Here is a 56,746-nt window from a genome sequence, read left to right on the forward strand (position 1 = left end):
CTCTTTCGCATGCGTCTGCTCCTTCGCGGTTGAGCAGACTCTACATCAGACTGAGGGATCTCGCGGGGGGCAGGTCACAGGCAGAGCACGAACCGGCCTCTCGCTCTCTTGGGACCGCATCGACGGCGCGTTCCGTCGGTCGCTGGCGCCGAGCGCGGACAGGATCGATGTGACTGGAGGATAAACGGAGGACAACGTCCGTGTCGTTTGTCCGTGGTATAACTACGCCCGTCAGGACTGGGATGATGCGCTGGCAGTCCGGGTGGCAGAGGCCGCGCTGGCAAGCTGAGTGAAGGTGGTGGCCCCGGAGGTATTCGAAACCTCACACCCATACGGGCCAGGCATTTTAAGTGCCATGCGTCTACCAATTCCGCCACGGGGCCATAGGCGCGTTCTATCTCGCCTGCGATTCTGCCTTCAACCCCCTCAATAGGGCCTATCTAGGGCCTGAACGTCGAGGCGGACGCACAAAGCCTTTATTTTATTGCGCTTCCCGGACGAGATGTCGGGATCTTAGGTCCCGCGCGTCTACCAGTTTCGCCACGCCCGCATCGCATCGAACCCAGATTCTCGCACAGCCTCCGCACGGTGTCCAGAAGAGCGGCGGGATACGCGCCCGGCTGGGCGTTCCATGCCTCGGCCGGGCTGCGCTGGCCGTCCGACGAGGCGCAGGCGGCTGGCACGGGCGGGGGAAACGGGCCAGCCGGTGCGGCCATCGTCCTGCATCGAAGGTGGCCGCGCATCCGGCCGGTCTTGCCGTTCGCCCGCAGGGCGCTCAGCGCTTGCGTTTCGGGGGAGCATTGCCGCCGCCGTGACCCGGCTTCGGCCCGCCGCGCTTGACCCCGGCTCCCTTGGGCTTGCCGCCTTTGCCGGTCGGGGCCCCCGGCCGTTCCAGACGCTTCGAGGGATCGGCGGCATCGGCCCGGCGCCGGTCTGCGGGGGCCGCGTCTGTCTCCGCACGGCGCTTTTTGTCCTTGGGCCGGTCCTTCGACCAGTCCTTCGACCAGTCCTTCGCGGCGCCTTTCGGCCCGGTCTTGCGCCCCTCCTTCGGCCGTGGCGCCGGGGACTCCGCCCGGGTGGTGGCGCGCTCGGCGCCATGGCGGGGTTTGCGTGGCCGGTCGCCCGGGCGGGCATCGGCCGCCCTGTCGCGCGCGTGTCCTGGCGCCTTGGGCCTTGGCGTCTCCGGTTCGGCCGACCGGGCATCGGGCCGATCCGGGCGGGGCGTCGGCCGGGGCTTGAACGTTGGTTCGGGACGGTTGACGCCGGCCTCGTCCGTGGCGGGCGGCATTTCTGGCGCCGTCGCCTCGGCGGGGGCCGGGCGCGGCGGTTCGGGCGCCCGCTCGGGCCTGGGATATTCGGCCTTGGGGCGTTCCGGTCCGGGTCTTTCGGGTCTCGAGCGTTCGGGTTTCGGGCGTTCGGATCGCGGACGCGGCCCGCGGGTATCCTCGATGGGGCCGTCGAACCGCTTGGCGCGGATGTCGTCTTCCAGAAGCCCCTCGGGACCGATCCGGTCGACAAAGCCCGGCACGGCGGCCTCGGCGATTTCAACGAGCGAAGTCCTGGCAAGAAGCTGGATCCGGCCGATCTGCGAGCGTTCGAGGTTTCCGGCCCGGCAGACCAGCGGCAACAGCCAGCGCGGCTCGGCCCGGCGGTCGCGACCGACCGACAGCTCGAACCAGATCGAGGGGCCGAAGGGCGGACGTTCGGGCCGGGCGCCGGGCGCGGCGGGTGCGTTCAGCTCCTCGGGGGCCGAGAGACCCGCGCGGTAAAGCCTGAGACAGGCGGCCGCGATCATCTCGGGGCTGCGGTCGGCCAGCAGGCGGGCGGCGAAGGCGGCCTCGGCCTCGGTCGGGTCGGCCTCCCACAGCGCATCGGCCAGGAGCCGGGTCTCGTCGAGCGCGAGGATTTCCTCGGGCGTCGGTGCCAGGATCCATTCGGCCTCGATCTTGGCCCATTTCAGCAGCCGCGCGGCCTTCTTGGCCAGCTTGTCCGGGACGATCAGCGCCGAGATCCCCTTGCGCCCGGCCCGGCCGGTGCGGCCCGAGCGGTGCAGGAGCGTCTCGGTATTGCTTGGCAGATCAGCATGGATCACCAGATCGAGATTGGGCAGGTCGATGCCGCGCGCCGCGACATCGGTCGCAACGCAAACCCGCGCCCGGCCATCGCGCATCGCCTGCAGCGCATGGCTGCGCTCGTCCTGGCTGAGCTCGCCCGAGAGGCTCACCGCCGACAGGCCCCGGTTGGCAAAGCGCGCCGCCAGACGGCTGACCGCGGCCCGGGTATTGGCAAAGACGATGGCGGTGGGCGCATCGTGGAAGCGCAACAGGTTGATGATGGCATGTTCGGCATCGGCCGCCGTCACCTGCACGGCCTTATAGGCGATATCGGCATGCTGGCTGCCGCGCGACAGGGTCGTCACCCGCGCGGCGTCGCGCTGGTAAAGCTTGGCAAGCTCGGCGATCGCGGGCGGCACCGTCGCCGAGAAGAGCAGCGTGCGCCGTTCGGCCGGGGCGGCGCCCAGCATGAATTCCAGATCCTCGCGGAAGCCGAGATCGAGCATCTCGTCGGCCTCGTCCAGCACCACGGCGCGGATATCGGACAGATCGAGTGCGCCCCGGGTGATATGGTCGCGCAGCCTTCCGGGCGTGCCGACGACGATATGGGCCCCCCGGTCGAGCGCCCGGCGTTCGTCACGGGCATCCATGCCGCCGACGCAGGACACGACCTTCGCGCCCGTCCGCGCATAAAGCCAGACCAGTTCGCGCTGGACCTGCAGGGCCAGTTCGCGGGTCGGCGCGATGACAAGGGCCAGCGGGGCGGCCGGCGGCCCCATCCGGTCGTCCTCGCCCATCAGGGTCGGCGCGATGGCCAGCCCGAAGCCCACGGTCTTGCCCGAGCCGGTCTGGGCCGAGACCAGCAGGTCGGCTCCGGCCAGTTCGGGCGCGGTGACGGCCTTCTGTACATCGGTCAGCGTATCGAACCCGCGTTCGGCGAGGGCTTCGGAAAGACTCGGGATCATCTGGGGACCATCCGTGGGGCGCCGCGCCAGCATGGCGGGCCAAAAAGGCACCGCTAGGGTATCACGGCGCGCATGTCTAGGCACAAGCGATCTCTGCGCGGGGCGGGCGCGAAGTTTCGCGCCCCGGGACCCGGTCGCGCCTGTCCGGGGTCGGGACTTTCTGCCGACAGGGGTCCGCATGAGCGCAGGGACGTTCGAGACCGGCTCTGTTGTCTGCTTTGGGCGCGGGGATCTGGTGGCAGAGGCGGGAGACGCCGTTGCAAAAGGCCCGAGAGGGATTCCGCCCCGGGAAGCCAGCGTGATGGCTGGAGGGCATGAGCAGACCGGCACTCCCGACCGACAAGATCAGGACCCGGCGGGCCCGCGCCGAAGCGTTGACGCGCCCGGGCTCGCGGATGATCGTGTGCGATCCCGAGAGGACGTGGGCGGGCAGACCGACCGGCATGCAGGGCCCGCAACCCACCTGCAGTGACGCAGCGATGCGGCCCGGCCTGACGGTGAAAGTACGGTTCGGCATGGCGCCGAGGCAGACGACAGGCCTTGTCGAAACCCGCCTGCCGGATTGCCGGGCTTCGGGTGCGTGTCGCTGGCATGGCACGCGAGGTCTTTCAGGGCGATTGTCGCTCTTTCCTGTCGTCGAAGGTCTGACATTCTCAGGAGATCGAGAGGCGTCAGGCGTCAGGATCCGGCGGAGACGACTGGCACCCCATTGCGTCTTCGTTCGTTTCTGTCGGGCGTCACGGACGGCAAGGAAAGCCCGATTGTTGTTGCCACCACGGCGCGTCCAGAGGATACGGTCTGGAGACCTTCGGACAGGGCATTCTTCGCGCAGGATCTCATGTTCACGATCCGATCCTTCACGCAGGCGAGGCCCGAGATTTTGGACGGAAAGGAGCCTGGCAATACCTAACATCCTGATCACCGGCGGGGCAAAACGGATCGGGGCGGATCTGGCGCGCCGCTTCGCGGGGGCCGGTTTCAAGGTCGCCATCCATTACGGCTCGTCCGAAGGCGAGGCCGAGGCCCTGCGGGACGAATTGACCGCGTCGCGGTCGATTTGCTCGATACACCGCGCCGACTTGCGGGACCGCAGCGAGACCGAGCGCATGTTCGACGAGGTGCGCGCCACGATGGGTGCGGTCGATCTGTGCATCAACAATGCCTCGATGTTCGTGAATGACGACCTGCTGGATTATGAAGACACGCAATTCGACGATCATCTTGGCGTGAACCTCAAGGCGCCCGTGCAATTGGGGGCTTTGATGCGGCGCCAGCCGGAGGAGGCCGAGGATCGGCTGATCCTCAACATGCTCGACAACAAGGTGTTTGCGATCAATCCCGACTTCTTCACCTATACCCTGAGCAAGACCGCCCTGCTGGCGGCGACCCGGATGATGGCGATGCGTTTTGCCGGGCTTCCAAGGGTCTGCGGGATTGCGCCCAGCATCACCCTGATCAGCGGCAAGCAAAGCCCCGAGAATTTCGAGAAAAGCAGCCGCATCAACTATCTGGGCAGGCGAGTCTTCCCGTCCGACATCGCGGATGCGGCGCTTTTCCTCTGGAAGACAAAAAGCTGCAACGATCAGATCATCACCATCGATGGCGGACAGTCGATGATGCGATTGTCAAGGGATGTGGCCTTTCTTGCCAAGGAAGGTCACTTCGATGAGTAGGTACAGGATCGTCCTCGAGGATCTGGAAATCCGGATGTATCTTGGCATCCACGATTTCGAGAAGAAGGCCCCGCAAAGGGTACTGATCTGCGCAGAGATCGACGTCACGTCCCGATCCTTCGGAAAGGACGACATTTTCGACTATGACCGGGTGGTGGCGTTCATCAGGGCGTTCTCGATGCAGTTCATCGAAACCCAGGAAGACCTTGTCGTCCGGATTCACGATCACATCCTGTCGCTGGGGGCACTCTCTGCGACGGTCTATTCCAGAAAGCCGGATGTGTTCGAGGATTGCAAATCCGTCGGCGTTTCATACCGCGGGGACTGACACCGGGTGCGCCACGCGCCGCTGGCGCGCCAATGACACGCCGGGCGGCATCGTATGACAGGCGCCCCGGATCGCGGGGCGCCCATCGCATCCGCCCCTTGCCGGGGTCCAGGCGACTGCGACCGGATCACGCCTTGCCGCGATAGACCGGGAAGCCGCTGGCATCGCCATAGTCCTTGGCGGTGATCGCCTTCAGCCTGGCCATGTCGTCCTCCGAGATCGCGAAGCCGAGGTCGGCGTTGGTCCTCATGTGCTCGGGGTTCGCCGTTTTGGGCAGCGCCAGAAGGTCAAGTTGCAGGACATAACGGATGCAGAGTTGCGGGATGCTCACACCGTATTTCCCGGCCATCGTGCCGATCTCGGCATTGTCGAGGATCTTGCCATGGGCGATGGGCGAATAGGCCTCGACCAGCAGACCCCGGGCCTTGCTATAGTCGATCAACTCGAAGGGCGTGTTGCCGATATGGGCCAGCAGCTGGTTGATCATCGGCTTGATCCTGGCATGGTCGAGCAGGTTGTCGAGATCGGCCGTCTGGAAGTTCGACACGCCGATGGCGCGGATCTTGCCGACCTCCAGCGCCTCTTCCAGCGCCGTCCAGGCCGCGAGGTTGCCCTCGAAAAAGCGGTCCGTGTCGCCGAACGCGCCCCAGGGCTGCGGGCTGTGGATGACCATGAGGTCGATATAATCGAGCCCGAGCGTCTCCAGCGAACCATCGATGGCGGCCCTGGCGCCGCCATGGTCCTTGATCCCGGCATCGAGCTTCGTCTGCACGAACAACGCGTCCCGGGGCAGGCCGCAGGCGCGCACACCCTCGCCCACGCCGCGCTCGTTGCCATAGGCCTGCGCGGTGTCGATACGGCGGTAACCGATCTCGACGGCGGCCTTCACCGCGTCGGTCACCTTGGCATCGTCGATCATCCAGGTCCCCAGCGCAAGCTTGGGAATGGCGACGCCGTTCGGCAGGGTCCGGGTTTCTTGCAGGAACATTTTCGGTCTCCTTCCCTGCTGGCTTCCAAGAGCCGTGTCCAAACCGGGCGGCCCGCGGCCACCCGTCCTGGAGTGATCTAGGGGGAAGATGGTCGCGGGATAATCGGGACGGGATCGCAACCACTCATGATGGAATCTCATCAATGCGGGTCGAGGCCCCTGCCGCGCCCGACCGCCCCCATGCGGCGCCGACGGCGCCCATGGCGAGAGCCGCTCTTCGGATCGCGGTCCGGCACAGGTGCAGCGCGTCCCGTCGGCCCCGGGCGATGGTGCACCGGCCGCTTCCCGCATGGACCGGCGAAAGAGACAAGGATCTGCGCTCCGACGGGGGAAGACATGCCGTTCGGAACCTCGACCCCGCGACGGCAGGCCTTTGCGGCGTCCGGCCCTGCCGGGACGGTCGCTGGAATGACGCAGGGCCCCGGCGAGGGGCTCGCGAATTTCGGCTTGACGCCCCCGAAGCCGTCCCTTACTCAGCGCCACACTCTTGGCGGAGTAGCTCAGTTGGTTAGAGCAGAGGAATCATAATCCTTGTGTCGGGGGTTCGAGTCCCTCCTCCGCTACCAATTATCAATAATTTTATTGATAAGTTTTCGCCCTCTGCAATCCTGTCCATGATCTACCCCAAGCCGAACGGGGTTCAGGCGTGACGTCTCCCGCGACCGGCACCAAGGTGTAGAGTCAGGGTTCACGACACAATAGATGACGGTCGCGGCCAGACCGCAGGCCGAGAGGAACAGGATCGGGCGACCCTTCGCATCGGCCAGGACGTGCAGTGTGGAGTTCAGCCCGCCCGTTCTCGTGAAAACGATCCCCCGGATCGTTTTCTGATCTTCGACCTCCGCCCGATCAGCCGTCCGCGCCGCCCTTTTGAACCGCGAGGCTCGACGCCGTCCGATGGGCCGTCGCATGGGGCGCATCGATCGTCACGATCCCGGTGTCCTGCGCCAGCCCGAGCCGAACTACAGCAATCACGTGGTGATGCTGGATCAGGCGTTCGGGGTCGCGCCGCCACCGCCCCCGGCGCCCATCCCTGCGATATCGATTTGCAGGTGCGGCCCGACGGGCCGGTGCTGCGAATCTTGCAGGCGCTGGGGTCGGGCTCGCGCGGCTGTCGGATGGAGCCGGGCGCGGTCGAGGCCGCAGCGGCCGAAGCCGCGCGCCATCTCGACGGCGCGGCCGTATTGATCGTGAACAAGTTCGGCAAGCTCGAGGCGGCGGGCCATGGCTTCGTGCCCCTGATCGCCGCGGCGCTCGACCGAGGGCCGCCGGTTCTGACCGGCGTCAACGGCCCGAACCTCGCGGCCTTCGAGGCGTTTGCCGGGGGGGCTCGCCCGGCCGCTTCGTCCCGATGCGGGCGCGGTGCTGGACCGGCTCGGGGCTCCGGTCCGGGACCCCGCCGCACTGTGCGCCCTGTCCTGACAGCGGCCGGGCTTGCGCCCGCGTCCCGCCCGGCCCAGGGTGCGGCATGCGCATTCTGGAAAACATCCTGACCGACCGCGGCTCGCGCTATGCGGTCTCGGGCGGGTCCTGCCACAGCGCGGCAGAGGCCCGGGCCTTTCTGGCCGAGCTGCGACGCAGCAAGAAATTCGCCCGCGCCACCCATCACAGCTGGGCCGTTCTCGGGGCCGGGGGGCCGGTGAAGTCCGACGATGGCGAGACCGGGGCGGGGGCGATCATCCTGCGCATGCTCGAACGGGCCGAGCTGTGCGACCATATCGTGGTGGTCACCCGCTGGTATGGCGGCAAGCCGCTGGGCGGCGACCGGTTCCGCCATGTGCAGGAAGCCGTGCGGATCTATCTCGATACTCACCCCGGCAGGGCCTGAGCGCCGGTCGTCCGGTCAGACGGGCGGCGGGTCCAGCAGCAGCACGCGCCAGTTCAGGGCGTCGAGATTCTGGTTCTCGGGCGGCCCGCTCATGATCCATTCGATCCGGTCGAGATAGACCTGCGCCCAGCGGTCGAGCCACATCTGCGTCGGCTCGCCATCCTCGGGCGTGGGAAGCGGCGCGATCTCGAAGGCGATGCGCCCGTCGCGCCAGTGCGCCTGCAGCGTCAGGCTGGGCACGCGCAGCCCGGCCGCCAGCTTGGGCAGCGTGTCGATCAGCTCGAACGGCCGTCCGAAAAGCCGCCCGCGCGCGACGTCGCCGGGGCCGCCTTGCCGCATCACCCGCGCCGGAGAGTCATGCGTGGCCATCAGGATGCCGTTGCCGCGCAGCACGCGAAACGCCTCGGCCGCCGCCTCGCGCGGGGCGGTCGCGGCGGCGATCATCGGTCCGAGCCCGCGCGCGGCCGGATTGGCCGCCGACCGGGCTGCGAGGTAGTGATAGCCGACATTCAGCCCGCGCAGGACCGAATAGACCAGCGGGCCGAAATGGGTCGTCGTCAGGATGCAGGGTCGGGGCAGGGCGCGCAGCTTGTCGGCCTCGCCCGGATGCAGCCAGGGCAGCAGCGCCTCGGGCTCTGCCGGGGCGGCGGTCAGCCAGCGCCAGATCGCGCTGGCGCGTTCCGCCCGCCGCGTCCATTCGGCTTGCCCGAGACTGCGGTCGCGGGCAAGCCGCCAGGCCAGCGATGCGGCCGGTGAGATGCTCATCGTCGGGATCGGCCGGGCCGTCTCGAAATCGAAGAGCCGCTCCAGGTCCGCCGCGCGGGTGATCGCCTCGTCGGCCCCGCCGGTGATGTTGCGCCGTCCGCGCACAAAGCGGGGCAGGATCGCGGTTGCCTCCTCGACCCGGCCCCGGGCCATCAGCGCCTGAGACAGGAAAAGGTTCGGCGCGTCGCCGTTCCGGTCCAGCAGGTGTTGCAGCCGAGCAGAGGCCTCGTCATGCCGCCCCAGCGCGTCGAGATCGCGCCCGAAGTCGATATCGGTCCGGGTGCGGGCACTGTCGGGGCGCTGGAACAGGGCGCGGCGGTGCGCGACATAGGCGTCCGGGCGTCCGGCGGCGAGATGCAGCTCGCCCCGCAGCCCGGCACTCGCGGAATGGTCGGGGTCGAGCGCGCCAAGCGTGTCCAGCGCGGTGACGGCGCCCTCGATCCGGCCAAGGCCGAACCGGGCGCGCGCCTGCAGATAAAGCAGCGCCCTGTCGGGGCCCTGCCGGTCCAGAAGCCGGGTCGAAAGCCGCTCGGCCTCGGGCCAGTCGCCAAGCCTGCCGGCGATCTCGGCCCGGATGCGGTCGCCGTTCCGGTGGCCCCGGGCCTCGTGCCAGGCAATCAGCGCGCTCAGCCCGGCGCGGGCCTCGTCGACCCGGTCCAGTTCCAGCGCGGCGCCGATCCGGCCGATGGCGGCCCCGGGCAGCAGCCCGCCGGTGTCCAGCGCCGCGGCGAAGGCGGCATCGGCCTCTTCGGGGCGGCCCGAGGCCAGCAGCGTCGTGCCGCGCAGGATCCAGATTGCCGGGGTGTCGGGGGCCATGGGCAGCAGCGCCAGCGCGCCCTGGGGGTCTTCCAGGGCCATCCGGGTGGCGACGCGGGCTTGCAGCACCGGCGCCTGACCGGGAAAGCGGGTTTCGGCCTCGCGGCCCCACGCCTCGGCGTCGTCGAACCGCCACAGGGTGCGCGCCGCAGCGATCCGCAGGGGCCAGGCCCAGACGAGGCCGGGCGCGCGGGCCACCACGTCCCCGGCCAGCGCCAGCGCGGTTTCGGGGTCTTCGGCCAGCAAGCTGTGGCCGCGGGCCAGATCTACGCCCGGATCGCCGGGCCGGTCGGCGGCCAGCGCGTCCAGAAGGTCGCGCGCCGCGCGCACATGGCCGCGCTGCAGGGTCAGGTTGCAGCGGCGCAGCGCCAGACCCGCATCGCCGGGCAGCACGTCCAGCGCGGCCTCGACCGCCTCGAGCGCCAGGTCGAGACGCAACTCCTGCGCCGCCGCGTCGATCCGGGCCCAATGCGCCTGACGCTGGCGGGGATCGGCCGCGAGCAGCCCGGCAAGGGTTCCGGCCGCCGCGTCATAGGCCCAGGCGCGCCGCTGGGTCGCGGCCAGTTCGATGGCGACCCATGGGGCCCCGGGCGCGTCGGCGGCAAGCCTGAGAAGATGGGCGAGGCTCTCCTCGATCCGGCCCGCCTCGCGCAGCAGAACGCCCTCTCGAAGCCGCAGCGCCCTGTCCTGCGGCGGGCGGGTCAGCGCCTGGCCGGACGCCTCGCGGGCGGCGGCGGTCGTCGCGATCTCTGGGTCTGCGTTCTGCATCCTGTTCGTCGGTTCCACGTCTGGGCCGCACCGGCCTTTCGGGCATAATGTCATGCGTTGCACCGACCCTGGCAAGCCCCGTATGGCGGCGGACAGTCTTGCGCCGACCCTGGCCCATATCCGATTTCAGAACCGGAAGGCGTCGGGTTTCAGCCTGTTTCATCAATGAGATGGCGGAAGATCGCAAAGGCCTGGGGCGTGAGCACCTAGAGGTTGAACTTGTGGACATCAAGGTGTACGAGGGTTGAGGAAGATGGTTAAACTGCAGACAGTTCACCCTGCTTTTCAGGAGTCTATTTGGTTTATCCGCGGCCGGTGTGCCGGGGGTGGCAGGGACGGGGGCACGGGAGTGCGACGTCTGCCGTCTGGGAAAGAAGGATGGCGTCATTTTTCGACCGCTTCGCAGCGGAGATCCGTGGTCTTCACATAAAGCGTGTCATCGCGCCCGCCTTCGATGCGGGGTGGTATCTGTCGCATTACACCGATGTCGCCCAGGCCGGTGTGGACCCGCTGACCCATTACATTCGCTATGGGGCGCAAGAGGGCCGAAACCCGCGATCCGACTTCGATGGCGTGAGCTATCTCGAGATCAATCCGGATGTCCGCGCCGCCGGAATGAACCCGTTCTATCACTGGATCCGTTTCGGCCGCGCCGAAGGCCGGATCTGCGGTTCGGTGCGCGATGCCGCCGCGGACGGGGCGGGCACTGGCGCCGTCACGCCGCCGGTGATGGATTTTTCGGGGATCTTCACGCCTCTGGATCGCCTTCCCGCGCCGGTCCTGGAGCGGCTCGACCTTGCGGCTTTGCCAGACACAGTTCTTGGGCGCGGTTTTCCCTATGGCATGCGGGCCGGGCCCGTCGACTTTCCGATCGTTCTGTTCCGGGATGACGGGGGAGCGGTTCCGGTCGAGCGTGTCGAGCAGGCGCTGGCCATGACCTCTGGCAAGGTGCATGTTCTGGGCCGGGACGGCTGCGGCCGTGCGCGGCGGTCTGCCCTGGCCAACGATCGGGTGCGGGTCTGGCCTGCGGAAGGCGAAACCGCTCTGGACGATCTCAGGGCCTTGCTCAAGGGGCTCGACGCCGAACTGGCGGGGTTCTGGGAGGTCTCGCTGTCTCCGGCGCTGTCGGCCTGGACGTTTCTCGAGGCGGCGATGGTCCGCGATCCCGGTCTGGCCCATGTCGGCGCTTCGCTCGCGCGGCCCGACGGACGGCTCTGGCGGTCGGGCTGGCGCCACCGCGCGGGCGAGACGACCCTGGCCGAGATCGGCCGCGACCTCCATTTTCTCGATCCCTTCCAGTTCCGCCTGAAGCCGTCGGTCGCCCTGGACCCGGTCTTCGGTCTGGCGCGCGTCGCGCCCCTGCGCGCGGCCGCGTCCCGGGCCCGGCCGACCGGTGCGCCGGATCTGGTCGCGGCGCTGGCCGGGCTCGTGCCGCTTCTGGCCGGCGACGGCCAGCCGGTCTTTGCCACGCAGGGGTGCGCGGTGGTCCTGTCGGAGAGCGAGCCCGCCCAGCCGCCGCAGGCTGCCGCCCCCGAGGATGCGGGCCTTCCCGCCCATCCGGGCCCGGTCGAGGCCGTGGTCTTCGTCGACAGCGTGCCGCCGATGCCCGACCAGGATGCAGGCTCGGTCACCGCGTCGAACTTCATCGATATCTTTCTTGAACGGGGCGCCGAGGTTCTGTTCTACAGCACCACCCGGCGCGCCTGGACCGACCCCTATGCCCTGGCGCTGGCCGCGCGGGGCGTGGTGTGCCTGACCGATCCCGTGGTGCAGGGCTACGACAGCGCCTGCGACCGGATCGCCGCGGCCGGATACGACCGGCTGACCTTCCTGCTGACACGGGTCTATGCCGGGGGCGCCTTTGTCGAGCGCACCCGCGCGCTGTTTCCCCGGGCCCGGCTGGTCTTCAACACCGTCGATCTGCACGGCCTGCGCGAACTGCGCGAGGCGCAGAGAGCGGGCAGCGCCGCACGCGAGGTTTCGGCGCATGCGACCTTCGCCCGCGAACGCGACATCATCCAGCGCTGCGACTCGACGATCCTGCTCTCCGAGGCCGAGATTGCGGTGCTGTCGCCGACGCTCGGCCATGCCGACCTGCGCCTGATTCCGATGGTCAACGAGTTCCGCCCGCCGCGCGCGGGTTTTGCGGAACGTACCGGACTGATGTTCGTGGGCGGCTTCGGCCACACCCCCAATATCGACGCGGTCGACTACATCATCGACGAGCTCTGGGCGCCGATCCGGGCGCGGGCGCCGGACATGGTGCTGAAGATCGTCGGACCGCACTTTCCCGACCGGTTGCGGGCGCGGCTGCCCGAAGGGGTCGAGGCGCTGGGCTTCGTGCCCGATCTGGGCGCCGCACTCGAAGAGGTGCGGCTGACCGTGGCGCCCTTGCGCTATGGCGCGGGGATCAAGGGCAAGATCGGCACCAGCCTCGCCCATGGCGTGCCCTGCGTCGCGACCCCGCTCGCCGCCGAGGGCATGGGGCTTGTGGACGGCCGCGACCTGCTGGTCGCCGACGGCCCCGAGGCCTTTGCCGACGCGGTTCTGAGACTGCATGACGACGAGGTGCTCTGGACCCGGATGAGCCGCGCAGGGTACGAGTTCTGCGAGGCCCGCTATTCCCGGCGGGCGGTTGCCGCCCGGCTGAACGCGCTCCTCGACGGGGTGCCGGCATGAAACACGAGACCGCTCCCGCCTCGCATCTGCGTGCCGTCGGGGGCAAGGCGACCGCACTGCGCTTCTTCACCATCTGCGCCCGGAACTTCCTGCCAAGCGCCCGGCTTCTTTGCGAAAGCCTGCGCCAGGCCCATCCCGACGCGGTCTTCACCGTCTATCTCTGCGACCGGGACATGGGGTACGATCCGGTGCCGCTCGGGATGCGCATCGAACCGCTCGAGGCGCTCGGCATCCCCGCGCTCGAGCGGATGATCCGCAGCTACAACATCACCGAGCTGTGCACCGCGATCAAACCCTACTGCTTCCTGCGGGAATTCGCGCAGGCGCAGGGCGACGATCCGACGCCGCATGTGATCTATCTCGATCCCGATATCGAGGTGTTCAGCCCGCTGACCGAGGTCGCCGAGGCACTGGATGCGGGCGCCCAGGCGGTGCTGACCCCGCATGTCCTGCATCCGGCAGAACGCGCGGAATTCGAGGACGACCATTTCCTGCGCTTCGGCGCCTACAATCTGGGCTTCATCGCGCTTCGCAACACGCCGGAAGTGGCCGAGGTCATGCGCTGGTGGGGGCGGCGTCTGGTCGATCAGTGCATCATCGACCTGCCGCGCGGGATCTTCGTCGACCAGAAATGGATGGACCTGCTGCCCGCGTTTCTGGACGATGTGCATGTGCTCCGGCATCCGGGCTACAATATCGCCTACTGGAACCTCCACGAACGGCGCATCCACGGTCCCGAAGGCGCGCTGCAATGCAACGGCCAGCCGCTGCGCTTCGTCCACTACAGCGGCATCATCCTCGAGGATACCGACCAGCTGTCGCGACATAGCAGGGTGTTCCACGTGTCGAACTCGTTCGGCTACGGACCGCTGGTGCAGCGTTATCGCGCGCGTCTGACCGCCCCCGGGAACCGGCGGCTTCGAAGCCTGCCCTATGCCTTTTTCTGGAACGGCGCGCGGGGCAAGAACGCGCACAGCCCGGGCGCCGAGGCCGACACCGCCTGGAGCCGGCCCGAAACCTTCCTGTTGGCCCGGCAGGCCTTCACCATGGAGCAGTATCTCGGCTTCCTGACAGCCGAGGCGAGCGAGATCGAGAACCGGCGCGCGACCGAGGCCGCGCTTGTGCCGAGGGGCGAGGAGGGACGCAACGGGTTCCATTTCAGCGCCTATTGCGCCGTCTGCGGCGGTCGCCATTCGATGGTGACCAGTTTCCTCTACAGCGGCGAGACCTATCCCGACGGCACCCCGGTTCCGAACTGGCGCGAGCATGTCGCCTGTGCGTCCTGCGGCCTGCCGAACCGGGTGCGCGCGTCGATGCACCTGTTCCTGCAGGAATTCGAGCCAAGGTCCGACAGCCGGATCTATATCACCGAGCAGAAGACACGGCTGTTCGGCTGGCTTTCGGGCCGCTTCCCGAACCTGACCGGATCGGAATATTTCGGCAACCGCGTGCCGAAGGGCGGCCTGTTCGAGGGTGTCCGCAACGAGAATTTCGAGGACCTGAGCTTCCAGTCGGAGAGCTTCGAATTCCTGCTCAGCTTCGACGTGCTTGAACACGTCCCCCATCCCGAGCGGGCCTTCGCCGAGGCCTTCCGGGTGCTCGAACCGGGCGGCCGTCTGATGTTCAGCGTGCCCGCCCATCTCGACCGCTACCCCAGCACGATCCGCGCCGAGCTCGCGCCCGATGGCCGGATCATCCATAACCTGCCCGCCGAATACCATGGCAACCCGGTCGATCCGGAAGGCGGGGCGTTGTGCTTCCGCTATTTCGGTTGGGACCTCATGGACATGCTGCGCGAGGCCGGGTTCCCGCGGCCCTTCCTGTTCCACTACTGGTCGCGCGAGTTCGGCTATTTCGGGCCCGGCCAGGCCCTCTTCGTGGCCGAAAAGCCCAGATGAGCGGGGCGGAGGGCAAGCGGGTCTGTGCCGTGACCGGCCCCGGCGGGTTCGTCGGCGGCTATCTCATGCCGGTTCTGGCGGCGCGGGGCTGGCAGACCCTGCCGATGGGCCGCGCCGCCGCCGATTTCTCGGACCCCGAGGCGCTGGCCGGCTGGCTTGCCCGTCACGGGGTCACCGACATCGTGCATCTGGCCGCGGAATCGAACCCCGCGGGCGGCGACACCCGCGCCTTCTACGAAACCAACGCTTTCCTGACCGAACGGCTGCTGCAAGCCGCCGCGACGGCCGGTCTGCCGGGGCGGTTCCTGCTGGTCAGCGCCACCAGCGTCTATGGCGACAGCGGCGCCGCGCCCCAGCGCGAGGACGACCCGAAACAGCCGCCCAACCATTACGGGGCCTCGAAGCTTCTGGCCGAGGTGATCGCGGGCTGGTATCGCGACCGGCTCGACATCACTATCGCGCGGCCCTCGAACTGCATGGGGGCGGGGCAGAACCCGCGCTATCTGGTGCCGAAACTGGTCCGGGCCTTTGCCGAACGCGCCCCCGAGATCGCCATGGGCGACACCGCCATTGCCCGCGATTTCGTCGATATCCGCGATGCCGCCGACATCCTCGCCCATGCGCTGGAGGCGCCTGCCCGGAGCCTTGAGGCCATCAATGTCTCCAGCGGCCGCGCCACGCCCATTGCCGAGATCCTCGACACCCTGACCCGCCTCAGCGGCCACGCCCCCGAGATCCGTCGCGACGAACGGTTCATCCGCAAGGGCGACATGCGGTTTCAGGCCTGCGACACCGTGCGCGCCAGACGTCTCGGCCATGTGCCGCGCCACGATCTTGCCAACACGCTGGGCTGGATGCTCGGCGCCGCCACCCGGTCCGTTCCCGAACCAGTCGAAAGAAGGTTGCCCTGAATGCCCAAACGCGCCCTGATCACCGGGATCACCGGAATGGTCGGCTCTCACCTGACCGATTTCCTGCTGGACCGGACCGACTGGGACATCGTCGGCATGGCCCGCTGGCGCAGCCCGATGGACAACATCGCCCACCTGACCGACCGCATCAACCAGCGCAACCGGCTGCGGCTGGTGCATGGCGACCTGCGCGATTCCCTGTCGATGCTGCACGCGGTCGAGGAGGCCCGGCCCGATTACGTCTTTCACCTCGCCGCGCAATCCTATCCCAAGACCTCGTTCGAGGCGCCGCTGGAAACCTACGACACCAATGTCGAGGGCACCTCGCGCCTGCTCGAGGCGATCAAGCGCACGGTGCCCGAGGCCGTCGTGCATGTCTGCGCCTCCTCCGAGGTCTTCGGCCGGGTCCCGCGCGAGAAGCTGCCCATCGACGAGGAATGCACCTTCCACCCGGCCTCGCCCTACGCGATTTCGAAGGTGGGCACCGATCTCATCGGCCGGTTCTACGGCGAGGCCTATGGCATGAAGGTCATGACCACGCGGATGTTCACTCATACCGGCCCGCGCCGGGGCGACGTCTTCGCGGAATCCTCCTTCGCCAAGCAGATCGCACTGATCGAGGCCAATGCCATTCCGCCGGTGATCCGGGTCGGCAATCTCGACAGCCTGCGCACCTTCGCCGATGTGCGCGACGCGGTGCGGGCCTATTACATGCTGGTGACGGTGAACCCCCAGCCCGCCGCCTATTACAATATCGGGGGCGAGCATACCTGCACCATCCGCGAGATGCTGGACCATCTGATCGGTCTCTCTCCGGCGCGCGACAGCATCCGGATCGAGACCGACCCCGACCGCCTGCGCCCCATCGATGCCGATCTGCAGGTGCCGGACACGTCGAAGTTCCGCGCCCATACCGGCTGGGCCCCCGAAATCCCGTTCGAGACGACGATGCGCGACCTCCTGGACTACTGGCGCGGCCGCGTCGCCGACGGCGCGGTCCGGCTGGTGCGATGACAATGGAGAGCGGGTGAATGGCGCGAAATGTCATCCTGCATATCGGCCGACACAAGACCGGGACCACCGGCATCCCGCGCTTCCTCGACAGCCGCAGGGCAGAGCTGGCCGAGGCCGGGTTCTGCTATCCGCTGGCAGGCCGCTGCCGGTCGCCGGAAAGACCGCGCGAAAGCGCGACGCATCCTCATCTGGCGCGCGGCCTGAGCGGGCCGCGCCCGGAGGTCCGCCAGAAACCGGCCGCCCTGCGCCCCGCCTTTCTTGCGGAGGTCGCGGGCACCCATACCTTCATCCTCAGCAGGGGAGCGTTCCAGAATGTCCCGCATCTGGACCTTCTTGCCGAGTTCCTGGACGGGTTCGAGGTCGTGACCCTCTGCTATCTGCGCGAATATCTGGCCTATGTGACCAGTTCCTATTCCCGGATTGTCATGGGAAGCGGGCTCGCCGAGGATGTCTTCCTTTTCGAAGGTCGTTTCGCTTTCGATATTCCAGACTTCATCAAGCGGTGGGAGGGCATCGCCCAGCGCTGCGTCTGGCGCCTTTACGATCGGGGGCGGCTGATCGACGGCGACGTGATCGCGGATTTCATCGAGGCCGCGGACTTGCCCCTGACGCCCGGTCGTTTGCCCGAGGACCCGAACCTGTCGATTCCAGGGAATCTCCTCGCCTTCAAATTGGTCTTCAACGCCGTGGGCCTTCACGGGCCGGTATATGGCGCGCCGATCCTTGCCCTCGCGCAAGCCCATCAGCGTTTCCGGGGTCTCTTCTATCTGGATCGGGACACGCAGCGACGGCTGCAGGACGGCAATTCCTGTAATCGGGATCTCGGCGATCTGTTTGGGGATGTCCCGGAAATCGACCTGGAAAAAGGGCACCGCATGTTCGATCCGACCTGCTTAGAGCAGGACATAACCGCGATTCAGACAGAGATTGTCAGGTTCGAGCGGGTCGTCAGCCATCCGATCATGGCGGCACTGCAACGCGGACATGTCGTTGCCGAGGGGATTGCAGCGTGAGCCTTGCCGACCGTCACGTGACTTCGTCCGCGCTTGCCGGCCGTCCGGCGCCGGTGCCCGTGGTTCTGGTCCATTACCACGTCTACAAGAATGCAGGGAGCAGCGTCGACCGGGCGATCCGCGAGGCGGTCGGCACCGACAGTTTCATGGAACTGGACAAGGATCGCGGGTTTCGCCGTGCGCCCGCCTTCAACGCGGCGCTGGTGCGGCAGATCCTGCATGGCCATCCCGGGATACGCGGCTTCACCAGCCATACCTTCATTCCGACGGTGCACAGATGCAACGACTTTGTCGCGCTCCCCATCGTCTTCCTGCGCCACCCGTTGCTGCGGCTGGCTTCGGTCTTCAGGTTCGAGGCGATCTCGGCGGCGCATAAGGACACACCCTCCGGCAAGCTGGCGCAAAGCGCGGCGTTTCCCGAATGGCTCGACGCCTATCTGGGCATGCATAACGGCAAGAACTATCAGACCTGCGTGCTGTCGATGATGGAGGACGGTTCCCACAGCCCCTTCACCAACGGCCATCCCCGCCATATCGGCGACATCCGCGTCGCGGCGGAACGGCTGGACGAGGTGAACAGCCTGACCGGGGTCGGCATCGTCGAGCAGTTCGACCGCTCCGCCCGCCGGATCGAGGCCGCCGTCGGCCGCCACTTCCCCGGCTTCCGCCTGTCCGGCGCGGCGGCCAACCAGACCAAGCAGGTAGACAGCTGGCAGGACGAGCTGGCCGCGCTGGAACGCTCGCTTCCGGCCGATCTGCTGGCGCGCGCCGTGATGGCGAACGCGTCGGATTACGCACTTTACGACCGTTACCGTTGATTTTCCCCGTGCCGCCCCCGGCGCATCTTGGAGCATTGGACGACATGACAGACCTGGACGACACCCTTGCCGACGAGATCGCCGAACGGTTGAAGACCGATGTTCTCTATATCGAGACGGACCGCTCGGTCGAAGAGACCGAGTCCTTCTGCACGCTGCATGCGCCCTGGCGGTCGGTCTATCGCTTCTCGAACGGGGTCACGACCGAAAGCTTCGAGCGCTCCGAGCATGTGCCCAATGCGCGCTGCCTGGCCAAGCTGCGCCGGTTTCACGCCAAGATCGACCTGTCCCGGCTGGCTGGCAAGCGGGTGCTCGATCTGGGGTTCAACGAGGGCTACAACTCCATCTTCCTGTCGAAATACCTGGGCTGCAAGGTCGACGGGATCGAGTTCTACGATGCGGCGGTCAAGCGGACGTCGGCCATCGCCGAATTCTGCGGCGCGCCCTGCACGTTCTGGACCGCCGATGCCAATACCTTCTCGGCGCCCGCCACCTATGACGTGATCCTGCATTGCGGCCTGCTTTATCACCTGCCCGATGTCTGGAGTTCGGTGCGCAACACCTGCCTGTCGCTGAAACCCGGCGGCGAGGTGCTGCTGGAGACGACGACCTACGAGGGCGCCGACAAGTTCGACTGCAAGTTCATGAACTGGCACGCCAAGGGGTACAACAACTTCTGGGCGCTGAGCCCCGAGACGATCCGCTACATGTTCGCCGAGTTCGGCTGCACCGAGGGTCAGGAGGTCGACAGTTTCGAGGTCGGCGCGCTTGCAGGCACCGGCATGAAGCGCACCATGATGTGGTTCCGGAAAGCGCGATGATCCGGCGTCTGATCCTTCATATCGGTCGGCACAAGACCGGGACCTCGGCGGTCCAGCGCTATCTGGCGGCGCATCGCGCCTCTTACGCCGCGGCCGGGATCGTGATGCCCGATTTCGGCGGATATGACGACCCCGAGGCCGAGCCCGCCGACCGCGCGGCGCATCACCGGATCGCGCTCGATTGCGGATCGGGGCCCGCCGCCCCGCCCGAAACGCGGGCGGACTGGCGCGCCCGGCTCGCCGAGGCGGCCGAGGGCGGGCATACGCTGGTCCTGTCCAGCGAGGCGTTCCAGAACTGTTCCGATTTCGGGGCGCTTCGCGCGCTTTGCCGCGACCATTATGTCGAGGTCGTCTGCTACCTGCGCGAATATCTCGACTATGCGCTCAGCGCCTATGCGCAGGAGGTCAAGAAGGTCGGGCTTTATTCGGGCTTCTTCGAGTTCGAGCGCGGGTTCAATCCGCAACTGGCGCGGTTCGTCACCCGCTGGGAGGAATTCGCCAATCGGTGCCACTGGCGGCTTTACGACCGGACCCGGCTGGCCGAGGGCGATGTGGTGCAGGATTTCCTGAAGGCGGCCGATCTGCCCGATTTTGGCGGCGACCGGTTTCAAGGCGAAAACCCCCGGCTCGGCGGCAGCCTGCTGGGGTTCAAGCTGATGGCGAACGGGGCGGGCCTGCATTCGCTGCCGCTGGCGCGCGCGCTGGACCCGCTGGCCGCAAGCCGCCCCGCCTTCCGGGCGCCCTGGCGCCTGGGTCCCGAGCGGCAGGCGGATCTGCGCGCCCGGCGCGACTATAACGCGACGCTTGAGGCGCTGGTGGGCGAGGTCGGGCTGGCCGACCTCTCGGCCGGGGCGCTGCCGTTCGAAAGCCCCGGCTTCGCAACCGATCTGGGCCAGATCCTCGGCGCGCTCGACAGCCTGCCGCGCGTGCGCGCGCATCCGATCTTCGCCGCCTTCCAGGAGCAGGCCTCATGCCCGACCGGCGCCTGACGACCCGGGCGCGCGCGCCGCTGCGCCTCGGCCTTGCCGGGGGCGGCACCGATCTGTCGCCCTATTGCGACCTTTACGGCGGCGCGGTGCTGAACGTGACGATCAACCGTTTCGCCTTTGCCTCGATCGAGGCCCGCGACGACGGCCGCATCGTCTTTGCGGCCAATGATCTGGACCGGACCGAAAGCTTCGGGATCGACGACGATCTGTCGGGCGCGGCGCTGGCGCTGCACCGGGGCGTCTATGACCGCATGGTGGCCGACTTCAACAGGGGCGTGCGCTTCGGCGCCACCATCCAGACCAATGTCGAGGCGCCGGCGGGGTCGGGGCTGGGGTCCTCCTCGGCGCTTGTGGTGGCGCTGGTCGATGCCTTCCGCGCGCATCTGGGCGCGCCGCTCGGTCCCTATGACGTGGCGCATCTGGCCTACGAGATCGAGCGCCTCGATCTGGGCCTCGCGGGCGGCAAGCAGGACCAGTACGCGGCGGCCTTCGGCGGCGTGAACTTCATCGAATTCCTCGCGGGCGACCGGGTGATCGTGAACCCTCTGCGCATCCCGCGCGACATCCTGAACGAGCTGGAATGCCGTCTGGTGACATGCTTTTCCGGCGTCTCGCGCCATTCCGCCGAGATCATCGAGCGGCAGACCGCCAGCGTGCGCGGGTCGGACCGGGCCGCGGTCGAGGCGATGCACAGCCTGAAATCCGACAGCATCGAGATGAAGCGCGCGCTGATGACCGGCGATTTCGACGGGCTGGCCGCGATCCTGCACCATTCCTGGGCGGCCAAGAAGGCCACGGCGGCCACCGTCAGCTCGCCCCATATCGAAGAGATGTTCGCCCATGCGCTGGCCCATGGCGCCGAGGCGGGCAAGGTGTCGGGCGCGGGCGGTGGCGGGTTCATGTTCTTCCTCGTCGATCCGCCCCGCCGGTGCGCGCTGATCGAGGCGCTGCGCGGGATCGGCGGCGATGCCGACCCGGTCGTCTTCGCCGAGTCCGGGTGCCAGAGCTGGCGGCTGCCATGTCCGCGCTGACGCTCTCCGGGCCGGAGGCGGCCACCGCCCGGGCAAAAGCCCTGTTGCCGCGTCAGGCGGTGATCCTCTGCGGCGGGCTGGGCACCCGGCTGGGGCCTCTGACCGCGACCTGTCCCAAGCCGCTGCTGCCGGTGGGGGGCGTGCCGTTTCTGGCGGTGCTGATCGGCGAACTGGCGCGGCAGGGGGTCGAGCGGGTGCTGCTGCTGGCGGCGTTCGAAGCCGGGCGGGTCGAGGATTTTACCCGCGACCTGCCCGCCACGCTGCCCCGCCCGGTCGAAATCGAGGTGGCGCGCGAGGCCCGGCCCGCCGGCACCTCGGGCGCGCTCTGGCAGGCGCGCGACCGGCTGGAGGACCGGTTCCTGCTGCTGAACGGGGATAGCTGGTTCGACATCCTGCTGGCGGATGTGGCCGCCGCGCAGAGCGCGCGGCCGGGTGTCCTGGGGGCGCTGGCGCTGCGCCGGGTGGCGGATGGCGGCCGCTTCGGCACGGTCCGGGTGGCGGACGGGATGCTGACGGCGTTCGCGGCGCGCGGCGCGGAAACCGGCCCGGCGCTGATCAATGGCGGCGTCTATTGCCTGTCGCGCGGGATCGTTTCCCACCTGGTCGAGGACGGTTCGCTGGAGGCAGAGGTGCTGCCGCGCCTGGCGGCCGAGGGGCGGCTCGCGGCGGTCGAGCGGACGGGCTTTTTCCTCGATATCGGCGTGCCCGGGGATCTTGCGGCAGCGCAGACCCTCGTTCCGGCGCAACGGCGGCGCCCGGCCATCGTCTTCGACCGCGACGGGGTGCTCAATATCGATCACGGCCATGTCGGCCATCCCGACCGGCTGGACTGGACCGAGGGCGCCATCGCCGCCGTGCGGCGGGTGAACGCGGCGGGCTGGTACGCCTTTGTCGCCACCAATCAGGCGGGCATCGCCAAGGGGTATTACACCGAGGCCGATTATCTGGCGCTTCGGGCGCATATGGCGCGCGATCTGGCCGCTGCCGGGGCCCATATCGACGACGAACGCTATTGTCCCACCCACCCGCAGGCGGTGCATCCCGAACTGCGCCAGGTGTCGGACCGGCGCAAGCCCGGCCCGGGCATGCTGCTGGAACTGAAGCACCGCTGGCAGGTCGACTGGGCGCAAAGCGTGATGATCGGCGACAAGCCAACCGACATCGAGGCGGCCCGCGCGGCGGGTCTGGAGGCCGTGCTGTTTCAGGGCGGCGATCTCGATGCGCTGGTCGAGAGGCTTCTGCGCGACCGGAAAGGAAAGCCATGACAGATCTTTCCGAGACGACGGCCGCCTTGCGGCTCTGGCTCGAGGCAGAGGTTCTGCCGCTCCAGGCCGGACAGGTGCGGGATGAGGCGGGGTTTTGCGAACGGCTTGCGCCGGACGGCAAACCGGTCGATCTGCCGCGCCGGGCGATGGTCGCCGCGCGCCAGCTTTTCGCCTTTTCGCGCCTGATGGGGGCGGGCCTCGGCGGCTCCCGGCCGCGGCTTCTGGCCAATCACGCCCGCGATGCCCTTCTGGCCGAACATCTGGCCCCCGATGGCGCGGTGCTGCCCATTGCCGGGGGCGGGGCCGCGTTCAGCCTTTACGACGTCGCCTTCTGCCTCTTCGCGCTGGCGGCGGCCCCGGAGGCCGTCTTGCCGCGCGCCCGGGCCGAGGCGCTGGCCGCGCGCATCCTGACCCGGCTCGACGCGCTTTATCGCCACCCCGAGGCGGGGTTCGAGGAGGCCCGGCCGCGTCGGCTGCCGCTGCGCGCGAACCCCCATATGCATCTGCTTGAGGCCGCTCTCGAATGGATCGACTCGGGCCCCTGCGACCCGCGCTTCGAGGCCCTTGCCGACGAGATCGCCGAGCTTTGCCTGGCGCGCTTCATCGACCCCGGGACCGGCGCGCAGCGCGAGCTTTTCGACGGCGACTGGCGGATCGCGGACGGTCCCGGCAACGCGGTCGAACCGGGCCACCAGTACGAATGGGGCTGGTTGCTCCTGCGCTGGGGCGTGCTTCGCGACCATGCTCTGGCGCAGGCTGCGGGGCGGCGGCTGATCGACCTGGCCGAGGCGCATGGCCTGACCGCCGACGGACTGGCGGCCAGCCTGCTGACGCCCGGCCTCGCCATCGAGGACGCGACCGCCCGGCTCTGGCCGCAGACCGAACGGATCAAGGCCTGGGCGCTTCGGGCCCGGCTGGCCCCCCGGCCCGCCGAGGCGGCGCTGGCCGAGGCGACGGCGGTCGAGGCCTGCCTGGGGCTGATGCGCTTTTTCTTGCATCCGCTGCGCGGCAGCTGGTGGGAAAACCTCGGCCCCGGCGGCGCGCCGCGCCCCGAACCGGCCCGCACCAGCAGCCTTTATCACATCGTCGGGGCCTATCACGAACTGTCAACGCTCGAGGCCCGCCAGTTCCTGCCCATCGCCAGGAAGGAGCACCGCGCACCATCCACCGCCTGACCCTGCCACCATCCCCAATGGCTGCACGCCCTTACGCGAACAGGGCGCAAGCGCCCAAACACGCAAGGAGACGACCGACATGGAAGACACGCTTGAAAAATCCGACCTCGAGCGGCTGTTCGATGAGGCCGGCATTGATTTCGACTTCTATACAAAGAAGCAGAACCCCCAGAGCATCGCCTTCATGGCCGAGCTTCTGCCGCTGCTGGAGCGGCTTTATCCCGCCCGCTACCACGTCAAGACGCTGCTCGATGTCGGCGCGCGGACCGGGTCGGGCAGTGCCTTTCTGGCGACCGTGCTGGACCCCGCAAGCTATGCGCGGCTGAAATGCACCGTGACCGCGCTCGATATCGATCCGACGATGGCCAAGATCTCGCACGCCCTGCGTCCCGAGATGGAATACCTCGTCGCCGACATCTTCAAGATCGACGACAGGCAATGGGATATCGTCAGCTGTTCGCACTGCATCGAACATGTGCCCGAACCCAAGCCCTTCCTGCTGCAGCTGCGTCGGCTCGCGCGCGAACATGTGGTGATCTCCACCCCGTTCCTCGAGAACCCCGAGACCCGGATCCCGTCGCATCGGCACACCTTCGACGAAGAGTTCCTCGACGCGGTGGGGGCAGAGAACATCACGATCTACAACGGCTTTCACTGGCCGCATTCCGAGATCGTGACGTTTTCGTTGCCGCCGCTCTGACCCCGGACCGGGTCCGAACCGCGAGGAAGCCCCGCGTGCAGGACGACATCTACAGTTTCGGCAATGGCGTCCGGGTCTACCGGCGCCACGTGCTCGACCATCAGGTCGACCGCTACGTCAAGGCGCAGGCGGGCAATCTGCACGAGCCGGTCGAGGAACACTGGTTCCTGACGCTTCTGGGCGAGATCCCGGCCGCCGATCCGCTGGTCTACGATATCGGCTGCGGCATCGGCTATTATACGCTGCTGTTGCTGCACGAACGGCCGGGCGCCGAGGCGGTGGCCTTCGAGCCGCTGCCCGACCATGCCGCCGCGATCCGCGAGAATCTGGCGCTGAACGGCATCGCACCCGACCGGCTGCGGCTGATCGAGGCGGCCGCCCATGTGGCCGAGGGCGACGTCTGCTTCGAGGCGGCCGATTTCTCGTCCCGTGTGGCGGACGAAGGGGGCTTGCGGGTCGCGGCCCGTGACATCGCGGCGCTGCTTGCGGCCGAGGCCCGGCCGGTCGATCTGGCCAAGCTCGACGTGCAGGGCGCCGAACTGGCGCTGTTGCGCCGGATCGTCGAGGCCGGGCAGGCCGAGAGGGTGCGGCGCTGGATTGTCGGCACCCATGGCGACGATCTCTTCGCCGAGTGCTGCGCGCTTCTGGGCCAGCACTGGCGGGTGGTCCACAGCGACCCGGCGCCCGCGCATCAGCCCGACGGGCTGATCGTGGCGGTGCGGGACTAAGGGGGGCCCGCGCTCAGGGGTGCGCGGGCTTCTCGATCAGGACATCCTCGATCAGCACCGCGTCGAGCCCGGTCGTCGCCAGCATCCCCAGCGCGTCCTCGACCGAATGCAGGATCGGCTTGCCCATGATGTTGAAGCTGGTGTTCAGCACCACCGGCACGCCGGTCTCGCGCCCGAAGGCCGCGACCAGATCGGCCATCCACGGCGCGCTGTCGGGGCCGACGGTCTGCACCCGCCCGGTGCCGTCGTCATGCACGACGGCGGGCACCCGGTCGCGGACCTCGCGTCGCCAGGGCAGGGTCATCGACATGTAGGGCGAGGGCTGCGGGCGGTCGAACCAGTCGGCCAGATCGGCCTCGGCCAGAACCGGGGCGAAGGGCCGGTAGGGCTCGCGCCCCTTCACCCGGGCATTGATCGCGTCCTTCATGCCGGCGGGCCTCGGATCGGCCAGGATGGATCGGTTGCCCAGCGCGCGCGGCCCGAATTCGGCCCGTCCGCGCATCACGCCCAGGATGCGGCCCTGCGCCAGCAATGCGGCCGCCGCCTCGGCGGACCGCCCGGCGACATCGGTCACCGCATGGCCCGATGCGGCGGCGCGGCGGGCGGCCTCCAGCGTCTTTGTGCGCGGCGCCGATCCGAGGAAGGGCGTGCCGCCGCCGAAGGGGATGCGCTCGGCCCCGGTATCGGCCATCCAGGCCAGAAGGGCCGCGCCGATGGCATTGCCGTCATCGGCCGGGCAGGGCGGCACGAAGACGCTGTCGAACCCGGTCCGGCCCGCGATGGTGCCGTTATAGGACGAGTTCAGCGCGCAGCCCCCCGACAGGATCAAGGCCGGACCGTCTTCGGCGATGGCCTCAAGCACCTGATCGGCCAGACGCGCATAGGCAGCCTGCCCGGCCGCGGCCAGATCGGCCGCGTCGGTCACCGGCGCGTCCGGGCGGCGGGCCAGCGGCTCGACCGCGGCGCGGATTGCCGCGATGGCGGCGTCGTCGGCAAAGCGCAGCCGTCCGCGATCGGCCGACAGCAGACCGGCCAGGGTCTCGACCAGCGCCGGATCGGCCCGGCCGCAGGCGGCAAGGCCCATCACCTTCCACTCTTCGCCCTCGCGCCAGTCGAAGCCGCACAACCCGGTGAGCCAGCCATAGAAGGTGCCCAGGCTGCCCGGCCCCCAGGACCGCCAGCCGCGTGAAAGCCGCCGGTCGGTCAGCCGGAAATGCGACACCGCACCGACATCGCCCTCGCCGTCGATCACCAGACAGGCGGCGTCCGCGACCGGTGCGAAATGGCAGGCGGCGACGGCATGGCAGAGGTGATGATCGAACCGCATGGGCTCGGGCCGCTCGCGGGCAAGGCCCAGCCGCAGAAGCGAGGCACCCGCGTTTTGCTGCATCTGCGCCTGCAATCCCTGCATCCAGATCGTGTCCGAGGCGGGCAGCAGCGCGTCATGCACCTTGAGCCCCAGATCGGCCTTGACCGAGGCCCAGCTGGTGACGGGAACGATCCGGTCGCCCGGCGCGGCGCCCACGGCCGCCAGCGCCGCCGCCAGATGCGGCACATGGTCGGGCACCACGCCCCAGGCGCGCTTGTCCTGCAAGAAGCGCTCGGTCGCCTCGGCGAAGACCACGCGCCCGGTCTCGTCGACAAGCGCCAGCGCCGGATCGTGGCCCGAGGTCGAGAGGCCCAGATACCAGGTCGTCATCGCGCCCCGAGGCGCTTGGTGATGTCCGAGGCGAAACTGCCGACCGTTTCGTGCGAGAAGATCGTGGCGGGATCGAGCTCGATCCGGAAATGATCCTCGACCTCGCCCGACAGAAGCACCGCGTCGATGGATTGCAGCCCCAGATCGACCAGCACCGAATCCGGGCGGATCGCGGCCGGGTCCTGCTTGGTGAAGCGGGCGATGCCGGCGGTCAGGAAGTCGACGACTTCCGGGGCGGGGGGCGTCAGGGTTCTGGTCACGGTCGGTCCTTTCCTGTGGAGCCCAGCCGGCAGGGCAGCGTTGCCAGTGCCACGGTCTGGGTCATCTCGAAATAGCGATGGCGCTGGGGCTTGAGCGCAAGCCCCGGAAAGCGCGCGAAAAGCGCGGGCAGGGCGGTGCGCAGCATCCGCTTGGACAGGGCCGCGCCGACGCAGCGGTGCAGCCCGTGGCCGAAGGCCAGATTGCCGGTGCCGACGCCCCGGTCGATCGACAGCAGCTGCAGCCGCAGCGTCTCGTGTGGCCGGATCTCGATTTCGCCGATCCGGGCCGGGCCGCGGGCCATGCGATAGATGTATTTGGGCGAGGCGCAGAGCGAGATCAGGCGTTCCAGCTCGGCATCGATCCAGGCCGGATCGGCGGCGCATTTGCGGTCCTCGGGCGGCAGGGTCAGCAGATGGTGCAGGATGTTGCCCAGCGTATGGGCCATGTTGAAACTTGCGCCATACATCACCAGCACCAGCGCCTTGAGGTCGGTCTCGTCGGTGTCGGGCAGGTGCTCGTCCATCAGCCGGGTCAAGAGCGGCGTGCCGGGCAGGCCGTCGGTCGCGGGCGGCCGGAGGCCTGCCAGGATCTCGCCGATCACGTCCTGCAACCGGTCGAGTTCGCGGATCGGCAGCCAGGGCTCCAGCACGTCCTGCAGGATCGGCGCAAGCACGTCGAACCTTTCGGGATCGGCCGGGGAAATGCCAAGGACCGGCCCGGCGATGCCGCGAAAGATCGGATCGGCATAATCGGCGATCAGGTCGGGTTCGGCGGCGGCGGCCAGCCGGGCCAGCGCGGCCTGGGTCTCGGCCTCGATCAGCGGTTGCCAGCGCGCCAGCCGGTTGCCGCCGAGGCTGTCGGCCACCGCGCGGCGGATCGCGGCATGGCGCTCGCCCGACATGAAGAACATCGCGTTCCGGGCCACCAGCCGGGCCAGGTCGAGGTCGCGGCCGCTGCGGTCGGCCAGAGCGGTCAGATAGGGCTCCATCCGGGGCGGCGACCAGGTGTCGTCGTCGTTGACGATGGCGCGGGCCTCGTCCAGATCGCGGATCTCGACCATCCGCCCGGTCAGCCGCCGCGACCGCGCGTCGCGCGTCACGGGCAGCGCCACGGGATACTGCACCAGCGGCGTGACGTGGAACCGCACGCCGTCGCGATGCAGCGCAAGCTGCGGGAAGCGCCGCGCCAGCGCCGGGATCGCCCGGCCGAGGAAAAGCTGCGAAAGCGGCGCGCCGGGGCATTTATGCGGCCCTGTGCCGAAGGACAGATGGGCCGAGCCGTCGGGGACCCGGCGGCGCAGTTCGGCATTGGCGGCGACCACGTCCATCACCGCGGCCTCGCCCTTGTGGAACGGACAATCGCCGATCCGGACGTCGTCTTCAGCCATCCTGACCAGGGTCAGGGTCGAGGGGTACAGCGACATCATCCGGTCGAGCGCGGCGTCGGTCCAGCCCGGTTCGGCCGCCGCCCGCCAGTGCTCGGCATCGCCCAGCAGAAGGCCGTAAAGCGCCAGCGCCAGCGACTGGGCGACGGTGTGGCTGCCGACCAGCGCGGACAGCGCGATATAGGGCGCGGCGGCGGGATCGGACAGCCGGTCCTTGCGGCGCTCAAGAAAGGCGGGGAAGCCTTCGAGAGAAGGGTCGACCCCCGGCATCGGATCGGTCGAAAGATAGCCCAGCAATTCGCCCAGCGCGGCGTCTATCCGGCCCAGCGTCCTCAGCGACAGCATCGGCTGGGTTGTGTTGTTGGCCACCCGGATCAGCTCCAGCACCCGCTCGTCGGTGCCGCCCGGGCACCCGGCGAAGGCGCGGACGAAGTCGAGAAACGCCCCCTCGCAATAGTCGCGCATGAGGTCGGGCGCCTCGGCCGCCTCCAGCCGGTCGAGCGCGCGGGCGAAGGCGCGGTGGGCCACCGGCGCCCAGGCGGTCAGGGCAGGGGCTGCGAAGAAGGCGGCGGTGGCGCGGCGCGCGGCCAGATGGGCCTCGCCGGTCTGGAAGGCGAAGGCGTGGCGCGCCATCTCGGCCAGGTGCGGAAAGCGCGGCCCGCCGCGCGCCGCGATCTGGTCCAGATGGGTGGCCAGCTGGCCCACGGTGAAGCGCGGGTCGCGCAACAGGGCGGCGACGTCATCGGGGTCGGTCACGAACCGGTCGGGGCTGTCCCAGGCAGAACTGTTCACGACGGGCATTCTGGCATTTCCTTCACGGATGGGACGGTCTCCGGGGGCCAGGCGCCGTCCCGCCACAGCTCGGCTGCGGCGCGGCGGCGGATCTTGCCGCTGCTGGTGCGTGGCAGCCGTCCGCGCGGCAGGAACAGGATCTCGACCAGATCGAGCCCCCATTCCCCGGTCACGGCTCGCCGGATCGTCCGGCGCAGCGTGTCGGGGTCGGGCGGGGTCTCGCCGAGGCGCAGTTCGGCAAGCAGCACCGCCTGCCCGCCCCGGGCCGGGTCGGGCATGAAGACCGCGGCGGCCATCGGGTTCAGCACGTCAGAACTGCCGCAGGCCAGCCACTCGATTTCCGGCGCTGCGAGGGTGCGGCCATTGCAGAAGACCACATCCTTGATCCGCCCGGTCACATAAAGCGCATCGTCCGCGATCACGCCCAGATCGCCGGTGCGAAGCCAGCCCGAGGCGTCGGACGGGTCGTCCAGCGCGGCGCCGAAGGTTTCGGCGGTGTCGCCGGGCAGGCCCAGATAGCCCGCGCCCCGGGACGGGCCGCGCAGCCAGATTTCGCCCTCGGCGCCCTCCGGTCGGCGGGTCCGGGCGATGGGGTCGACGATGGCGAGGCCCGCGCCAAGTTCGGGGGTCAGGCGGCAGGGCGCCACGGCCCGCGCGGCCTCTGCACTGGGCGGCGGGCGGTCGGGGCCCGGCAGCCCGGCGGCGAACAGGGTCATCTCGGCCATGCCATAGCAGGCAAAGACCGCCTCGCGCGCCAGCCCGGCGGCCGCGAAATGGGCGTGAAAGGCCGCGGGCAGCCCGGCGGGCACGGGCTCGGCCCCGATGAAGGCGCGGCGCCAGCACCTCAGGTCCAGCCGGGCGGCGTGGTCGGGCGCGATCCGGCGCAGGCAGTCGGCGAAGGCGAAGGCCGGGCCGCCGCTGAAACCGGCGCGCTCGTCCGCGATGGCCTCGAGCCAAAGGGCGGGGCGGCGGATGAAGTCCAGCGGCGACATCTGTGCCGAGAACCCGCCGCAGAGCAGCGGATAAAGAATGCCGCCCATCAGCCCCATGTCGTGATAGTGCGGAAGCCAGTTCACGAACCGGGCGTGCACGTCCACGCCCCAGCAGCGGGCGACCAGCACGGCATTGGCCAGGATGTTGTCCGGCGTGACCCGCACCCCGCGCGGCAGCCGGGTCGAGCCCGAGGTATACTGGATCACCGCCACCGGCAGATCCGGCGCGGCGGCTGGCCGCACCGGGTCGGGCAGCCGGGCGGGGTCGAGCGGCAGCGTCGCGACCGGGCAGGGCGGCGTCCCGTCCAGCGCCAGCGCGGCCGCGACGGCCTCGGCATGGGCGGGCAGGCACAGCACGGCGGCGGCCCCGCTGTCGGCGGCGATATGGCGGAAGCGGTCGGAATGGCTGCCGGGGCGCGGCACCGGCACGGGCACCAGGGTCACGCCGGCCAGAAGCCCGCCCAGAAGCGTCACGACGAACTCGGCCCCGGCGGGCAGCGCCAGCACCAGACTGTGCGGTCCCGGTCCCAGCCAGCCGCGCAGCGCCCGGGCGACGGCCCCGGCCTCGGCGGCCAGCCGGTCCCCGGTAAAGACGTCGCGCGCGCCCTGCCGGGACCGGATCACGATCCGCTCGCGCTCGGGCCGGTCGGCGAAGGTCTGCGCCAATGCCCGTGCCAGAGCGGTCGGGGGTGGGTCCGGGACGGCGCGGGTCACGCCACGGTCTCCAGCTGTCGGCCGATCCTCGCCCGGTGCCCGGCCGCGCGGGCGCATTCCGACAGGTGCAGCGTCAGGATCGAGGTCAGGTCATAGCCGATCTCGGGGCGCGCGGCGATCAGGTCGCGCACGCCCTCGATCACCCGGCGCGCGCCCTTGTCCTTCATCATCAGCGGCACCAGTTCGTGCAGCGGATGGCGGCGCGCCGAGGCCGTGGCCCAGGCCGACCGGGTCATGTCCTGGCAGGGGCTGCCAAGCGTATGGGCATAGGTCTCGAACCGCGCCATCGCGGCGTCGGGCGCCAGCAGAGCCGCCTTCAGCCAGTCGCGGCCCTCGGTCAGCTGTTCGCGGGTCATCCGGGCGGGGATCAGGTTGGTCATCCGGGTGCCTGCCGCCAGCCGGTGGGTGTCTTCGTCGACGATCCGGCCCGCGCGTTTCATCTCGGCGTAAAGCGGGGTGGCGTAGGGGGCGACCAGCGCGCTGACATTGAAGCCCACGATGGGCAGGCTCTGGGCGAAGGCGAACTGCCGCTCGAAACAGTCGAGCCCGTCATGGTCGAAGCCGACGATCAGCCCGGCCCGGATCGTCAGGCCCGCCCCGACCACCGTCCGGCAGGCGTCGCCGAGGTCGATCCTGAGGTTCTGCCGCTTGTTGGCCTCGGCCAGCGATTCGGGGTTGCCGGTCTCGATTCCGACGAAGACCTGGCGCAGCCCGGCCCGGTTGCACATCGCGAGAAGGTCCGGATCGCGCGCCGCGTCGATCGAGATCTGGGTCGAGAACCGCACCGGGTCGCGCCCTCCGGTGCCGTTCCAGGCGATCAGCGCCTCCAGAAGCGCGCGGGTCCGCTGGCGGTAGACGGTAAAATTGTCGTCGCTCAGCGAGACTTCGCGATAGCCCAGATCGTAAAGCTGCCGCAGCTCGGCCAGCACCCGTTCGGGCGGCTTGTGACGCTGCTTGCGGCCGACATACTGGATCACGTCGCAGAAGGTGCAATCGAACGGGCAGCCGCGCGAGGTCTGCACCACGCCCGAAATCGCCCGGTCATTGGGGTAAAGATCCCAGCGCGGCAGCGGCGTCTCGGCCATGTCGGCCTGGCCGCAGCGATATTCGGGCTGCAATCCGCCCGCCTTCAGATCGGCGGCAAAGCGCGGCGCGGCGGTCTCGAACTCGCCGATCACGATCGCATCGGCCTTGCCGCGGAAAAGCTCGGGCGCCAGCGACACATGCGCCCCGCCCATCACCACCGGTATCCCGCGGCGGCGGAAGGCGGCGGCCAGTTCGAGCCCGCGCGCGACCTGCGAGACATTGATCGACAGCCCCACCAGATCGGCCTCGGCCTCAAGATCGACCTCCTGCACGACCTCGTCGCACAGCCGGATCCGGGCCTCCTGGGGCAGGAGGGCTGCCACCGACACGATCCCGGCGGCGGCCGACAGCGTGTAGGGCGTCTTGACGCCAGCCATGCTGATTTCGGCGGTGGTGTCGGACGCATCGTCCGGAGCGGGGGCGATCAGGTAGATCCGCAAGGCTGGTTCCTTCAGCCCGGCACGTTTTGTGCCCGGTTTTCGAGTGCGATCTTAATGGGGCGCGAAGGCGTTCGCAAACTGCAATTCGCAACGCGCGGTTGCAGGCGCGGCGGCCGATCCGGGCAGATTTCATCGGTCTGTCAGGGGGCGTACACAAAACCGTTTCATTCGGGCGGCAGGAAGGGCGCGTGGTTGCAATGCTGTGCAATCCCGCGTCCGGAGCCCGTGATGAGTGCCATCGACATCCAGAACCTCGGCAAGTCTTTCGGCCGGACCGAGGTCCTGGGCGGGGTATCCCTGGCGGTCGGGGCGGGCGAGTTCGTGGCGATCCTCGGCCCCTCGGGCTGCGGCAAGACGACGTTGCTGCGGCTGCTTGCCGGATTCGAGCGGCCCGATCGCGGCAGCATCCGGATGGGCGGGCGGCTGGTTTCGGGGCCGGGTGTGCATCTGCCGCCCGAAGGCCGGGGCGTCGGCGTGGTGTTCCAGACCTATGCGCTCTGGCCGCATATGAGCGTGGCGGGCAACGTGGCCTATGGGTTGAAGGTCGGCGGCATGGGCCGGGCCCCGCGCGAGGCGCGCACCCAAGCGGTGCTGGAAACGGTCGGACTGGGCGAGATGGCCGCGCGGCGGCCCGCCGATCTGTCGGGCGGACAGCGCCAGCGGGTCGCGCTGGCGCGCTGTCTGGCGATGGAGGCCCGCGTCGTGCTGCTGGACGAGCCGCTGGCCAATCTCGACGTGCATCTGCGCGACACGCTGGAAGCCGAGTTCGCCGATTTCCACCGCCGCTCCGGCGCAACCATGGTCTATGTCACCCACGATCAGGCCGAGGCGCTGGCGCTGGCCGACCGCGTCGCGGTGATGGAGGCGGGCCGGATCGTGCAATTCGCCCCGCCCGAGCGGCTGTTTCGCGAACCCGCCTGCGCCATGGTCGCGGGCTTTATCGGCGACGGCCGGGTGGTCGAGGTGACCGACCTTGCGCCCTCGGGCGATGGCCGGGCCGAGGCGCGGCTGCTGGGCGCACCGGTGCGCCTGCGCTGCGCTCCCGGCGAACGGCCCCGGCCGCGCGCCCGGATCGCGCTTCATCCCGGCGATCTTCACCTGACCGAGGGCGAGGGCGTGGCCGCCACCGTCACCCGCGCCACCTTTCGCGGCCATCACCTGCGCGCCGAACTGGCGGCGGGACCCGATGGCGGCGTCTCGCTGTGCCTCAACGTCGCCGCCCCCGCCCGGATCGAGCGGGGCCAGCGCGTGACCGTCGCGCTGACCGACGGCTGGGTGCTTCCCGATCCCTCTCTCCCCTCCCTCCCCACTCAAGGACTGTAACGATGCGTCTTCTTGCCCTTGCCACCGCCGGTCTGATGGCGACCGCCGCCTCGGCCGAAACCACGATCACGCTTTACACCAGCCAGGCGCCGGAACAGGCGCAGGAAACCGTCGATGCCTTCGAGGCCGCGCATCCCGACATCAAGGTCGAATGGACCCGCAACGGCACCTCGGCGCTGATGAACGTGCTGCGCGCGGAAATCGAGGCCGGTCAGGTCCAGCCCGACGTGCTGCTGGTGGCCGATGTCATCAACCTGGGCGAGTTGAAGGCGGGCGGTCACCTGCTGCCCTACACGGACGCCCCGGTCGCGGCCTACGATCCGGCCATGTACGACCCCGACATGACCTTCTTCGGCACCAAGGCGATCACCACCGGCATCGCCTGGAACACCGAGATCGCCGAGCCGGTCGAGACCTGGGCCGATCTGCTGAAAGAGGAAAACCGCGGCCAGATCGCGGTGCCGAGCCCGCTTTACTCGGGGGCCGCACTTTGCCATCTGCACACGCTGATCGACGCCCCCGGGATTGGCTGGGCCTTCTACGAGGGCCTCAACGATCTGGACATCGTGCCCGAGGGCGGGAACGGCCCGGCGACCAAGGCGGTGGCCTCGGGCATGGCGAAATACGCGATCCTGGTCGATGCGAACGCGCTGCGCGCCAAGGCCGACGGCTCGCCCATCGACTATATCGCGCCGAAGGACGGCGTCTCGGTCATCACCGAACCGGTTGCGATCCTGTCGACCACCGACCAGCCCGAGGCCGCGAAGACCTTCGTCGACTTCCTGCTGTCCCGGAAAGGTCAGGAACTGGTGGCGAAACAGGGCAATCTGCCGATCCTGCCGGGCGTCGCGGGCCCCGAGGGCTTTCCCGATCTCGCCTCGATGACGCTTTTGCCGCTGAATGCCGACGCGGCGGTCCGGACCGACGCGGCGGTCCGCGCGAAATTCGCCGAGATCTTCGGGCTCTGACCGCGTGAGCCTTTCGGTCGAGACCGGGGGGCGCCCGCGACGGGCGCTCCTGCCCCGGGTGCCGGGCGAATGGCTGGTGCTGGCCGGGCTTGTCCTTTTCGTGGGCGCGCTGTCGATCCTGCCGCTGGCGCGGCTGGTGCAGGCGGCGCTGTTCCCCGCAGGCACGTTCGATGCCGCCCGGATCGCCGAGGTGCTGGGCGGGCGCCGGGTCGCCGAGGCCACGATCAACACCATCTGGATTTCCTGTGCCGCGACGGCGCTGGCCACGGTGACGGGGACGCTGGCGGCCCTGCTGGCGGGGCTGACCGATTTGCGCGGGCGCACGCTCTGGGTCTTCGGCTTCGTGCTGCCGCTGATGATCCCGCCGCAGGTCACCGCGCTGGCCTGGGTGCAGGCGTTTTCGCCGGCCAGCCCGCTGTTGGGGCCGCTGGGCCTGTCGTTGCCGCCGGGGATGCGGCATCCGCTTTATTCCGCCTGGGGCATCGTTCTGCTGCTGGGGTTCTACAACGCGCCGCTGGTCTTCCTGTCGGTGCGCGCCGGGTTGCGCCGGTTGCCCGCCGATCTGGTCGAGGCGGCGCGGGCGGCCGGGGCCGGGCCTCTGGCGCTCAGCCGGGATATCGTGCTGCCGCTGGTGCGCGGGGCGGTCTTTGCCGGGGCGGCGCTGGCCTTCGTCTCGTCGATCGGGAATTTCGGGATCCAGGCGATGCTGGGCATTCCCGCCCGGGTGCCGACGCTGATCACCCTGATCTATCGCCGCCTCAACGCCTATGGTCCCTCGGCGCTGAACGACATGGCGCTGATGGCGCTGATGCTGGCCGGGCTGACGGTGGTCGGAATGGGGCTGACCGGCTGGCTGGGCCGCCGGGGCGACCAGCGCGTCGAAGGGGCCGCGCGGCGGCTGCGCCTGCCGCTGGGGCGCTGGCAGATCCCGGCGGGGCTGCTGGCCTGGGGGTATCTCGCGGCCTGCCTGCTGCTGCCGCTGTCGGCCTTGCTGGGCACGGCACTGGTGCGCGGCTACGGCCAGCCGCTGGGTCCCGACACGATCACCTTCGAGAATTTCGCCAATGCGCTGTTTCACCATGAGGGCATCCGCAAGGCGTTCCTGACCAGCCTCTGGTTGACGGCTCTGGCGGTCGCGGTGCTGGTGCCGGTCTCGGTCGCGCTGGGCTATGTGCTGAGCTGGCGCAGCGGGCCGGTGGCGCGGCTTTTGCAGCTGGCCTCGGAACTGGCCTATGCGCTGCCCGGCATCATCATCGGCGTTGCGATGATCCTGTTCTTCCTGCGCCCGATGCCGCTGATCGGCACCAGCCTTTACGGCACCGTCTGGGTGATCCTGGCGGCCTATCTGGCCAACTACCTGGCGCTGGCGCTGCGGCCGGTCCTCGGCGGCTATGCCCAGATCGACCGGGCGCTGGACGAGGCGGGACAGGTCGCGGGGGCGGGGCTGATCGCGCGGCTCAGGGACATCGTGCTGCCGTCGCTGGCGCCCGCCGCAGCTGCCTCGGCGATCCTGGTCTTCATGTCGGCGATCAACGAGATCCAGACCTCGGTCCTGCTGGTGTCGTCGCGAGCGCAGACCATCGGGCCCACCATCATCTTTCTCGACGAGGCCGGGTCGTCTACCCTGGCCGCCGCGGTGGGCTGCCTGATGGTGGCGGTCGTCCTGGGGTTGATGCTGGCAAGCCTGGCCTTCGGCCGCCGCCTGCCCGAGGGGGTGCTGCCATGGCGCGACTGACCGCGATCAGCGGGCTCGGCCGGAAAAGCGCCGCGATCTTCCTGATCGAGATGTCCGGGCGGCGGGTCCTGTTCGACCTGGGCGACGGGCTGGAACCGGGCGATCGTCCCGACCTGACCGGCATCGGCCGGGTCGATGCGGTGGTGCTCAGCCATGCCCATGAGGACCATGCGGGCGCGCTCGACCGGCTGGACGAGGTCGGCGATCCGCCGGTTCTGGCCACCGCGCGCACGCTGGGCTTTCTGCCCGAGCGGCTGCGGCCCGGACGCGCGCGCGTGCTGCCCGAACGGGGCCGCGTCGACCTGATGGGGCTCGACCTGACCCTGGGCCGCGCGGGTCATGCGCCGGGCGGGGTCTGGCTGCATCTGGCCACGCCCGCGGGCGGGCTGCTTTATACCGGCGATATCTGTCCCGAGGCGCCGCGCCTGCCGGTCGATCCGTTGCCCGAGGCCGCGACGCTGGTGCTTGACGCCTCGTATGGCGACCGCGAGGGCCGGCTTGCCGACCAGATCGCCGCCATGGCCCGGGCGGCCGCGGCGGGCGCGGTACTGTGCTGTCCGGCGGCGGGGCGCGGCGCCGACATGGTGGCGGCCCTGGCCGGGGCCGGGCTGTGCGTTGCCACCGATGCCGTGATCGGGCGCGAAGTGGCCGCGGCCACCGGCACCCTGCCCGAGATCGTCGATGCCGAAACCGCCCGTCCCGACCGGGCCATCGTCTGCGTCAGTTCGAACGCCGAACGCGGACTGGCGGCCGAGCTTCTGGGGCGCGAGGGGTTCCGTTTCGTCTTTTCCAGCCATGTGCCCGACGGCACGCCCGCGCGGCGCATGCTGGACGCGGGGCAGGCGCTCTGGCTGCCCTGGAACGTGCATCCGACCCTGCCCGACCTTCTGGCGCTGGTGCGAACGACCGGCGCGCGCCGGGTACTGCCCGCCTTTCTTGACATCGCAACCGCCCCGCGTCTGGCCGAGGGGCTGGGCGCGCGGCTCTGGACCCATCCCGAAACGGAGATCTGAGACATGGACGCCCCCGGCCGTCACGCTATCCCGAAGGATGTGCCCGCCGCAGAGGCCCGCGAGGACGTCCGGCCGGTGCTGATTGACGTGCTCGGCCCGGTCGCGGCCGCCTCGGCGCAGCCCGGCAAGCGGGTTTTTCTGGGCAATCTTGCGGGGGCCGAGGATGCGGCCGCGCTCACGTCGGCGGGCATCACCGAGACGCTCAATCTGGGGCTCAACCTCTGTCCCGGGCCGCTGGCACTGGGCGACGGCACGCAGGTGCGGCGCTATCAGATCGGGCTGATCGACGGCCCCGGCAACGACCCGCATCTGCTGGCCGCCGCGGTCGTGACGGTCAGGGGCCTGATGGGGACCTATGGTCCGGGCAAGCCGCATTATCCGCCCCACCGTCCGGGTCACCTTCTGGTGCATTGCCGGGGCGGGCGGTCGCGGTCGGTCACGGTGCTGGCGGTCTGGCTGACGCTTTGCCATCCGCAGGCGTTCCCGGATCTTGATGCGGCGCTGGCGCATCTGCGGCGGCTGCGGGGGCTTGGACCGGAGCATCCCTTGCCGCCGATGCTGGATCTGGCGCGCGAGGTGATCGCGCGCGGGCTGGCAGGGCGCGCGGGTGGAGCCTAGATTCGTCACCGCCGCCGATGTGGCGCGGCGCGCGGGCGTCTCGCGCTCGGCGGTGTCGCGCGCCTTCACGCCGGGGGCAAGCGTCGCGCCGGAAACCCGCGCGCGGGTTCTGGAGGCGGCCGAGGCGCTGGGCTACCGCGTCAACCGGCTGGCGCGGACGCTGCATCGCGACCGGTCCGATCTGGTCGGCATCATCGGCGCCAATCTGGGCAATCCGTATATCTCGGCGCAGTTCGACGCGCTTAGCGCCGCGCTGCAGGCCGAGGGGCTGCAGACGCTTCTGGTCAATCTTCGCCCCGATCCGCGCCCCGGCGCCGAGCCGCCCGACCTTGGCCGCGCGGTCGAGCGGTTGCTGGAATACCGGGTGCGCACGGTGGTGCTGCTGTCGGGCGCGGCGCCCGACGAGCTGGTGCGGCTCTGTGCGGCGAACGGGGTGCGGATGGTGCTGATCAACCGCCCCGCACCGGCCGCCGGGGCGTTGGCCGATGTGATCGACTCGGATGCGGCGGGCGGCGGGCGGCTGGCCGCGCGGCGGCTGATCGCGGCGGGCTGCCGGCGGCTGGCGGTGGTGCTGTCGGAGTCGCGCACCAGCGCCAAGCTGGCGCGGGCCGACGCCTTCTGTGCCGAGGCCGCGCTTGGCGGGCTGACGGTCCGGCGCTGGACGCAGGGCCCCAACAGCTATGAAACCGGGGTTGCGGCGGCGCGGAGCCTGCTGGAGGGCGGCGCGGCCCGGATCGACGGGATCTTCGGCGTCACCGATGAAATCGCGCTGGGCGCGATGAACACGGCGCGGCACGAGCTGGGGCTGGCGGTGCCGCACCGCCTGTCGGTGATCGGTTTCGACGATGCGCCGATCTCGGCCTGGTCCTCGCATCGGCTGACCACGGTGCGCCAGTCGCTTCCGGCGCTGACCGGGGCGACGCTCGAGGCGATTCTCTGCCCGGCGGATGCGGCTGTCTCGCATCGGGCAGTCGCGGTCGATCTGGTCGAGCGCGGGTCCGTGGCCCCGGCCCGGGGCTCTGCGCCCGGCTGAGCCACGCGACCGGCATCAATTGGCCTGTCTCTGCAAAACGCCGCCTTTTCAGGCTTTCCAATCTTCCGATTTTTGCGGCATTCCGCCACGGGGTTTCCCGGATTCGCCCTGTTTTCTTGAGAAATTCCCTCAAGAATCGGTGTCTCTTGATTCAGATCAACGAAACGAAACTGGAAGCGCGGAATTCCCGACGATAATACTCGGCTATGCCGCTTGCCTCAGGAAAGGTCTCAGGACATGTCGCCAGCCATACACGATCAGGACGCTTTTGACGACCGGGACTCCGACGACCTGCAATCTTCCGAGGCACCCGGTCTGGCGGACGAGGGGCTGATGAGCGGACACGGGTATGGGGCCGGGCATCGGCATCGCGGCGGGCACCGGCATGGGCATGACGGTCTCGGCGCGGGCGAATGCTGCCATGCGACCGGGCAGCCCTGCACCTCGCCCGAGGCCCGCGCCGCCGATTGCGTGCTGGGACCGAATGCCTGTCCGCTGGCGCTGGCCGATGAGGGCGTCTGGCTGCGCGTCGTGGCGCTGCGGCCCGGGCGCGGCGTGCATCACCGGCTGATCGACCTCGGCCTGACGGTGGGCGCGCGGGTGCGCATCCTGCAGCGGGGCGGCGGCTGCCCGATGCTGATCGGGGTGGGCGAGACCCGTCTGGCGCTGGGTCAGGGCCTTGCCGGCAAGATCCTGGTCGAACCGGCCAATGACGACATCTGAAACGAAAGATACGGGCGAATGGAAAACACACTGCCGAAGATGGGTACGACGGTTCGCGTCAAAAGCTTCGCGCGGGGCGACCGGGCGGGGCGCGAGCGGCTGCTGACCATGGGCCTCACCCCCGGCACCGAACTGACCGTGACCCGGGTGGCCCCGATGGGCGACCCGATCGAGATCCGCGTCCGCGGCTTCGCGCTGTCGCTGCGCAAGGACGAATTCGCGCTGCTCACGCTGGAGGCTGTCGACTGATGAAATCCTTTACCATCGCCACCGCGGGCAACCCGAACTGCGGCAAGACCACTTTGTTCAACGCCCTGACCGGGTCGCGCCAGCGCGTCGGCAACTGGGCGGGCGTCACCGTCGACCGCAAGGAAGGCACCTTCTCGCACAAGGGCGCCGATGTCACCGTGGTCGATCTGCCGGGCACCTATTCGCTGGGCAGCATCTCGGATACCGGGCTCGATGAGTCCATCGCCCGCGACTACATCCTGTCGGGCGAGCCCGATCTGGTCATCAACATCGTCGATGCCTCGAACCTGGAACGGAACCTTTATCTGACCGCCCAGTTGGTCGAGATGCGGGTGCCGATGATCATCGCGCTGAACATGATGGACATGGCCGAGGAAAACGGCCTCAGGATCGACCCCGAGGCACTGGCCAAGCGGCTGGGCTGTCCGGTGGTGCCGCTGGTGGCCTCCCGCAGGAAGGGCGTCGAGGCGCTGAAGGATGCCATCGTCGCGGCTGCCGCGGCGCCCGAGCCGCCGAAGGCCACCGTCACCCATCCGCCCGCGGTCGAGGAGGCGCTGGCCGAGATCATTCCTGCGACCGCGCCGACCGCCTCTGACAAGGGCGTCGATGCGCGCTGGCTGGCGGTCAAGCTGCTGGACGGCGATGCCGCCGCGCTGGCCATGGTCCCGCAAGCGCTCGCGGCCCAGGCCGAGGCGGCCCGGCTGAAGGTCGAGGACCTGCTGGACGAGGATATCGACATCCTGCTGGCCGATTCCCGCTATGGCTTTGCCAACGGGCTGGCGCGCAGCGGGGTCCGGCGCACCAGCCGCATCTCGCGCAGCCTGTCGGACCGGATCGACAGCGTGGTGCTGAACCGGGTGCTGGGCATCCCGATCTTCCTGCTGATCATGTATGTGATGTTCCTTTTCGCGATCAATTTCGCGAGCGCGTTCATCGACTTCTTCGACATTCTGGCGGGGACGCTTCTGGTCGACTGGCCGACCGAGGCGCTGGGGAATATCGGTGCGCCCGACTGGCTGATCGCGGTCCTGCCGGGCGGGGTCGGCGCCGGGATCCAGACCGTCGCGACCTTCATTCCGGTGATCGGGTTCCTGTTCCTGTTCCTGACCTTCCTCGAGGATTCGGGCTACATGGCGCGGGCCGCCTTCGTGATGGACCGCTCGATGCGCGCCATCGGGCTGCCGGGCAAGTCCTTCATCCCGATGATCCTGGGCTTCGGCTGCACGGTGCCTGCGGTGATGGCGACGCGCACGCTCGACAACCGGCGCGACCGGCTGATGACGGTGATGATGGCGCCCTTCATGTCCTGCGGCGCGCGGCTGCCGGTCTATGCGCTGTTCGCGGCGGCCTTCTTCCCGGTGGGCGGACAGAACATCGTGTTCCTGCTTTACGTGATCGGCATTCTCGCGGCGATCCTGACCGGGCTGGTGCTGAAGAACACACTTCTGCGCGGCACGACCTCGCCGCTGATCATGGAACTGCCGCCCTATCACATCCCGACCCTGAAATCGGTGCTGCGCACCTCCTGGGACCGGCTCAAGGCGTTCCTGTTCAAGGCCGGCAAGATGATCGTCGCGGTCGTGGTGGTGCTGGGCTTCCTCAATTCGCTGGGGACGGATGGCAGCTTCGGCAACGAGGACAGCGATCAGTCCGTGCTGTCCTCGATCGGCAAGGCGATCACCCCGGTGGTCGAGCCCATGGGCATTCATGAGGAGAACTGGCCCGCCACGGTCGGTCTGTTCACCGGGATCTTCGCCAAGGAGGCCGTCGTCGGCACGCTGAACGCCCTGTACGGCCAGATGGCGGCCGAAGACGAGGGCGGCGAGGAAGACCCCTTCAGCGTCATGGCCGGGATCGGCGAGGCGCTGGCCTCGATCCCTGCCAATATCGCCGATGCGGCAGGCAGCCTTGCCGACCCGCTGGGCCTGAATATCGGCGATGTCGACGATCAGGCGCTCGCGGCCGAGGAACAGGGCGTGTCCTCGGGCATCTTCGGCGCGATGGCCGCACGCTTCGACGGCACCGCCGCGGCCATGGCCTACCTGCTGGTGATCCTGCTTTATGCGCCCTGCGTGGCCGCAACCAGCGCGATCTGGCGCGAGACCGGCACCAAATGGACCCTGTTCGCGGTCAGCTGGACCACCGGTCTGGCCTATGGCACGGGCGTCATCACCTACCAGTCGAGCCGGCTGGCCACCCATCCGGCCGAGGCCTCGGCCTGGATCGTCGGCATCCTCGCGATCTTCGTGGCGGTGCTGGTGACGATGCGGATCGCCTCGACCCCCCGGGGTCCGGGCGGCGCCGCGGCGCGGACGGCGTGAGGGCGGAGCGATGGTTCTTTCCGATATCCGCGCCTATTGCGCCGAGGCCGGTCAGGTTTCGCTCCAGCAGCTCGCCAACCGCTTCGATACCGATCCCGAGGCGATCCGGGGCATGGTCGACGTGCTGGTGCAGAAGGGCATGCTGCGCTGCCTGACCGAAACGCCGGAAGGCGGCTGCGGCAAGGGCTGCTGCGGCTGTGCGAAAAGCTGCGCGCCGCTCGCCGGGATGAACGACGCCGTCTATCAGTGGGTCGGCCGCCAGCGCCGCCCGCTGCACTGACCCCGGCTCTTTTCCAGACCAGTCCAGCCAAGTGACGTGCGGTCCCTCTCGCGGGGGCCGCACGTTTAGTTGACGGTTTTTATAGGGAATTGTAACGACCTCGTGCGGGCCGCCGTTCTGGAAGCCGCGCCCGCAGCAGCCAGCGTTCCGCCAGCCTCGACGACAGCAAGAGGGGCCCGTGTCAGACGGGCTTTGGGGAACGTAACGATGACCAAAGAGACAAACCGGCCCGCGCTGCGGGTCGGCGCCGCGATTCTGACGCTTGCCACCGTGCCACCGGACAGCGTGCGGGCCCAGGAGGCCTTTGCCCTCGACCCGGTGACGCTGGCCGAGACCGACGAGACCGGCACCGAGATCGCCACGGGCGATGCCGATGACAGCGGCACCACTGCCCTGGGCGCGGACGCGGTCGCGATCCGCAGCGACGGCTCGGGCGATGCCAACACCGCGCTGACCAGCCTGCCCAACGTGCAGTATCGCGACACGCCGTTCGATTCGGGCGTCAATGTCGACGACATCCTCGACCTGAAGCCGCTGGAATTCTCGATCTCGGGCGGCCGGGTCAGCGGCAACGCGATCCGGCTGAACGGCACCGGGATCGGGTCGGCGACCGGCAACACCCATCCGCATACCAGCGAGGATCTCAGCCGCCAGACCGGCAATCCGGGGACCTACAGCTTTTACGGGCTGCATTCCCAGACCCAGTTCGTGCCCTCGGCGATGGTCGACAGCATAGAGGTCCGCGATTCGAACATCTCGGCCGAATATGGCGGCTTCGAGGGCGGCGTGGTCGACTACAAGCTCACCCAGCCGGACGCCACGCGGGCCTCGGGCAAGGTCTCCTTGAGCTTCCAGAACGATGCGCTGGTGCATTACCGGCTGGGCACCGAAGACGGCGACAACCCCGACCGCGTGCCGAAGCCCGACTTTTCCAAGCGCGAGGTCTCGGCCGAGTTCAACCAGCCGCTTGGCGAGAACACGGCCGTGATCTTCGGCTTCGGGCGCCGCATGGCCGAGGCCACCAAGGCGAAGGATGCGCAATACCGCCCGCTGACCGCCGATGACGACAGCCGCAGCGATTTCTGGCGGCTGAGTTTTGCGCATGAGTTCGAGAATGGCGACGAACTCGAGCTGAACGGCTACCTGACCGATTACAGCCAGGGCTGGGATTCGCCCTGGACCCAGGATTATCACCTCGACGTCGAAACCCGGGACCTGTCGCTCGATGCCAGCTATACGCATCACCTGGGCAGTTTCGATCTGGGCCCGGCCAGCCTGTCGAACGTCAAGCTGACGCTGGGCGCCGTGCATCAGGACAACGAGGCCAGCAACAGCACCGATCAGAACACGTTCCTGTCCTGGTACGGGTCCTATTTCAGCACGCTGCGCGGCGTATCCTACCACACCGATGCGTTCGACGCCTGGTGCGACACGCCCGACACGCCCAGCGCCGCCGAAGACTACCATGCGTGCCGCCGCGGCGGCTATGGCAGCAAGAGCTATGCAGATACCCGCAACCGGATCGAGGCCGAGCTGGAGGCCGATCTGGGACGCGGCCGCTTCAAGTTCGGCGCCTATGTCGAAAGGGTCGAGGCCCGGCAAAGCGGCGACGGCTTCAGCTCTTACACTTGGAGCGTCTATCGCGACCCGACCGCCCCGTTCGGCAGCTTCACCTGCCCCGCGGGCGATCCGGCCTGTATCGACGACCAGTATCTGCGCACGCGCATCACCCAGGAGGCCTATGACGTCTCGACCGACGCCACCCTGGCCGAGGCCTATCTGGAATACGACCGAAGCTTTGGCGATTTCGGCCTGCGGGGCGGCCTGCGGTTTTCCTATAACGACGTGCTGAAGAACACCGACATCGCCCCGAGGCTGTCGGCCAGCTGGACGCCCAGCCCGGATTTCGCGGTCGTGGCCGGGGCGAACCGCTACTATAGCGGCGACTATATTTCCTACGCGATCCACGACGCCTTGCCGCGCGGCGCGAACGAACGGCGCAGTCACGATGCCACCACCGGCGAGGTCGGCGCCTGGACCCCGTTTCTCGACCTCGGATCCTATTCCTACACCCAGGGCGACCTGAAGACGCCCTATATCGACGAAACCTCGCTGGCGGTGATGTACCGCGACGCCTGGACCCGGGGCACCTGGCGGCTGAAGCTGATCGACCGGCAGGGGCGCGACCAGTTTGCCCGGTCCGAAGACAGCACCGGCAGCAACAACCTGCTCAGCAATGACGGCACCAGCGAATACCGGTCGGTCTCGCTGGAATACGAAAAGCGCTGGCGCGGCAGCGGGGCGCTGGACGATGTGGGGCTTTACCTCTCGGGCGGCTGGGCCGACAGCGACATGTCGAACGACACCTATTTCGGCGACGAGGGGGATGTCGGCGACGACGATTTCATCTGGTATGACGGCCAGTCCTATACCCGGAACGAATTCGACCAGAGGACCGGGCGGCGCGACATTCCGGTCCGCGCCATGGTCGAGCTTGGATCGACCTGGAAGAACGGCCGTTTCGGGCTGGGGGTCGGGGCCGACGTGTCCTTCGCCTATACCGGTGTGCGCGACACCGACTCCAACGAGACGCATACCCACCCGACCTATGGCTCGCAATCCCACGACGTTTACGAGGATTACGAGTTCGACACCGCGGTTTCGGCCTTCCTGACCGCGCGGGTCCGGCTGGCCCAGCTTCGGGGCGGCGATCTCGATCTGAACGTCAAGGTCGCGAACCTGTTCGACGATACCGGCGGCGGCACCGCCACCGACAGCAATCCCTGGATCCCCGGACGGAGCTTCTATGTCGGCACGACCTATAGCTGGTAAGGCCTTGCGGCTGGGGCTTTTGTTCGCGGCGGCGGGGCTTGCGTTGGTTGCGATGACTGCGCCGCTCCGGCTGGCACCCGAAGACCTGCGCGCGGTCTATGCCGGTCCGCCCGAAACCTGGCCCGCGCCCGAGATCGACCCGGGCGTGGCCTATGTCGAGCTTGCGCCCCGGTCCCTGCCGCCCCGGCCCGCGCCGGGCAGCGCGGCCGAGGCACGCCGGGCGCTGGGCGAGAGGCTCTTCGCCGATCCGGTGCTGTCGGCCTCGGGCCAGATCGCCTGCGACAGTTGTCACAACCGGCGTCTGGGCTGGGGCGACGGGCTGCCGCGCTCGCTGGGGCATGGGCGGCAGGAAGGCCCCCGCAACGCGCCCGCGCTGTTCGCCGCCGGGGCCGGGCTGCCGCTGTTCTGGGACGGGCGGGCCGCGACGCTGGAGGCGCAGGCGCTGGGACCCATGGCCAACCCGGTCGAGATGGCCAATGCCGATCTGGGCGCCATCGCTCCAAGGATCGCGGCCGATCCGGCCTATCCGCCGCTTTTCGAGGCGGCCTTCGGGCCGGGGCCGGTCACGCTCGACCGGATCGCGGCGGCGCTGGCGGCGTTCCAGACCCATCTTGACCGGCCGACCCGGTTTGATCGGTTTCTCGCGGGGGACAGTCGCGCGCTCGGCGATCTCGAACTGCGCGGCCTGCATCTGTTCCGCACCCGGGCGCGCTGTGCCAACTGCCATTTCGGGCCGCTGCTCAGCGACGGCGCCTTCCACGATCTGGGGCTGTCCTTCTTGGGCCGTGGGCGCGAGGATCTTGGGCGCTACGCCGTGACCGGGCTGCCGGAGGATGCCGGGCGGTTCCGCACCCCGAGCCTGCGCCATGTCGCGCGAAGCGCGCCCTACATGCATAACGGGATCTTCCCGCATCTGCCGGGGGTGATCCGGTTCTATGCCGGGGGCGGCGGCGCCTCGGCGCGGCTTCCGGCCGCGCCCGGCCCGGTCGAAACCAGTGCCGCGACGCCGTCGCCGCTGATCAGGCAGCTCGATCTGAGCCCCGACGACATCGAGGCCCTGGCCGCCTTTCTCGAGGCGATCTGAGTCCCGGACCCCGGCCTCAGACCGGCATGAACTTGCCGGTCTCGGGGTCGTAGCACTCGACCACGCCCTCGCCGATGTCGTTCCAGAGCCCGTGCAGGGTCAGCGACTCGGCCTCGACGGCGGCCTGCACGAAGGGGAAGGTCATCAGGTTCTCGATCGAGACCAGCACCGCCTCCTTCTCCATGGCCCGCAAACGTTCGGATTCGTCGGCGATGCCGGCCTGGCGCTCGTAGCTCGGGCGCAGAAGGTCCATCCAGCGGCCGATGAAGCTGGTCTTTTCCTCCAGCTGCGGCGCCAGCCCCGCGCACATGTCATGGCAGCCGCGGACGCCGCCGCAATTGGAATGGCCGACCACCAGCAGGTTGGCGACCTTCAGTACCGTCACCGCATATTCGACCGCGGCCGAGGTGCCGTGATGGTCGCCATCGGGCGCATAGGGCGGCACCAGACCCGCGATATTGCGGTGAATGAAGAATTCGCCCTCGTCCGCGCCGAAGATCGAGGTGACGTGGATGCGCGAGTCGCAGCAGGAAATGATCATCGCGCGGGGGCGCTGGCCCTCGTCGGCGAGACGGCGGTACCAGGCCTTGTTTTCGGCATGGGTGGTGGCTCGCCAGCCGTGATAGCGCTGGACGAGATAGCTGGGCAGCGGGCGTGCGTTCTTCATCTGTGCGGCTTCTCCCCGATTTCCTCTGCGGGTGCATAAGCCGCAATTGCCGGAAATTCGAGATATTTCAGACATCCGCGGCAACGGTTTCTTGACGCTGAAAGGCGAGGTTGCGCGTTAGGTGTGGTGATCGGAGGGTGCTTCAGGTGTCCAACGTCGTAACTATGCGCCAGGACGAGCCATTGCGGCTGGATTCCGAGCGCCTGGCTGACATGTTCGTCGATTTGGGCGAGGTAAGGGCGTCTCATCTGATCGTCCTGTCGATCGATCGGCTGGAATCGCTGATCGACGGGTTGCACCTGGCGGCAAGCCAGATCCGGCCCGGCGATTGCGTCGAACTGACCGGGCAGATTCGCGCGCTGGGCGACGCCATGGGCATGATCAGCCTGTCCTCTGCGGCGCGAAACGTGTCGCGCGCGTCGCAATCCGGCGACCAGGTCGCGGTCGCGGCGACCTTGGCCCGGCTCAAGCGTGTCGCGGTGCGGTCGTTTCGGCTGGCCGAAGAGCTTCAGCACCGGTCCGGCTGAACCGGCTTGCGGGCCGCGCCGAAGAGGCTAGGGTCGGAACTGATCCCGACCCTCCCCGAAGGACTGTGCCATGTTCCCGCGTTTTGCCGATTCCGCCGCGCCGTCGCGCCCGCTTTTTGCTGTCGAGGAGGCGGATCTGGCCGCCTGGCGCGCGGACCGGCCATCGGCCGAGGCCGCCTGGCTCGAGGCCACCGGCTTTGCCGCCGGTCTGGGCGAGTTGCAGCTTCTGCCCGGCCCGGACGGGGCCGTTGCGGGGGCCGTGGCCGGGCTTGGCGGGGCCTCGGCCCGGGCACGCGGGCGGTTCCATCTGGCGTCGGTCGCGGCGCGCCTGCCCGAGGGCGTCTGGCATCTGGACAGCGCGCTGGCGGGTGCGGATCTTCAGGCCGAGGCGCTGGGGCTTTTGCTGTCGGCCTACCGGTTCGACCGCTACCGGTCGCAATCCGCGCAGCGCGCCAGCTTCAAGGCGCCTGCGGGTGTCGATGCCGCGCGGCTTCAGGCGATGGCGGCGGGCGAGGTGCTGACCCGCGATCTGATCAACACCCCGGCTTCGGACATGGGTCCCAAGGCGCTGGAAGAGGCCGCGATCGGGCTTGCCGCGCGCCATGCGGCCGAGGTCAACGTGATTCGCGGCGACGAACTTCTGGCGCAGAACTTCCCGTTGATCCATGCGGTGGGGCGGGCGGCGGCCGAGGCGCCGCGCCTGCTGGAACTGCGCTGGGGCGCGGCCGGGCCGCGTCTGACTCTGGTCGGCAAGGGGGTCTGCTTCGACACTGGCGGTCTGAACATCAAGCCCGGCAGCTCGATGGGGCTGATGAAGAAGGACATGGGGGGGGCGGCCACGGTGCTGGGGCTGGCCTCGATGATCATGGCGCTGGGCCTGCCGGTGCGGTTGCGGGTGCTGATCCCGGCGGTCGAGAACAGCATCGCCGGCAATGCGCTGCGGCCGCAGGACATCCTGACCGCCCGCAACGGGCTGACGGTCGAGATCAACAATACCGATGCCGAGGGGCGGCTGGTGCTGGCCGATGCGCTGGCCTATGCCGCCGAGGAAGAGACGGACTGCCTGATCTCGATGGCGACGCTGACGGGCGCCGCGCGGGTCGCGGTGGGGCCCGACATTGCGCCCTTCTATACCGATGACGAGGCCGTGGCCGCGGCGCTTTCCGGGGCGGGGGGGGCGATGGCCGATCCGGTCTGGCGGATGCCGTTCCACGCGCCCTATGAGGCGATGATCGAGCCCGGTATCGCCGATCTCGACAATGCGCCGAAGGGCGGGTTCGCCGGGTCGATCACCGCGGCGCTGTTCCTGCGCCGTTTCGCGGGGACGGCGCGCTATACCCATTTCGACATCTATGGCTGGCAACCTTCCGACGCCCCGGCCCGGCCCAAGGGCGGGGTCGGGCAGGGGGCGCGGACGATCCTTGCCGCGCTGCCCGAGGTGCTGGGGCTGTGACCGGCACGGCCCCTCTGGACCGGCGCGAGACGCCCGCGAACGACCGGGTGGCGGCAACCCGACTGAAGGGGCTGGTCGCCGCACCCCGCTATGCCGATCCGGTGCAGTTTCGGGTGACCCGGCCGCTGACGGACCTTCTGCGCGCGCCCGGCGGTCCGCGCGAACGCCAGCTGGTGCTGGGCGAGGCGTTCGAGCTGCTCGAGATGCATGAGGGGTTCGGGTTCGGCTGGGCCGCGCGCGACGGGTTCGTGGGCTATGTCGCGGCCCAGGCGCTGGCCGCGGATGTGCCCGCGCCCACCCACCGGGTGGCGGTGCCCGCAAGCCATGCCTATTCCGCGCCCGATCTCAAGCGGCCCGAGGTGATGGGTCTGTCCTTCGGCACCGAACTGCGGGTGGTGTCGGCCGAGGGCCGGTTTTTCGAGACCGCGCAAGGCTGGTTCGTGCCCAAGCCGCATCTGCGGCCGCTGAACGTCCCGTTTCGCGACCCGGTGACCGTCGCGCAGCTGTTTTTCGGGGTGCCTTATCTCTGGGGCGGCAATTCGGGCTGGGGGATCGACTGCTCGGGGCTGGTGCAGATGGCCTGGCTGGCCTCCGGGCGGGCCTGTCCGGGCGACAGCGATCAGCAGGAGCGGGAACTGGGCGAGGCCCTGCCCGAGGGCAGCCCGGTCGAGCGGGGGGATCTTCTGTTCTGGCGCGGGCATGTCGCGCTGGCGGTCGATCCCGAGGTGATGATCCATGCCAATGGGCACACGATGTCGGTGGCCTATGAGCGGATCGCCGATGCGGTCGCCCGGATCGAGGCCCAGGGCGAGGGCCGCCCCACCGCGCATCGGCGGGGCTGAGCCCGCGCCGGGGCGGGCCTTTAGTCGACCGGCCGGATCAGCTTGCGTTCCAGCACGCGCAGCACGGTCGGCAGTTCGTGGCCGCGCTTGAGGATCTGCCCGTCCATGCCGATCACCGAGTAAAGCCCCTGCCGGCCGCGCAGGCGGGGGCGTTTCTCGATGCGGTAGATCGGGTGTTCGGCGGTGCGGCGGAAGATCGAGAAGATCGCCGCGTCGCGGAGGCAGGAGATCCCGTAGTCGCGCCATTCGCCCGCGGCGACCATCCGGCCATAGAGGGTGAGGATGACCCCCAGCTCGGTCCGGTCGAAGGCGACCTGCTCGGCGAGGCGTTCGGCCGGGAACGGCGTGGGGGGGATGACGCTCATGTGACGAAGGTGCCGCTCTGCCGCAGGCAAATCAAGAGCCGCCCGGGTTTTGCCCTGAAAATACCTGTGCTTCGGCATCGGGGCTTCCTGTGAAGGCCTGGAATCGCGGTCATAAGGGGGCATAGCGATACGCTGGACCCGGTGCCGTGGCGAAACAGCCCCCACCCAAGCTGCGGCGCCGGGTGACGACCTCCCACTTCTGGTCGGCCAAGGCAAAATTCTTTCCGAGAATTTTGGCCCTTGGTCGGCCGTTTCTTGATGACCGGGCGGTTTGGGCAGCCGCTTGGGCCAAAGGTGTTTTCCGGGGCCTGGCGGCGGAGCGGAGGCCGAAAAATTCTCTGCGAGAATTTTTGTCCCGCTCCGGGGCGCGGTGCGGGGTGGCGGGTGTGCCCGGTGTCAGGCGAACCGGCCCTGGCAGAACCAGCCCGCCGACATCTCGGCCCCATGCGCGTAGAAAAGCCAGAGCCGGGTCTGCGCATCGGTGTCGACGCGCCAGTAATCCCGCGGTCCCGACCGCCAGGCCGGATCGTCCAGCCACCATTCGGGCAGGAGCCGTTCGGGACCCGCCGCCGCGCGGGCGGCAAAGGCGCGCTGGCGCCAGCGGAACCGGTCGGGCGGTTCCGGGTGTTCGGCGGCCGCCACCGGTTCCGGCGCAAGCAGCAGAAGCGGCCGCGGCCGGTCAGGCCGGGGCCAGGGACCCACCCGGTCGGACCAGGCGGCGGCGAGCAACTGAAAGCTCTTTTCGGGGATGTGGCTTTCGGCCGGGGCCAGCCGGGTCACCGCCTCGAGCCCGATCCGCGCCCCGAGCCGTCCGATCAGATCCGCCATCCCGGGGGCGGCCGCTGCCGGTTCGGGTGGCCTGCCTATGTCCGCACGCTCCGCGGTGGCCCGGCCCGGACCGTCGCCCGACCCGGTCCTGTTGTCGGGCGCCATGTCGAACCGGCCGGACTGCGGGGACAGCGGCTCGGTGTCGACGGCCTTGAGCCGCAGCCGGTCAATCCCGCCCCCGCCCCCGTCCCTGTTCCCGCTCTCGAGCCCGCCGAGCTTCAGCGCCAGCAACGGCCGCATCCGGTCGGGCGCGGCCGTCGCGCGGGCCAGCCCGACCTCGACCGTCTGGATGCCGCGATCGGTGCGGAAGGCCTGCAACCGCAGCCGCCGCGCGCCGAGCCCTGCCGCCTCGAGTCGGGCGCCGAGGGCGGGCAGCAACCGGTCGATGGCGGCCAGCAGGTCCGTCTCGAGCCCGATCGGTTCGGGCAGGGACAGCCGGACCGCGAGATGCGGCGCGGGCCGGGCGGGCGAGACCGGTTCGGAGGCCGCGCCCAGCGCCTGATCTAGCCGGTCGACAAGCCCGCGCCCGAAGCGGCGGGCGAGGGGCGCGCGCGGCATGCCGAGAATGTCGCCGACGCGCCGCAGCCCGAGCCGGGCCAGCGCCTCGACCGTGACCTCGTCGAGCCGTAGCGCGGCCATCGGCAGCGGTGCCAGCGCGGCGCGGGTCTGGCCGGGGGGCGCGATCGGCAGGCGCTCTGCGGCCGGTCCGTCGGTCCGCGCGGCGGTCCGGTCCCTTCCGTGACCCGCGCGCCGGGCCGCGCGCGAGCGGGTGGCGCGGGCCTCCTGTGCGATGGCATCGCCGGTCCGGTGCGGCTGCGCCTCGGTCCCCGCGAAGCGCGCCAGCGCCCAGGCCGCGCCCAGCGTGTCGGCGATGCCCGGGCGCACGCTCAGCCCCAGCGCCGCGCAATCGGCCTCGACCGCGGCGATCAGGCCGGGTTCGCCGCCGAAGAGATGGGCGCAGCCGGTGATGTCGAGCCGCAACGCATCGGGCGGGTCCTCGGCCACCCAGGGCGAGAACCGCCCGGCCCAGCGTCGCAGCCCGGTCAGAAAGGCCGCCTCGCCCGTCGGGTCGGCGGGCCGGGTCGCCAGGTGCGGGCAGATTGCCATCGCGTCACGAAGCGGCTGGCCGGGGCGCAGCCCGGCCGCCTCGGCCTCGGCGCAGAGCGAGACGATGACCTGGGCGCCCCGGCGGTCGGCCAGCACGGCGAAGGGCCCGGGCGGCAGGCTCCGGCGGCCGCGCAACGCGCGGTCTGCGGCAAGCCGTGGAAACCACAGCGACAGGATTCGGCGGGCGGGCATGGGCGCATGTTCTCTTTGTGTTCCTTTTTAGCACCGCCCTTCGCGCCGAGTCGAGTCGGCCCCGCCTGCCCCTTGCTGCCGACCCCACGGCGATGTGACCCGCAGCTGTCGCAATTCCGGCATAGGCTGGGGGCGCCAATCAGGAGGATCCGAATGACCAAAAGGCGCATGACCAAAGTGACGATCTTTGCGCTGGCCGCTGCGGCGGCCACGCTGGCCCATGCGGCCGATGCCACCGACCCGACCGTGAAGGCCCGGCAGGAAGCGATGGAAACCATCGGAAAAAGCATGAAGACCATCGCCGACATGGCCAAGGGCGATGCCGCATTCGACTCCGCCGCCGCCACGGCCGCTGCGGCGACGATCGCCGAGACCGCGGACAAGGTGCCCGGCCTCTTCGAGACCCCGGCCGACGATCCGGAATCGGAATCGAAGCCCGCGATCTGGACCGATTTCGCGGATTTCACCGAAAAGTCCGAGGCACTGAAGGCTGCGGCCGGTGCGGCCGACATGGCCTCTCTGGAGGCGCTGCGGGGCTCGGTCGGCGAGATCGGCAAGGCCTGCAAGTCCTGCCACGACGACTATCGCGTCAAGAAATGACCGGCAGGGTCGGGGCCGGAACGCGCCGCCGCGCCGGCCCCGGCTTTCGTCTGGGGGGCGGCTGGGCTATAGGTCCGTGAGGGCGGAAAATCGCCCGGATTGCAACCCGGACCCAAGTCAAGCCATGCCCGAGACAAAGCCGCCGCTTCTGGCCGTCCTGATCGACGCCGACAACATTCCCGCCCGCCATGCCGAGCCGATCCTGAAGGAAATCACCAGCTTCGGCGAACCGGCGTTGCGCCGGGTCTATGGCGACTGGTCCTCGGACCGGCTGAAGCCCTGGGCCGACAAGGTCCTGGCGCTTGGCATGGTCGCGCATCAGGAGACCGCCAATACCAAGGGCAAGAACGCCTCCGATATCGGGCTGGTGATCGACGCCATGGACATCCTGCATTCGGGCCGGTTCGACGGGTTCGTTCTGGTGTCGTCGGACAGCGACTTCACCCGGCTTGCCAGCCGCATCCGCGAAGAGGGGCTGGACGTCATCGGAATCGGCGAGGCCAAGACGCCGGTGTCGCTGCGCAATGTCTGCAACCGCTTCGTGCTGATCGAGAACATCGTCGAGGAGCCCGCGCCCGCCGCTCCCCGCGACAAGGCGCAGCCGCCCCAGCCCGCTGTCGGCAAGCGCCCGCCGCAGGAGGTGTCAGATCTGATCATCCGCGCCATGGACAAGATCAATCAGGAAGACGACTGGTTCACGCTGGGTCAGATCGGCCAGTTCATCACCGCCGACAATCCCGATTTCGACACCCGGACCTATGGCAAGCGCAAGCTTTCGGATCTGGTGCGCGAGCTCAAGCGCTTCGAGACCAAGCGGGTCGGCAATCAGCTCATGGTCCGGCGGCTGGACTGAGGCGCGGCGGTCGCGTCCGGTCGGTGCCGTAGCGCGCCAGGAACACCGCGACCGCTCCGTCGATCACCCGGCGGATCTCGTCCTCGGCAAAGCCGTTGTCCAGCCGGAACACCCGGCGGGTGTAAAGATCGGCCTTGCAAAGTTCTGCGAACTGGTCGGCGGCGAGGGTTTCGTCCTCGACAGACAGTTCGCCGCGCCGGGTCGCCTCGCGCAGGAAGGCCGCGATTTCGCTGCGCAGCCGCATCGGGCCGGACTGGTAGAAGGCGGCGCCCAGATCGGGAAAGCGGTCGGATTCCGCCACGCAGATCCGGAACACCGCCTGATTGAATTCGGACAGCAGCGCCGAAACGATGTGGCGCGCCGCACTTTTCAGCACCGTCTCGGCGGGCGCGGCCATGTCTATCTCGTGCAGCGCGGCCCCGGCCTGGCGGTCGCATTCGCGCCGCAGCACCTCGGAAAACAGCAGCCGCTTGTCGGGGAAGTAGTTGTAAAGCGTGGCTTTCGAGACGCCGGCAGCCCGGGCGATGGCATCGACCGAGGCGCGCTCGAACCCGTCGCGCAGGAAGATATCGCGCGCGCCTTCGAGCACCTGGTCGAACTTGCGTCCCTTGCGGATCCGGTCCGGTTTCGCGGTCATGGGGGAGTCCTGCGGCATCGCCGACATCCTAGACCGGGCGGTTCAGTTTCCGCAAGGCAAGCCTGTGGCAACGGGCCGCCCGGCCTGCGGCAGCGCGGCCCTTGCGGAACGGGGTTCTGAGGCATAGTTTAGAACAGTTTTAATCTGGAGCCTATTGACGATGATTCCCGGTCTTTCCCAGCGCCGCCGGTTTTCCGACCTGAACGAGCAGGAAATCCTGGCGCTTGCGATTTCGTCCGAGGAGGACGACGCCCGCATCTATCGCAGCTATGCCGAGCAGCTGCGCGCCGATTACCCGGATTCGGCGCAGGTCTTCGAGGCGATGGCGCGCGAGGAGGACGGTCACCGGCGGCGCCTGATCGACACCTACCGGGCGCGGTTCGGCGAGGTGATTCCCCTGCTGCGGCGCGAGCATGTGGCGGGCTATTACGCGCGGCGGCCGGTCTGGCTGATGAGCAATCTCGGGATCGAGCGGATCCGCGACGAGGCCGAGATGATGGAGCGCGACGCCCATGATTTCTACTTGCGCGCGGCCGGGCGGGCGACGGATGCGGCGACGCGCAAGTTGCTGGGCGATCTGGCGGCGGCGGAGGCCGGGCACGAGACTGTGGCCGACCGGCTGATCGCGACCCATGTCGATGCGGCCGCGGCCGAGAAGGAAAGCCGCACCGCGCATCGCCAGTTCGTGCTGACCTGGGTGCAGCCGGGGCTGGCCGGGCTGATGGACGGATCGGTCTCGACGCTTGCGCCGATCTTCGCCACCGCTTTCGCGACCCAGGATACCGGCACGACCTTTCTGGTCGGGCTGGCGGCCTCGGTGGGGGCCGGGATCTCGATGGGCTTCACCGAAGCGGCGTCGGATGACGGGGCGATTTCGGGGCGCGGCTCGCCGCTGAAGCGGGGGATCGCCTCGGGGGTGATGACGGCGGTCGGCGGGCTTGGCCATGCGCTGCCCTATCTGATCCCGCATTTCTGGACCGCGACCGGCATCGCCATGGCGGTGGTGTTCTGCGAGCTTTGGGCGATTGCCTGGATCCAGAAGAAATACATGGACACGCCGTTCTTCCGCGCGGCCTTCCAGGTGGTGCTGGGGGGCGCGCTGGTCTTTGCCGCCGGGGTGCTGATCGGGTCGGGTTGAGTCCGGAAAGACCCGGGCCGGGCGGGTCGCGACTTTTCTGCGAAAAGTCGGGCCCGGTTGCCCGCGATGCGCGCGGTTACCGGCCCGTCGGCCGGTTGCGCGCTTGCCCTGTCCGCGATCCCGCGCTAGCCCTGAGGCCAGCGAGCGAGGAGGGAGTTTGCCGGATGGAAACGGTTTCGGAGAACAGGTGTTTCAACGGGATGCAGGGCGTCTACCGCCATGCCTCGGATGTCTGCGGCTGCGACATGACCTTTGGGCTCTTCCTGCCGGAAGAGGCCAAGGACGGTCCGGTGCCGGTGCTTTGGTATCTGTCGGGGCTGACCTGCACCCATGAGAACGCCATGACCAAGGCCGGTGCCCAGCAATGGGCCGCCGAGCAGGGCATCGCGCTGGTCTTTCCCGACACCTCGCCGCGCGGCGAGGGCATTGCCGACGATCCGATGTACAATCTCGGGACCGGGGCGGGCTTTTACGTCAACGCGACCGAAGACCCGTGGTCCAAGAACTACCGGATGTGGGACTATATTGCCGAGGAACTGCCCCGCCTGCTGACCGCGACTTTCGCCATCGATGCAGAGCGGCAGTCGATCTGCGGCCATTCGATGGGCGGGCATGGCGCGCTGACCCTCGCGATGGCTTACCCCGAGCGCTATGCCGCCGTCTCGGCCTTTGCGCCGATCGCCCATCCCAGCCAGTCGGACTGGGCCAAAAAGCCGATCCATGCCTATCTGGGCGAGGGCAAGGTCGACTGGACCCGCCATGA

48 protein-coding genes, 2 tRNA genes and 1 pseudogene (1 of these 51 cut by a window edge) are annotated in these 56,746 nt (G+C 69.1%); 37 read left to right on the forward strand and 14 right to left on the reverse strand.

Features of this window, described 5'->3' with window-relative positions; translation table 11 throughout:
• Positions 1-296: 296 nt before the first annotated feature.
• Both DSD19_RS14180 and DSD19_RS14185 read right to left on the reverse strand, forming a co-directional pair.
• Positions 297-383, reverse strand: a tRNA-Leu gene (locus tag DSD19_RS14180).
• Positions 384-775: 392 nt separating this feature from the next.
• Complete coding sequence (locus tag DSD19_RS14185; protein ID WP_075784235.1) at positions 776-3,019, reverse strand: DEAD/DEAH box helicase; 2,244 nt, start codon at positions 3,017-3,019, stop codon at positions 776-778.
• Between the two features lie 761 nt (positions 3,020-3,780).
• Between DSD19_RS14185 and DSD19_RS14190 the strand changes: the two genes are divergently transcribed.
• Positions 3,781-4,692: an SDR family oxidoreductase gene (locus DSD19_RS14190; protein ID WP_165828138.1), complete on the forward strand. Its 912-nt coding sequence runs from the start codon at positions 3,781-3,783 to the stop codon at positions 4,690-4,692.
• Positions 4,685-5,020: a dihydroneopterin aldolase gene (locus DSD19_RS14195; protein WP_075784236.1), complete on the forward strand. Its 336-nt coding sequence runs from the start codon at positions 4,685-4,687 to the stop codon at positions 5,018-5,020. Before DSD19_RS14190 ends, DSD19_RS14195 begins: the two co-directional genes overlap by 8 nt.
• A 127-nt stretch (positions 5,021-5,147) precedes the next feature.
• Here the strand turns inward: DSD19_RS14195 and DSD19_RS14200 are convergent, their stop codons facing one another.
• Positions 5,148-6,008 (reverse strand): aldo/keto reductase, encoded by an 861-nt coding sequence (locus tag DSD19_RS14200; RefSeq protein ID WP_113670062.1) that lies wholly within the window; start codon positions 6,006-6,008, stop codon positions 5,148-5,150.
• Positions 6,009-6,497: 489 nt separating this feature from the next.
• On the opposite strand from DSD19_RS14200, the gene DSD19_RS14205 reads away from it, so the two are divergent.
• Positions 6,498-6,574: transfer RNA gene (locus tag DSD19_RS14205), tRNA-Met, on the forward strand.
• Positions 6,575-6,857: 283 nt separating this feature from the next.
• On the opposite strand, the gene DSD19_RS22595 is transcribed toward DSD19_RS14205, so the two are convergent.
• Positions 6,858-6,983, reverse strand: a complete 126-nt coding sequence (locus tag DSD19_RS22595) for a hypothetical protein (RefSeq protein WP_256359789.1) — start codon at positions 6,981-6,983, stop codon at positions 6,858-6,860.
• Between the two features lie 56 nt (positions 6,984-7,039).
• Between DSD19_RS22595 and DSD19_RS14210 the strand changes: the two are divergent.
• Positions 7,040-7,501: pseudogene (locus tag DSD19_RS14210) on the forward strand (DUF2478 domain-containing protein); the annotation flags it as partial.
• Positions 7,477-7,836: a YigZ family protein gene (locus DSD19_RS14215; protein ID WP_113670063.1), complete on the forward strand. Its 360-nt coding sequence runs from the start codon at positions 7,477-7,479 to the stop codon at positions 7,834-7,836. The pseudogene DSD19_RS14210 and the gene DSD19_RS14215, both read left to right, overlap by 25 nt.
• A gap of 15 nt (positions 7,837-7,851) precedes the next feature.
• Here DSD19_RS14215 and DSD19_RS14220 read toward each other — a convergent pair whose 3' ends face one another.
• Positions 7,852-10,203 carry a tetratricopeptide repeat protein gene (locus DSD19_RS14220; RefSeq protein WP_207802470.1) on the reverse strand — a complete coding sequence of 784 codons (2,352 nt, stop codon included), beginning with the start codon at positions 10,201-10,203 and terminating at the stop codon, positions 7,852-7,854.
• Positions 10,204-10,563: 360 nt separating this feature from the next.
• Between DSD19_RS14220 and DSD19_RS14225 the strand changes: the two genes are divergently transcribed.
• From DSD19_RS14225 to DSD19_RS14280, 13 genes are all read left to right on the forward strand, one after another.
• Positions 10,564-12,864: a glycosyltransferase gene (locus tag DSD19_RS14225; protein ID WP_113670065.1), complete on the forward strand. Its 2,301-nt coding sequence runs from the start codon at positions 10,564-10,566 to the stop codon at positions 12,862-12,864.
• Complete coding sequence (locus DSD19_RS14230; RefSeq protein ID WP_113670066.1) at positions 12,861-14,762, forward strand: class I SAM-dependent methyltransferase; 1,902 nt, start codon at positions 12,861-12,863, stop codon at positions 14,760-14,762. The genes DSD19_RS14225 and DSD19_RS14230 overlap by 4 nt, the downstream gene beginning before the upstream one ends.
• Positions 14,759-15,673 carry an NAD(P)-dependent oxidoreductase gene (locus DSD19_RS14235; RefSeq protein ID WP_113670067.1) on the forward strand — a complete coding sequence of 305 codons (915 nt, stop codon included), beginning with the start codon at positions 14,759-14,761 and terminating at the stop codon, positions 15,671-15,673. Before DSD19_RS14230 ends, DSD19_RS14235 begins: the two co-directional genes overlap by 4 nt.
• A complete protein-coding gene (locus tag DSD19_RS14240) occupies positions 15,674-16,687 on the forward strand; it encodes a GDP-mannose 4,6-dehydratase (protein WP_113670068.1) in 1,014 nt (337 codons plus the stop codon).
• 17 nt (positions 16,688-16,704) lie between these two features.
• The gene (locus DSD19_RS21845; RefSeq protein WP_165828140.1) at positions 16,705-17,700 is read left to right on the forward strand and encodes a hypothetical protein; all 996 of its coding nucleotides are present in this window, start codon (positions 16,705-16,707) and stop codon (positions 17,698-17,700) included.
• Positions 17,697-18,518, forward strand: coding sequence for a sulfotransferase family 2 domain-containing protein (locus DSD19_RS14245; protein ID WP_075784244.1), 822 nt, complete (start codon positions 17,697-17,699; stop codon positions 18,516-18,518). The genes DSD19_RS21845 and DSD19_RS14245 overlap by 4 nt, the downstream gene beginning before the upstream one ends.
• Before the next feature lie 44 nt (positions 18,519-18,562).
• Positions 18,563-19,339, forward strand: a complete 777-nt coding sequence (locus DSD19_RS14250) for a bifunctional 2-polyprenyl-6-hydroxyphenol methylase/3-demethylubiquinol 3-O-methyltransferase UbiG (protein WP_113670070.1) — start codon at positions 18,563-18,565, stop codon at positions 19,337-19,339.
• On the forward strand, positions 19,336-20,328 hold the full coding sequence (locus DSD19_RS14255) for a hypothetical protein (protein WP_075784246.1): 993 nt from the start codon (positions 19,336-19,338) through the stop codon (positions 20,326-20,328). Before DSD19_RS14250 ends, DSD19_RS14255 begins: the two co-directional genes overlap by 4 nt.
• Positions 20,310-21,359, forward strand: a complete 1,050-nt coding sequence (locus DSD19_RS14260; protein ID WP_113670071.1) for a dehydrogenase — start codon at positions 20,310-20,312, stop codon at positions 21,357-21,359. The genes DSD19_RS14255 and DSD19_RS14260 overlap by 19 nt, the downstream gene beginning before the upstream one ends.
• Positions 21,347-22,624: an HAD-IIIA family hydrolase gene (locus DSD19_RS14265; protein ID WP_113670072.1), complete on the forward strand. Its 1,278-nt coding sequence runs from the start codon at positions 21,347-21,349 to the stop codon at positions 22,622-22,624. The genes DSD19_RS14260 and DSD19_RS14265 overlap by 13 nt, the downstream gene beginning before the upstream one ends.
• On the forward strand, positions 22,621-23,799 hold the full coding sequence (locus tag DSD19_RS14270; protein WP_113670073.1) for an AGE family epimerase/isomerase: 1,179 nt from the start codon (positions 22,621-22,623) through the stop codon (positions 23,797-23,799). The genes DSD19_RS14265 and DSD19_RS14270 overlap by 4 nt, the downstream gene beginning before the upstream one ends.
• A 79-nt stretch (positions 23,800-23,878) precedes the next feature.
• Positions 23,879-24,499 (forward strand): bifunctional 2-polyprenyl-6-hydroxyphenol methylase/3-demethylubiquinol 3-O-methyltransferase UbiG, encoded by a 621-nt coding sequence (locus tag DSD19_RS14275; RefSeq protein WP_113670074.1) that lies wholly within the window; start codon positions 23,879-23,881, stop codon positions 24,497-24,499.
• Between the two features lie 35 nt (positions 24,500-24,534).
• Positions 24,535-25,227 (forward strand): FkbM family methyltransferase, encoded by a 693-nt coding sequence (locus DSD19_RS14280; RefSeq protein ID WP_165828141.1) that lies wholly within the window; start codon positions 24,535-24,537, stop codon positions 25,225-25,227.
• Between the two features lie 13 nt (positions 25,228-25,240).
• Here the strand turns inward: DSD19_RS14280 and DSD19_RS14285 are convergent, their stop codons facing one another.
• From DSD19_RS14285 to DSD19_RS14300, 5 genes are read right to left on the reverse strand one after another with little or no spacing between them, the layout of a single operon-like run.
• Positions 25,241-26,926, reverse strand: a complete 1,686-nt coding sequence (locus DSD19_RS14285; RefSeq protein WP_113670076.1) for a carbamoyltransferase C-terminal domain-containing protein — start codon at positions 26,924-26,926, stop codon at positions 25,241-25,243.
• A complete protein-coding gene (locus DSD19_RS21850) occupies positions 26,923-27,186 on the reverse strand; it encodes an acyl carrier protein (RefSeq protein ID WP_165828142.1) in 264 nt (87 codons plus the stop codon). The genes DSD19_RS14285 and DSD19_RS21850 overlap by 4 nt, the downstream gene beginning before the upstream one ends.
• Positions 27,183-29,372, reverse strand: coding sequence for a hypothetical protein (locus DSD19_RS21855; protein WP_165828143.1), 2,190 nt, complete (start codon positions 29,370-29,372; stop codon positions 27,183-27,185). The genes DSD19_RS21850 and DSD19_RS21855 overlap by 4 nt, the downstream gene beginning before the upstream one ends.
• A complete protein-coding gene (locus DSD19_RS14295) occupies positions 29,360-31,069 on the reverse strand; it encodes an AMP-binding protein (RefSeq protein WP_165828144.1) in 1,710 nt (569 codons plus the stop codon). Before DSD19_RS14295 ends, DSD19_RS21855 begins: the two co-directional genes overlap by 13 nt.
• Complete coding sequence (locus DSD19_RS14300; RefSeq protein ID WP_113670078.1) at positions 31,066-32,595, reverse strand: B12-binding domain-containing radical SAM protein; 1,530 nt, start codon at positions 32,593-32,595, stop codon at positions 31,066-31,068. Before DSD19_RS14300 ends, DSD19_RS14295 begins: the two co-directional genes overlap by 4 nt.
• A gap of 228 nt (positions 32,596-32,823) precedes the next feature.
• Between DSD19_RS14300 and DSD19_RS14305 the strand changes: the two genes are divergently transcribed.
• The 12 genes from DSD19_RS14305 to DSD19_RS14360 all read left to right on the forward strand — a co-directional run bounded on the left by DSD19_RS14305 (position 32,824) and on the right by DSD19_RS14360 (position 46,774).
• On the forward strand, positions 32,824-33,918 hold the full coding sequence (locus DSD19_RS14305) for an ABC transporter ATP-binding protein (protein ID WP_075784256.1): 1,095 nt from the start codon (positions 32,824-32,826) through the stop codon (positions 33,916-33,918).
• A gap of 2 nt (positions 33,919-33,920) precedes the next feature.
• A complete protein-coding gene (locus tag DSD19_RS14310; RefSeq protein ID WP_075784257.1) occupies positions 33,921-34,886 on the forward strand; it encodes an ABC transporter substrate-binding protein in 966 nt (321 codons plus the stop codon).
• A gap of 4 nt (positions 34,887-34,890) precedes the next feature.
• The gene (locus DSD19_RS14315; RefSeq protein ID WP_218640334.1) at positions 34,891-36,621 is read left to right on the forward strand and encodes an iron ABC transporter permease; all 1,731 of its coding nucleotides are present in this window, start codon (positions 34,891-34,893) and stop codon (positions 36,619-36,621) included.
• Positions 36,609-37,634, forward strand: a complete 1,026-nt coding sequence (locus DSD19_RS14320; protein ID WP_113670079.1) for an MBL fold metallo-hydrolase — start codon at positions 36,609-36,611, stop codon at positions 37,632-37,634. The genes DSD19_RS14315 and DSD19_RS14320 overlap by 13 nt, the downstream gene beginning before the upstream one ends.
• A 3-nt stretch (positions 37,635-37,637) precedes the next feature.
• Positions 37,638-38,252, forward strand: a complete 615-nt coding sequence (locus DSD19_RS14325; RefSeq protein ID WP_113670080.1) for a protein phosphatase — start codon at positions 37,638-37,640, stop codon at positions 38,250-38,252.
• A complete protein-coding gene (locus DSD19_RS14330; protein WP_113670081.1) occupies positions 38,242-39,285 on the forward strand; it encodes a LacI family DNA-binding transcriptional regulator in 1,044 nt (347 codons plus the stop codon). Before DSD19_RS14325 ends, DSD19_RS14330 begins: the two co-directional genes overlap by 11 nt.
• Positions 39,286-39,522: 237 nt before the next feature.
• A complete protein-coding gene (locus DSD19_RS14335; RefSeq protein WP_207802471.1) occupies positions 39,523-40,008 on the forward strand; it encodes a FeoA family protein in 486 nt (161 codons plus the stop codon).
• 18 nt (positions 40,009-40,026) lie between these two features.
• Complete coding sequence (locus tag DSD19_RS14340; protein WP_075784261.1) at positions 40,027-40,257, forward strand: ferrous iron transport protein A; 231 nt, start codon at positions 40,027-40,029, stop codon at positions 40,255-40,257.
• A complete protein-coding gene (gene feoB / locus DSD19_RS14345; protein ID WP_113670082.1) occupies positions 40,257-42,578 on the forward strand; it encodes a Fe(2+) transporter permease subunit FeoB in 2,322 nt (773 codons plus the stop codon). Before DSD19_RS14340 ends, feoB begins: the two co-directional genes overlap by 1 nt.
• Positions 42,579-42,588: 10 nt before the next feature.
• On the forward strand, positions 42,589-42,858 hold the full coding sequence (locus DSD19_RS14350; protein ID WP_075784263.1) for a FeoC-like transcriptional regulator: 270 nt from the start codon (positions 42,589-42,591) through the stop codon (positions 42,856-42,858).
• 207 nt (positions 42,859-43,065) lie between these two features.
• A complete protein-coding gene (locus DSD19_RS14355) occupies positions 43,066-45,690 on the forward strand; it encodes a TonB-dependent receptor (protein WP_113670083.1) in 2,625 nt (874 codons plus the stop codon).
• A gap of 52 nt (positions 45,691-45,742) precedes the next feature.
• Positions 45,743-46,774 (forward strand): cytochrome-c peroxidase, encoded by a 1,032-nt coding sequence (locus tag DSD19_RS14360; RefSeq protein WP_243627998.1) that lies wholly within the window; start codon positions 45,743-45,745, stop codon positions 46,772-46,774.
• Positions 46,775-46,790: 16 nt separating this feature from the next.
• Here the strand turns inward: DSD19_RS14360 and DSD19_RS14365 are convergent, their stop codons facing one another.
• Entirely contained in the window at positions 46,791-47,441 is a 651-nt protein-coding gene (locus DSD19_RS14365) for a carbonic anhydrase (RefSeq protein ID WP_075784266.1), read from the reverse strand.
• A gap of 164 nt (positions 47,442-47,605) precedes the next feature.
• Between DSD19_RS14365 and DSD19_RS14370 the strand changes: the two genes are divergently transcribed.
• The 3 genes from DSD19_RS14370 to DSD19_RS14380 all read left to right on the forward strand — a co-directional run bounded on the left by DSD19_RS14370 (position 47,606) and on the right by DSD19_RS14380 (position 50,263).
• Positions 47,606-47,968 (forward strand): hypothetical protein, encoded by a 363-nt coding sequence (locus tag DSD19_RS14370; protein WP_133260444.1) that lies wholly within the window; start codon positions 47,606-47,608, stop codon positions 47,966-47,968.
• A 70-nt stretch (positions 47,969-48,038) separates the two neighbouring features.
• Complete coding sequence (locus DSD19_RS14375) at positions 48,039-49,421, forward strand: M17 family metallopeptidase (RefSeq protein WP_113670085.1); 1,383 nt, start codon at positions 48,039-48,041, stop codon at positions 49,419-49,421.
• Entirely contained in the window at positions 49,418-50,263 is an 846-nt protein-coding gene (locus DSD19_RS14380) for an NlpC/P60 family protein (RefSeq protein ID WP_243628000.1), read from the forward strand. The genes DSD19_RS14375 and DSD19_RS14380 overlap by 4 nt, the downstream gene beginning before the upstream one ends.
• A 20-nt stretch (positions 50,264-50,283) precedes the next feature.
• On the opposite strand, the gene DSD19_RS14385 is transcribed toward DSD19_RS14380, so the two are convergent.
• Both DSD19_RS14385 and DSD19_RS14390 read right to left on the reverse strand, forming a co-directional pair.
• A complete protein-coding gene (locus tag DSD19_RS14385) occupies positions 50,284-50,628 on the reverse strand; it encodes a DUF2794 domain-containing protein (protein ID WP_081382020.1) in 345 nt (114 codons plus the stop codon).
• Positions 50,629-51,024: 396 nt separating this feature from the next.
• Positions 51,025-52,755 (reverse strand): DNA polymerase Y family protein, encoded by a 1,731-nt coding sequence (locus tag DSD19_RS14390; protein ID WP_113670086.1) that lies wholly within the window; start codon positions 52,753-52,755, stop codon positions 51,025-51,027.
• A 153-nt stretch (positions 52,756-52,908) separates the two neighbouring features.
• Here DSD19_RS14390 and DSD19_RS14395 point away from each other — a divergent pair, with 153 nt between their 5' ends.
• Positions 52,909-53,355, forward strand: a complete 447-nt coding sequence (locus DSD19_RS14395; RefSeq protein ID WP_165828145.1) for a cytochrome c — start codon at positions 52,909-52,911, stop codon at positions 53,353-53,355.
• A gap of 124 nt (positions 53,356-53,479) precedes the next feature.
• Positions 53,480-54,208, forward strand: coding sequence for an NYN domain-containing protein (locus tag DSD19_RS14400; protein WP_075784271.1), 729 nt, complete (start codon positions 53,480-53,482; stop codon positions 54,206-54,208).
• Here the strand turns inward: DSD19_RS14400 and DSD19_RS14405 are convergent.
• Positions 54,186-54,845, reverse strand: a complete 660-nt coding sequence (locus tag DSD19_RS14405; RefSeq protein ID WP_113670088.1) for a TetR/AcrR family transcriptional regulator — start codon at positions 54,843-54,845, stop codon at positions 54,186-54,188. The genes DSD19_RS14400 and DSD19_RS14405 overlap by 23 nt on opposite strands.
• A gap of 160 nt (positions 54,846-55,005) precedes the next feature.
• Here DSD19_RS14405 and mbfA point away from each other — a divergent pair, with 160 nt between their 5' ends.
• Positions 55,006-55,983 carry an iron exporter MbfA gene (gene mbfA / locus DSD19_RS14410; protein ID WP_075784273.1) on the forward strand — a complete coding sequence of 326 codons (978 nt, stop codon included), beginning with the start codon at positions 55,006-55,008 and terminating at the stop codon, positions 55,981-55,983.
• 164 nt (positions 55,984-56,147) lie between these two features.
• Positions 56,148-56,746: the 5' portion of an S-formylglutathione hydrolase gene (fghA, locus tag DSD19_RS14415; RefSeq protein WP_075784274.1), read on the forward strand. It continues 232 nt past the right edge of the window; 599 of the gene's 831 nt are visible here — the first part of the coding sequence; it begins with the start codon at positions 56,148-56,150; the stop codon falls past the right edge of the window.

This window comes from Rhodovulum sp. BSW8, from assembly GCF_003314725.1.
Taxonomy (GTDB): Bacteria; Pseudomonadota; Alphaproteobacteria; order Rhodobacterales; family Rhodobacteraceae; genus Rhodovulum; species Rhodovulum visakhapatnamense.

Excerpts from the sequence above, each read along its gene's own strand:
- DSD19_RS14265 (WP_113670072.1), top strand. The coding sequence starts at position 21,347 with ATGTCCGCGCTGACGCTCTCCGGGCCGGAGGCGGCCACCGCCCGGGCA.
- DSD19_RS14250 (WP_113670070.1), top strand. The coding sequence starts at position 18,563 with ATGACAGACCTGGACGACACCCTTGCCGACGAGATCGCCGAACGGTTG.
- mbfA (WP_075784273.1), top strand. The coding sequence starts at position 55,006 with ATGATTCCCGGTCTTTCCCAGCGCCGCCGGTTTTCCGACCTGAACGAG.
- DSD19_RS14355 (WP_113670083.1), top strand. The coding sequence starts at position 43,066 with ATGACCAAAGAGACAAACCGGCCCGCGCTGCGGGTCGGCGCCGCGATT.
- DSD19_RS21855 (WP_165828143.1), bottom strand. The coding sequence starts at position 29,372 with ATGCCCGTCGTGAACAGTTCTGCCTGGGACAGCCCCGACCGGTTCGTG.
- DSD19_RS14405 (WP_113670088.1), bottom strand. The coding sequence starts at position 54,845 with ATGACCGCGAAACCGGACCGGATCCGCAAGGGACGCAAGTTCGACCAG.
- DSD19_RS14335 (WP_207802471.1), top strand. The coding sequence starts at position 39,523 with ATGTCGCCAGCCATACACGATCAGGACGCTTTTGACGACCGGGACTCC.
- DSD19_RS14225 (WP_113670065.1), top strand. The coding sequence starts at position 10,564 with ATGGCGTCATTTTTCGACCGCTTCGCAGCGGAGATCCGTGGTCTTCAC.
- DSD19_RS14305 (WP_075784256.1), top strand. The coding sequence starts at position 32,824 with ATGAGTGCCATCGACATCCAGAACCTCGGCAAGTCTTTCGGCCGGACC.
- DSD19_RS14270 (WP_113670073.1), top strand. The coding sequence starts at position 22,621 with ATGACAGATCTTTCCGAGACGACGGCCGCCTTGCGGCTCTGGCTCGAG.
- feoB (WP_113670082.1), top strand. The coding sequence starts at position 40,257 with ATGAAATCCTTTACCATCGCCACCGCGGGCAACCCGAACTGCGGCAAG.
- DSD19_RS21845 (WP_165828140.1), top strand. The coding sequence starts at position 16,705 with ATGGCGCGAAATGTCATCCTGCATATCGGCCGACACAAGACCGGGACC.
- DSD19_RS14215 (WP_113670063.1), top strand. The coding sequence starts at position 7,477 with ATGCGCATTCTGGAAAACATCCTGACCGACCGCGGCTCGCGCTATGCG.
- DSD19_RS14365 (WP_075784266.1), bottom strand. The coding sequence starts at position 47,441 with ATGAAGAACGCACGCCCGCTGCCCAGCTATCTCGTCCAGCGCTATCAC.
- DSD19_RS14375 (WP_113670085.1), top strand. The coding sequence starts at position 48,039 with ATGTTCCCGCGTTTTGCCGATTCCGCCGCGCCGTCGCGCCCGCTTTTT.
- DSD19_RS14360 (WP_243627998.1), top strand. The coding sequence starts at position 45,743 with ATGACTGCGCCGCTCCGGCTGGCACCCGAAGACCTGCGCGCGGTCTAT.
- DSD19_RS14235 (WP_113670067.1), top strand. The coding sequence starts at position 14,759 with ATGAGCGGGGCGGAGGGCAAGCGGGTCTGTGCCGTGACCGGCCCCGGC.
- DSD19_RS14275 (WP_113670074.1), top strand. The coding sequence starts at position 23,879 with ATGGAAGACACGCTTGAAAAATCCGACCTCGAGCGGCTGTTCGATGAG.
- DSD19_RS14350 (WP_075784263.1), top strand. The coding sequence starts at position 42,589 with ATGGTTCTTTCCGATATCCGCGCCTATTGCGCCGAGGCCGGTCAGGTT.
- DSD19_RS14395 (WP_165828145.1), top strand. The coding sequence starts at position 52,909 with ATGACCAAAAGGCGCATGACCAAAGTGACGATCTTTGCGCTGGCCGCT.
- DSD19_RS14320 (WP_113670079.1), top strand. The coding sequence starts at position 36,609 with ATGGCGCGACTGACCGCGATCAGCGGGCTCGGCCGGAAAAGCGCCGCG.
- DSD19_RS14400 (WP_075784271.1), top strand. The coding sequence starts at position 53,480 with ATGCCCGAGACAAAGCCGCCGCTTCTGGCCGTCCTGATCGACGCCGAC.
- DSD19_RS14185 (WP_075784235.1), bottom strand. The coding sequence starts at position 3,019 with ATGATCCCGAGTCTTTCCGAAGCCCTCGCCGAACGCGGGTTCGATACG.
- DSD19_RS14370 (WP_133260444.1), top strand. The coding sequence starts at position 47,606 with ATGCGCCAGGACGAGCCATTGCGGCTGGATTCCGAGCGCCTGGCTGAC.
- DSD19_RS14325 (WP_113670080.1), top strand. The coding sequence starts at position 37,638 with ATGGACGCCCCCGGCCGTCACGCTATCCCGAAGGATGTGCCCGCCGCA.
- DSD19_RS14310 (WP_075784257.1), top strand. The coding sequence starts at position 33,921 with ATGCGTCTTCTTGCCCTTGCCACCGCCGGTCTGATGGCGACCGCCGCC.
- DSD19_RS14260 (WP_113670071.1), top strand. The coding sequence starts at position 20,310 with ATGCCCGACCGGCGCCTGACGACCCGGGCGCGCGCGCCGCTGCGCCTC.
- DSD19_RS14255 (WP_075784246.1), top strand. The coding sequence starts at position 19,336 with ATGATCCGGCGTCTGATCCTTCATATCGGTCGGCACAAGACCGGGACC.
- DSD19_RS14230 (WP_113670066.1), top strand. The coding sequence starts at position 12,861 with ATGAAACACGAGACCGCTCCCGCCTCGCATCTGCGTGCCGTCGGGGGC.
- DSD19_RS14285 (WP_113670076.1), bottom strand. The coding sequence starts at position 26,926 with ATGACGACCTGGTATCTGGGCCTCTCGACCTCGGGCCACGATCCGGCG.
- DSD19_RS14195 (WP_075784236.1), top strand. The coding sequence starts at position 4,685 with ATGAGTAGGTACAGGATCGTCCTCGAGGATCTGGAAATCCGGATGTAT.
- DSD19_RS14385 (WP_081382020.1), bottom strand. The coding sequence starts at position 50,628 with ATGAGCGTCATCCCCCCCACGCCGTTCCCGGCCGAACGCCTCGCCGAG.
- DSD19_RS14200 (WP_113670062.1), bottom strand. The coding sequence starts at position 6,008 with ATGTTCCTGCAAGAAACCCGGACCCTGCCGAACGGCGTCGCCATTCCC.
- DSD19_RS14390 (WP_113670086.1), bottom strand. The coding sequence starts at position 52,755 with ATGCCCGCCCGCCGAATCCTGTCGCTGTGGTTTCCACGGCTTGCCGCA.
- DSD19_RS14240 (WP_113670068.1), top strand. The coding sequence starts at position 15,674 with ATGCCCAAACGCGCCCTGATCACCGGGATCACCGGAATGGTCGGCTCT.
- DSD19_RS14340 (WP_075784261.1), top strand. The coding sequence starts at position 40,027 with ATGGAAAACACACTGCCGAAGATGGGTACGACGGTTCGCGTCAAAAGC.